Source organism: Azohydromonas aeria (assembly GCF_009760915.1).
GTDB classification, from domain to species: domain Bacteria; phylum Pseudomonadota; class Gammaproteobacteria; order Burkholderiales; family Burkholderiaceae_C; genus Azohydromonas; species Azohydromonas aeria.
Genome location: NZ_VIDQ01000054.1, coordinates 1 through 52,849, shown reverse-complemented (window position 1 = coordinate 52,849; position 52,849 = coordinate 1). Strand labels below are relative to the sequence as shown.

At 72.2% G+C, this 52,849-nt stretch carries 48 protein-coding genes; 21 read left to right on the top strand and 27 right to left on the bottom strand.

The window, feature by feature from the left end; translation table 11 throughout:
* Window positions 1-405, top strand: a 405-nt coding sequence (locus FJ694_RS25085) for a phosphate acyltransferase (protein ID WP_259373178.1), incomplete at its 5' end; no start/stop codon positions are given.
* 54 nt (window positions 406-459) lie between these two features.
* Here the strand turns inward: FJ694_RS25085 and FJ694_RS25080 are convergent.
* The 3 genes from FJ694_RS25080 to FJ694_RS25070 form a co-directional block, all read right to left on the bottom strand.
* Entirely contained in the window at window positions 460-906 is a 447-nt protein-coding gene (locus FJ694_RS25080; RefSeq protein WP_198320982.1) for a response regulator, read from the bottom strand.
* Window positions 907-1,063: 157 nt separating this feature from the next.
* Window positions 1,064-1,498, bottom strand: coding sequence for a response regulator (locus tag FJ694_RS25075; protein WP_157270052.1), 435 nt, complete (start codon window positions 1,496-1,498; stop codon window positions 1,064-1,066).
* 176 nt (window positions 1,499-1,674) lie between these two features.
* Window positions 1,675-2,658 (bottom strand): sulfite exporter TauE/SafE family protein, encoded by a 984-nt coding sequence (locus FJ694_RS25070; protein WP_157270051.1) that lies wholly within the window; start codon window positions 2,656-2,658, stop codon window positions 1,675-1,677.
* A 550-nt stretch (window positions 2,659-3,208) separates the two neighbouring features.
* Between FJ694_RS25070 and FJ694_RS25065 the strand changes: the two genes are divergently transcribed.
* From FJ694_RS25065 to FJ694_RS25030, 8 genes are all read left to right on the top strand, one after another.
* Window positions 3,209-5,734, top strand: a complete 2,526-nt coding sequence (locus FJ694_RS25065) for a PAS domain S-box protein (protein ID WP_198320981.1) — start codon at window positions 3,209-3,211, stop codon at window positions 5,732-5,734.
* A gap of 234 nt (window positions 5,735-5,968) precedes the next feature.
* Window positions 5,969-6,904, top strand: coding sequence for a transporter substrate-binding domain-containing protein (locus tag FJ694_RS25060; protein ID WP_157270049.1), 936 nt, complete (start codon window positions 5,969-5,971; stop codon window positions 6,902-6,904).
* Between the two features lie 131 nt (window positions 6,905-7,035).
* Window positions 7,036-8,118 carry an asparaginase gene (locus tag FJ694_RS25055; RefSeq protein ID WP_157270048.1) on the top strand — a complete coding sequence of 361 codons (1,083 nt, stop codon included), beginning with the start codon at window positions 7,036-7,038 and terminating at the stop codon, window positions 8,116-8,118.
* A 311-nt stretch (window positions 8,119-8,429) separates the two neighbouring features.
* A complete protein-coding gene (locus FJ694_RS25050; RefSeq protein ID WP_157270047.1) occupies window positions 8,430-9,173 on the top strand; it encodes an amino acid ABC transporter permease in 744 nt (247 codons plus the stop codon).
* Window positions 9,173-9,838 carry an amino acid ABC transporter permease gene (locus FJ694_RS25045; protein WP_157270046.1) on the top strand — a complete coding sequence of 222 codons (666 nt, stop codon included), beginning with the start codon at window positions 9,173-9,175 and terminating at the stop codon, window positions 9,836-9,838. Before FJ694_RS25050 ends, FJ694_RS25045 begins: the two co-directional genes overlap by 1 nt.
* Window positions 9,839-9,850: 12 nt before the next feature.
* Entirely contained in the window at window positions 9,851-10,585 is a 735-nt protein-coding gene (locus FJ694_RS25040; RefSeq protein WP_157270045.1) for an amino acid ABC transporter ATP-binding protein, read from the top strand.
* Between the two features lie 458 nt (window positions 10,586-11,043).
* Window positions 11,044-12,978, top strand: a complete 1,935-nt coding sequence (locus FJ694_RS25035; protein ID WP_157270044.1) for a sensor histidine kinase — start codon at window positions 11,044-11,046, stop codon at window positions 12,976-12,978.
* Complete coding sequence (locus FJ694_RS25030; RefSeq protein ID WP_157270043.1) at window positions 12,968-14,326, top strand: sigma-54-dependent transcriptional regulator; 1,359 nt, start codon at window positions 12,968-12,970, stop codon at window positions 14,324-14,326. The genes FJ694_RS25035 and FJ694_RS25030 overlap by 11 nt, the downstream gene beginning before the upstream one ends.
* 21 nt (window positions 14,327-14,347) lie before the next feature.
* Here the strand turns inward: FJ694_RS25030 and FJ694_RS25025 are convergent, their stop codons facing one another.
* Window positions 14,348-14,557, bottom strand: a complete 210-nt coding sequence (locus tag FJ694_RS25025; RefSeq protein ID WP_157270042.1) for a DUF3606 domain-containing protein — start codon at window positions 14,555-14,557, stop codon at window positions 14,348-14,350.
* 162 nt (window positions 14,558-14,719) lie between these two features.
* On the opposite strand from FJ694_RS25025, the gene FJ694_RS25020 reads away from it, so the two are divergent.
* Window positions 14,720-15,805 carry a DUF1176 domain-containing protein gene (locus FJ694_RS25020; protein WP_198320980.1) on the top strand — a complete coding sequence of 362 codons (1,086 nt, stop codon included), beginning with the start codon at window positions 14,720-14,722 and terminating at the stop codon, window positions 15,803-15,805.
* A gap of 186 nt (window positions 15,806-15,991) precedes the next feature.
* On the opposite strand, the gene FJ694_RS25015 is transcribed toward FJ694_RS25020, so the two are convergent.
* The 3 genes from FJ694_RS25015 to FJ694_RS25005 all read right to left on the bottom strand — a co-directional run bounded on the left by FJ694_RS25015 (window position 15,992) and on the right by FJ694_RS25005 (window position 19,410).
* Entirely contained in the window at window positions 15,992-16,300 is a 309-nt protein-coding gene (locus FJ694_RS25015; RefSeq protein ID WP_232540216.1) for a hypothetical protein, read from the bottom strand.
* A gap of 30 nt (window positions 16,301-16,330) precedes the next feature.
* Window positions 16,331-17,824 carry a sulfatase family protein gene (locus tag FJ694_RS25010; protein ID WP_157270041.1) on the bottom strand — a complete coding sequence of 498 codons (1,494 nt, stop codon included), beginning with the start codon at window positions 17,822-17,824 and terminating at the stop codon, window positions 16,331-16,333.
* A gap of 80 nt (window positions 17,825-17,904) precedes the next feature.
* A complete protein-coding gene (locus FJ694_RS25005; protein ID WP_157270040.1) occupies window positions 17,905-19,410 on the bottom strand; it encodes a sulfatase family protein in 1,506 nt (501 codons plus the stop codon).
* Between the two features lie 226 nt (window positions 19,411-19,636).
* On the opposite strand from FJ694_RS25005, the gene FJ694_RS25000 reads away from it, so the two are divergent.
* From FJ694_RS25000 to glgX, 3 genes are all read left to right on the top strand, one after another.
* On the top strand, window positions 19,637-20,908 hold the full coding sequence (locus tag FJ694_RS25000) for a hypothetical protein (RefSeq protein ID WP_157270039.1): 1,272 nt from the start codon (window positions 19,637-19,639) through the stop codon (window positions 20,906-20,908).
* 166 nt (window positions 20,909-21,074) lie between these two features.
* On the top strand, window positions 21,075-22,106 hold the full coding sequence (locus FJ694_RS24995; RefSeq protein ID WP_157270038.1) for a GGDEF domain-containing protein: 1,032 nt from the start codon (window positions 21,075-21,077) through the stop codon (window positions 22,104-22,106).
* 159 nt (window positions 22,107-22,265) lie between these two features.
* Window positions 22,266-24,422 (top strand): glycogen debranching protein GlgX, encoded by a 2,157-nt coding sequence (glgX, locus tag FJ694_RS24990; protein WP_157270037.1) that lies wholly within the window; start codon window positions 22,266-22,268, stop codon window positions 24,420-24,422.
* 336 nt (window positions 24,423-24,758) lie between these two features.
* Here glgX and FJ694_RS24985 read toward each other — a convergent pair whose 3' ends face one another.
* Entirely contained in the window at window positions 24,759-25,052 is a 294-nt protein-coding gene (locus FJ694_RS24985) for a hypothetical protein (RefSeq protein ID WP_157270036.1), read from the bottom strand.
* 223 nt (window positions 25,053-25,275) lie between these two features.
* Between FJ694_RS24985 and FJ694_RS24980 the strand changes: the two genes are divergently transcribed.
* Both FJ694_RS24980 and FJ694_RS24975 read left to right on the top strand, forming a co-directional pair.
* Window positions 25,276-25,548 carry a BrnT family toxin gene (locus tag FJ694_RS24980; RefSeq protein ID WP_157270035.1) on the top strand — a complete coding sequence of 91 codons (273 nt, stop codon included), beginning with the start codon at window positions 25,276-25,278 and terminating at the stop codon, window positions 25,546-25,548.
* Window positions 25,508-25,831: a BrnA antitoxin family protein gene (locus FJ694_RS24975; protein ID WP_157270034.1), complete on the top strand. Its 324-nt coding sequence runs from the start codon at window positions 25,508-25,510 to the stop codon at window positions 25,829-25,831. The genes FJ694_RS24980 and FJ694_RS24975 overlap by 41 nt, the downstream gene beginning before the upstream one ends.
* Before the next feature lie 22 nt (window positions 25,832-25,853).
* On the opposite strand, the gene FJ694_RS24970 is transcribed toward FJ694_RS24975, so the two are convergent.
* The 6 genes from FJ694_RS24970 to FJ694_RS24945 all read right to left on the bottom strand — a co-directional run bounded on the left by FJ694_RS24970 (window position 25,854) and on the right by FJ694_RS24945 (window position 32,971).
* Window positions 25,854-26,708, bottom strand: a complete 855-nt coding sequence (locus FJ694_RS24970; protein WP_157270033.1) for an aldo/keto reductase — start codon at window positions 26,706-26,708, stop codon at window positions 25,854-25,856.
* 61 nt (window positions 26,709-26,769) lie between these two features.
* Complete coding sequence (locus FJ694_RS24965; protein WP_157270056.1) at window positions 26,770-28,065, bottom strand: dicarboxylate/amino acid:cation symporter; 1,296 nt, start codon at window positions 28,063-28,065, stop codon at window positions 26,770-26,772.
* Window positions 28,066-28,306: 241 nt separating this feature from the next.
* Window positions 28,307-29,758, bottom strand: coding sequence for an aspartate ammonia-lyase (aspA, locus tag FJ694_RS24960; protein WP_157270032.1), 1,452 nt, complete (start codon window positions 29,756-29,758; stop codon window positions 28,307-28,309).
* A gap of 220 nt (window positions 29,759-29,978) precedes the next feature.
* Window positions 29,979-30,683 carry a hypothetical protein gene (locus FJ694_RS24955; protein WP_157270031.1) on the bottom strand — a complete coding sequence of 235 codons (705 nt, stop codon included), beginning with the start codon at window positions 30,681-30,683 and terminating at the stop codon, window positions 29,979-29,981.
* 181 nt (window positions 30,684-30,864) lie between these two features.
* Window positions 30,865-31,782: a LysR family transcriptional regulator gene (locus tag FJ694_RS24950; protein WP_157270030.1), complete on the bottom strand. Its 918-nt coding sequence runs from the start codon at window positions 31,780-31,782 to the stop codon at window positions 30,865-30,867.
* A 166-nt stretch (window positions 31,783-31,948) separates the two neighbouring features.
* The gene (locus FJ694_RS24945) at window positions 31,949-32,971 is read right to left on the bottom strand and encodes a catalase family peroxidase (protein ID WP_232540215.1); all 1,023 of its coding nucleotides are present in this window, start codon (window positions 32,969-32,971) and stop codon (window positions 31,949-31,951) included.
* A gap of 376 nt (window positions 32,972-33,347) precedes the next feature.
* Between FJ694_RS24945 and FJ694_RS24940 the strand changes: the two genes are divergently transcribed.
* Entirely contained in the window at window positions 33,348-34,163 is an 816-nt protein-coding gene (locus FJ694_RS24940) for a Crp/Fnr family transcriptional regulator (protein ID WP_157270029.1), read from the top strand.
* Between the two features lie 27 nt (window positions 34,164-34,190).
* Here FJ694_RS24940 and FJ694_RS24935 read toward each other — a convergent pair whose 3' ends face one another.
* The 4 genes from FJ694_RS24935 to FJ694_RS24920 all read right to left on the bottom strand — a co-directional run bounded on the left by FJ694_RS24935 (window position 34,191) and on the right by FJ694_RS24920 (window position 38,039).
* Complete coding sequence (locus FJ694_RS24935) at window positions 34,191-34,898, bottom strand: HAD family hydrolase (RefSeq protein WP_157270028.1); 708 nt, start codon at window positions 34,896-34,898, stop codon at window positions 34,191-34,193.
* A 16-nt stretch (window positions 34,899-34,914) separates the two neighbouring features.
* Complete coding sequence (locus FJ694_RS24930; protein ID WP_157270027.1) at window positions 34,915-35,664, bottom strand: Crp/Fnr family transcriptional regulator; 750 nt, start codon at window positions 35,662-35,664, stop codon at window positions 34,915-34,917.
* A 325-nt stretch (window positions 35,665-35,989) separates the two neighbouring features.
* On the bottom strand, window positions 35,990-36,655 hold the full coding sequence (locus tag FJ694_RS24925; RefSeq protein ID WP_157270026.1) for a Crp/Fnr family transcriptional regulator: 666 nt from the start codon (window positions 36,653-36,655) through the stop codon (window positions 35,990-35,992).
* A gap of 172 nt (window positions 36,656-36,827) precedes the next feature.
* A complete protein-coding gene (locus tag FJ694_RS24920) occupies window positions 36,828-38,039 on the bottom strand; it encodes a glycoside hydrolase (RefSeq protein WP_157270025.1) in 1,212 nt (403 codons plus the stop codon).
* 419 nt (window positions 38,040-38,458) lie between these two features.
* On the opposite strand from FJ694_RS24920, the gene FJ694_RS24915 reads away from it, so the two are divergent.
* Window positions 38,459-38,668 carry a hypothetical protein gene (locus FJ694_RS24915; RefSeq protein ID WP_157270024.1) on the top strand — a complete coding sequence of 70 codons (210 nt, stop codon included), beginning with the start codon at window positions 38,459-38,461 and terminating at the stop codon, window positions 38,666-38,668.
* Between the two features lie 25 nt (window positions 38,669-38,693).
* Here FJ694_RS24915 and FJ694_RS24910 read toward each other — a convergent pair whose 3' ends face one another.
* From FJ694_RS24910 to FJ694_RS24895, 4 genes are all read right to left on the bottom strand, one after another.
* Window positions 38,694-39,140 (bottom strand): pyridoxamine 5'-phosphate oxidase family protein, encoded by a 447-nt coding sequence (locus FJ694_RS24910; protein ID WP_157270023.1) that lies wholly within the window; start codon window positions 39,138-39,140, stop codon window positions 38,694-38,696.
* Between the two features lie 73 nt (window positions 39,141-39,213).
* The gene (locus FJ694_RS24905; RefSeq protein WP_157270022.1) at window positions 39,214-39,678 is read right to left on the bottom strand and encodes a carboxymuconolactone decarboxylase family protein; all 465 of its coding nucleotides are present in this window, start codon (window positions 39,676-39,678) and stop codon (window positions 39,214-39,216) included.
* A gap of 36 nt (window positions 39,679-39,714) precedes the next feature.
* Window positions 39,715-40,632, bottom strand: a complete 918-nt coding sequence (locus tag FJ694_RS24900; protein ID WP_157270021.1) for an RNA polymerase sigma-70 factor — start codon at window positions 40,630-40,632, stop codon at window positions 39,715-39,717.
* Between the two features lie 58 nt (window positions 40,633-40,690).
* Window positions 40,691-41,647, bottom strand: coding sequence for a LysR family transcriptional regulator (locus FJ694_RS24895; RefSeq protein WP_157270020.1), 957 nt, complete (start codon window positions 41,645-41,647; stop codon window positions 40,691-40,693).
* A gap of 188 nt (window positions 41,648-41,835) precedes the next feature.
* On the opposite strand from FJ694_RS24895, the gene nfsB reads away from it, so the two are divergent.
* Both nfsB and FJ694_RS24885 read left to right on the top strand, forming a co-directional pair.
* Entirely contained in the window at window positions 41,836-42,489 is a 654-nt protein-coding gene (gene nfsB / locus FJ694_RS24890; RefSeq protein ID WP_157270019.1) for an oxygen-insensitive NAD(P)H nitroreductase, read from the top strand.
* 37 nt (window positions 42,490-42,526) lie between these two features.
* Entirely contained in the window at window positions 42,527-43,141 is a 615-nt protein-coding gene (locus FJ694_RS24885) for an antibiotic biosynthesis monooxygenase (RefSeq protein ID WP_157270018.1), read from the top strand.
* Between the two features lie 20 nt (window positions 43,142-43,161).
* Here the strand turns inward: FJ694_RS24885 and FJ694_RS24880 are convergent, their stop codons facing one another.
* Window positions 43,162-44,178, bottom strand: coding sequence for a GlxA family transcriptional regulator (locus FJ694_RS24880; protein ID WP_157270017.1), 1,017 nt, complete (start codon window positions 44,176-44,178; stop codon window positions 43,162-43,164).
* Between the two features lie 160 nt (window positions 44,179-44,338).
* Here FJ694_RS24880 and FJ694_RS24875 point away from each other — a divergent pair, with 160 nt between their 5' ends.
* Both FJ694_RS24875 and FJ694_RS24870 read left to right on the top strand, forming a co-directional pair.
* Complete coding sequence (locus tag FJ694_RS24875) at window positions 44,339-45,136, top strand: SDR family NAD(P)-dependent oxidoreductase (RefSeq protein ID WP_157270054.1); 798 nt, start codon at window positions 44,339-44,341, stop codon at window positions 45,134-45,136.
* A 110-nt stretch (window positions 45,137-45,246) separates the two neighbouring features.
* Window positions 45,247-46,254 (top strand): zinc-binding alcohol dehydrogenase family protein, encoded by a 1,008-nt coding sequence (locus tag FJ694_RS24870; RefSeq protein WP_157270016.1) that lies wholly within the window; start codon window positions 45,247-45,249, stop codon window positions 46,252-46,254.
* Window positions 46,255-46,291: 37 nt separating this feature from the next.
* Here the strand turns inward: FJ694_RS24870 and FJ694_RS24865 are convergent, their stop codons facing one another.
* The 4 genes from FJ694_RS24865 to FJ694_RS24850 all read right to left on the bottom strand — a co-directional run.
* Complete coding sequence (locus tag FJ694_RS24865; RefSeq protein ID WP_157270015.1) at window positions 46,292-47,152, bottom strand: OmpA family protein; 861 nt, start codon at window positions 47,150-47,152, stop codon at window positions 46,292-46,294.
* A 4-nt stretch (window positions 47,153-47,156) separates the two neighbouring features.
* Window positions 47,157-48,134, bottom strand: a complete 978-nt coding sequence (gene tagF / locus FJ694_RS24860) for a type VI secretion system-associated protein TagF (protein ID WP_198320979.1) — start codon at window positions 48,132-48,134, stop codon at window positions 47,157-47,159.
* Complete coding sequence (gene tssM, locus FJ694_RS24855) at window positions 48,131-52,066, bottom strand: type VI secretion system membrane subunit TssM (RefSeq protein ID WP_157270013.1); 3,936 nt, start codon at window positions 52,064-52,066, stop codon at window positions 48,131-48,133. Before tssM ends, tagF begins: the two co-directional genes overlap by 4 nt.
* Window positions 52,067-52,141: 75 nt before the next feature.
* On the bottom strand, window positions 52,142-52,849 hold a 708-nt coding region (locus tag FJ694_RS24850; RefSeq protein ID WP_157270012.1), incomplete at its 5' end, for a M15 family metallopeptidase.

Below are 52,849 nucleotides of genomic sequence, written 5' to 3'. Positions count from 1 at the left end.
TTCCTGTCGCACTCGATGTTCGGCAGCTCGAACCGGCCGTCCGCGAAGCGCATGCGCGCGGCGGCCGAGCGCTTCAAGCAGCTCGCCCCGGACGTGGAGTGCGACGGCGAGATGCACGGGGATGCGGCGCTGTCGCAGGAGCTGCGCGAGCGGCTGCTGCCCGAGCAGGGCACGCTCACGGGCGAGGCCAACCTGCTGGTGCTCCCGAACATCGACGCCGCGAACATCCTCTTCAACGTGCTGAAGATGACCGGCGGCCACGGCGTAACGGTGGGCCCGGTGCTGCTGGGTGCGGCCAAGCCCGCGCACATCCTCACGCCCTCGGCCACGGTGCGGCGCATCATCAACATGACGGCGCTGGCCGTGGCGGACGTGGCCGAGGCCGCTGCCGCGCAGGGCGCCTGAAGTCCGGGCCGCCTGCCGGGAAATCGCCATTTCCCGGCGTGGCGGCCCGGCGGGTCACCGCCGCGCCGCCACGTCGGTCACCACGCCCCGGAGCGCGGCGAAGTTCACCGGCTTGCCCAGGTGCCCGTTGGCTCCCGCTTCGCGGGCCTGGGAGACGTCGCTGTCCAGGCAATGCGCCGACACGGCCCAGACCGGCGTGCGGCCCGCGGCGCCGGGCAGCGCGCGGATGCCCCGCGTGGCCTGCAGCCCGCTGATGCCCGGCATCTCGGTGTCCATCAGCACCAGGTCGATGCCGCCGGCCGCCACGCGCCGCACGGCGTCCTGGCCGCCGGGCACGGTCTCGGCCTCATGGCCCCAGTGGCCCAGCAGCATGCGCAGCAGCTCGCGGTTGGCAGGCACGTCGTCCACGACCAGCACCCGCAATGCGGACGCGGCACGGTCCGCCGCGCCCCTGCACGGCTGGTCGTCGGAGAGTTCGGAATGGACGAACGGCAAACACATGCCGCCAGCATGCCCAAGCCCGAAACCGACTGAAACGCAGGAATGCCGCAACGGCGCGGCTTCGTGTCACGCGCGCGGCCAAAACGTGCGTTCTGCCCTGTAGCAGGCACAGCGCCGCGCGGCCCGTTCGCGCCGGGGCCGCGTCTTCGGATACCTTTCAGCGGCCCGTGACGATGCCGTCCACCACGTCGCGCAGCGCCTCGAACATCACCGGCTTGCTCAGGTGGCCGTTGGCGCCGCAGGCCCGGGCCTGGGCCACGTCGTGGTCCAGCGAATGGGCCGACACGGCCCACACCGGGGTCTGGCCGGCGCCGCCGGGCAGCGCGCGAATGTCCTGCGTGGCCCGCAGCCCGCTGATGCCCGGCAACTCCAGGTCCATCAGCACCAGGTCGATGCCGCCGGCGGCCACGCGCTGCACGGCTTCGCGACCGCAAGCGGTCGATTCGGTCTCATGGCCCCAGTTTTCCAGCAGCATGCACAGCAGCTCACAGTTGGCGTGCACGTCGTCCACCACCAGCACGCGCAGCGTGCGCGACATCGCGGCCGGATCGTCCGGCATCAGGGTGGAGGAGAGGGGCGTCAGGTGCAGCATGGCGCCAGCATGCCTGCCGGACACCGTGGCAAATGTCCTGCAGCGGTCACAGTCTCCCAGTGGTGTCATGCGAGCACCACTTTTGTGCATTTTTCAACGGGTGGGAGCGGGCTTTCGGCAGGCTGACGACGGCGCCGGGGGCGGCTGTCCGGAATGCGGACCGGATGGTGGCGGGTTCAGGCCAGCGCCTTCCAGATGTTGAACAGGCTGATGCCGGTGACCAGGCAGCCCACGATGGTCATGAGCGTGCGCGCCTGGAGCGTGCGGCACAGCAGGGCCGCGAAAGGCGCGGCGAAAAGGCCGCCGAACACCAGGCCGGCCACCGTCAGCCAGGTGCCTGGCTCGCCGGCGAGCACGATGAAGGCAGTGGCGCCCGAGAGCGTGAGGAAGAACTCGGCGAAGTTGACCGAGCCGATGGTGGTGCGCGGGTCGCCGCCGGCGCCGATTAGGTTGCTCGTCACCACCGGCCCCCAGCCGCCGCCGCCCGCGGCATCCACGAAGCCGCCGAACAGCGCCAGCTTGGCCACGTGCTTGGGCTGCGACCGGCGCTGCTGGCGGTGGCGCCAGGCCTTGCGCAGGATGTAGAGGCCCATGATCACCAGGTAGGCGGAGATGAAGGGCTTCATCGCGTTGCCGTCCACCTGCGTCACCAGCACCGCGCCCAGGACCGCGCCCAGGATGCCGGGTATGAGCAGGCGCAGGAACAGCGACTTGTTGACGTTGCCCAGCTTCAGGTGCGCGATGCCCGACATGCCGGTGGTGAACACCTCGGCGATGTGGACGCTGGCGCTGGCCATGGCGGGCGAGGCGCCGGTGGAGAGCAGGAAGGTGGTGGCCGTGACGCCGTAGGCCATGCCCAGCGCGCCGTCCACCACCTGCGCCAGCAGGCCCACGCCCACGGCGGTCCAGAAGGTGCTGCTGTGCAGCGTGTCCTGCACGATGCGCAGTCCGCCCGCCAGGCCGTGGTCGCCGAAGAAGAGCCGCCACGCCAGGTAGGACACCAGGCCGCACAGGATCGACACCGCCGCCCACAGCGCGATGCGCAGCTCGGGATGGTCGTCCGGGTGGTGCGACAGGGACGAGTCGTCGGCCGCTGCCGCCAGGGGCGGCTGCGGGGTGCCCAGCGGCGGGGCGGTGATCTCCAGGGGGCGGGCGTCCATGAGCTCTTTCGGAGAGCCCGGCAGGCTGGATATGCCGGGCGCGATGATGCGGAAACGCCAAGGTAATAAGCCGCCCGGTGCTTCGCCTACGAAGCATTCAGTGCTTTCTTATGCGGTTTCCATGCTTGTAAGGCACCGCTACCAGGGCAGCACGGCATTAGCAAATGCTTGCGACAGGGTCGGCAGGGATCGGGCAGTCCGGGGCGAAGGAAAGGGGCAGCGCGGGGACCGGAGGGCCGCGCCCCCGGCTTCGGGGGCCATGCCGATGCGTGCACAACCGGTGTGCCGGGCGGCAAACGGCCTGCGGACGGCGGCTTGTGTCTCCCGGTTCACGCCGTGTCACGCGCGGCGCCTTGCCGAAGCGGCATGCGGATTGCACTCTTTGGGGGCGGACCGGCCGCTGTCGGCCGGGCCGGTGGCGGGTAGGCTTGCGAAGTCCGATCCGGGCCTGTTCCCGGGGGCGGCTGCACGGCCTGCACGGCGTCCGCAACGCGGTTATGGGTGGCGGTCGCGCCGGGCCGGCGCCGCTCCGGCCCATTCCAGTGACCGCATGAACGATAAACACCGCTCCGAGCGGCCCTTTTCGGTCGCCGACCTCGGCCCCGCCGCCGGCGCGGGGCCGGAGGCCATCGTGCCCGGGCTGCCGGCCGACTTCCGCGCGCTGTTCGAAGCCACGCCCACGCCGCTGCTGGTGCTGGGCGCGCCGGGGCTGCGCATCGTGGCGGTCAACGACGCCTACCTGGAGGCCACGCGCACCCGGCGCGAGGCACTGGTGGGGCAGCTGCTGTTCGAGGCCTTCCCGGACGACCCGTCCGATGCCGAGGCCACCGGCATGCGCAACCTGCGTGCCTCGCTGCAGCGCGTGCTGGCCACGCGGCGCACCGACGTGATGTCGTTGCAGCACTACCCGATCCGCCGTCCCGCGCACGATGGCGGCGGTTTCGAGGAGCGCTGGTGGAGCCCGATCAACACCCCGGTGCTGGACCGCCACGGCGAGGTGGCGCTGATCATCCACCGCGTCGAGGACATGACCGAGGTGGTGCGCCAGCACGACGAGGAGGCGGCGCAGTCGCTGCTGCCGCTGGAGCCGCAGATGCTGATCGCGCGGCTGCGTGCCGAGAGCCTGGCCGCCGGGCGGGCGCAGGCGGCGCTGCGCGCCAGCGAGGCGCGGCTGGCGCTGATCTTCGAGCGCGCGCAGGTGGGGCTGTCGGAGATCGCGGCGGACGGGCGCTTCCTGCGCGTCAACCCGGAGCTGGCGCGCATCGTCGCCCGGCCGGTGCACGAGGTGCTGCGTCTTAACGTCGCCGACGTGACCCACCCGGACGACCTCGCGGCCACGGCGCGGGTGGTGTCGCGCGTGCTGGCCGAGGGCGGATCGGTCACGCTGGACAAGCGCTACCTGCGGCCCGACGGCAGCTTCGTGCATGCCCAGAGCAGCGTGAGCCGGCTCGACGCCGAGGACGGCAGCGGCGCGCCGCGGCTGCTGGCCGTGACCATGGACCTGAGCGCGCGCCGCCAGGCCGAGGCCGCGCAGCGCGAGAGCGAGCAGCGGCTGCGCGCCGTGGTGGACCTGGTGCCCGACCTGCTGTGGAGCAACGACACCGAGGGGCACGTGGACTGGTTCAACCGGCGCTGGAGCGAGTACACCGGGCTGGACGAGAGCGCGTCGCGGGGCACCGGCTGGATGGCCGCGATCCACCCCGACGACCTGGCCGACACGCGCGCGCGCTGGCGCCAGGGGCTGCAGGAACAGCGCTCCCTGGAGCACGAGCACCGCATCCGCCGCCACGACGGGCAGTACCGCTGGCACCTGGTCCGCACCGAGCCCATGCGCGGCGCCGACGCCCGCGTGGAGCGCTGGTTCGGCTCGGCCACCGACGTGCACGAGCAGCGCGGCGCGCTGGAGCTGCTGGAGCGGCGCGTGCAGCAGCGCACGGTGGAGCTGCGCACGGTGCTCAACAGCGCCGCCAGCGCCATCGTCGCCACCGACCTCGCCGGGCGCATCACCACGCTCAACCCGGCTGCCGAGGACCTGCTGCGGCTGCCGGCGGCGCAGGCCTCGGGACGCTCGGTGCGCGACTTCATCGACCGGCGCACGCTGCGCCGGCGCATCCGCGGGCTGCCGCCGGAGGTGCGCCGCGCGCTGTGGCCGCCGGTGCAGCCCAAGGACCGGCGCCGCTGGCCGGCGGTGCCCGGCGGCGAGTGGCTGCTGGCGCGCGCCGACGGCAGCCGCTTCCCGGCGCTGCTCAACATCAGCGTGCTGCGCGACGACGCGGGGCAGCCCACGGGCTTCCTGGGCGTGATCACGGACCTGAGCGAGCGCAAGCGCCTGGAGCAGGCGTTGCGCCAGCGCACCGCGCAGGCCGAGGCCGCCAACCATGCCAAGAGCGCCTTCCTGGCGCACATGAGCCACGAGTTCCGCACCCCGCTCAATGCCGTGATCGGGCTGAGCCACCTGCTCGCGCGCATGGAGATGCCCGAGCGCGCGCTGAACTTCGTGCGCCACATCGAGCAGGGCGGCGAGCAACTGCTCGCGCTCATCAACGACGTGCTCGACCTCTCGCGCATCGAGGCCGGCGAGATGCGGCTGGAGCAGGTGCCCTTCGACCTGGCCGAGCTGCTGGAGGCGGCTTGCGCGCTGGTGCGGCCGCAGGCCGATGCCAAGGGCTTGTCGCTGCACCTGGACGCGTTGCCCGGGCTGCCGGCGCGGCTGCGCGGCGATCCGCTGCGATTGAAACAGGTGCTCATCAACCTGCTGGGCAACGCCGTGAAGTTCACCGAGGCCGGCAGCGTGACGCTGCGCGTGCGCGAGCTCTCTCGCACCGACGGCCACGCGCGGCTGGACCTGGAGGTGATCGACACCGGCATCGGCATCGCGCCGGAGGCGCAGGCGCACATCTTCGAGCCCTTCACCCAGGCCGACAGCTCCACCACGCGGCGCTTCGGCGGCACGGGGCTGGGCCTGTCCATCGTGCGCCGGCTGGTGGCGATGATGGACGGCGAGCTGCACCTGGTCAGCAAGCCGGGCCAGGGCAGCACCTTCGGCGTGACGGTGGAGCTGGAGATCGTCGAGTAGCCGCGCCGCGGCGGCGGGACGGACGGAAATCCGTCCGTCCGGCGCGCCCAGGCGTCGGATAAGCGTCGGACAGGCGCCGCCATTCCGTGCGCGCGCCGGCGCCGCCGACGCCGCCGACACCGCATTTCCCATGTGAATCAGGCACTTGGCGTGGTGCGGCGGCATGGCCGTCGCACTGGCACGCTCCCTGCGATGGAGGCGGCATCCCGAACCCCGTCCCCGGAGTCCCGCCCGATGCCTTCCCGTCCCCGCTCCCGGCGCCTGCTGCCGTGGCTGCTGCTCCTCACGTGGGTGCTGCCGCCTCTGCTGGCCCTGCTCGGCGCGGCGCCGGCGCGGGCGCAGGAGCTGGGCGGCACGCTGGAGCGCATCGCGCAGACCGGCACCATCAACCTCGGTCACCGCGAGTACGCCGTGCCGTTCTCGTACTACGACGACCGCAAGCAGGTCACGGGCTACTCGCACGAGCTGATGCTGCGGCTGCTCGACGGCATCAAGGCCGAGCTGAAGCTGCCGGCGCTCACGCTGCGGCTGGTGCCGGTGACGGCGCAGAACCGCATCCCGCTGGTGCAGAACGGCACCGTGGACCTGGAATGCGCCGCCACCTCGCACACGGCCGAGCGCGAGCGCCAGGTGGCCTTCTCGCACTCCATCTTCGTGGTCGGCATCCGGCTGCTGGTGCACAAGGACTCGGGCGTCAACGACTTCGCCGACCTGGAAGGCCGGCGCGTGGCGGTGATTGCCGGCACCACTTCCGAGCGGCTGCTGCACACCTGGAACGAGAGCCACGGCCGGCGCGCCAAGGTGCTGCTGGCGCGCGACCAGGGCGACGCCTTCCGGCTGCTGGAGGAGGGGGAGGCGCAGGCCGTGATCCATGACGACGCGCTGCTGCACGCCCAGCGCGCCAAGGCCCGCAAGCCCGAGGACTGGCGCGTGGTCGGCACGCCGCTGGCGTCAGAGGTGTACGCCTGCATGCTGCGCAAGGGCGATGCCGCCTTCAAGGCCGTGGTGGACCGCGGCCTGGAACGGCTCATGCGCTCGGGCGAGGCGCTGCGCCTCTACCAGCGCTGGTTCCAGAAGCCCATCCCGCCCAGGGGCCTGAACCTGAACTGGCCGCCCTCGGAGCCGCTGCTGCAGCTCTACCGCAACCCCAACGACCGGCTGCCCGGGTAGCAGCCCACCGTCACCGCGCACCGCGCCCGCGGCCAGCCGCCGCAGGTGCCGCCAAAGGCTGGCCCCCGCCGCACCAGGGTGAGGGGCGGCCACCTTCCGATACCAAAGCAACCACCCCGGAGACCCGTCCCATGAAGCTCGTGAATCTCTCCCGCCCGCTGGCCGCCGCGCTGCTGGGCCTGGCGCTGGCCGCGTCGGCGCACGCACAGCAGGCCCAGGCCCCGTCGCAGGTCGTGATCCTGGCCACCGGCGGCACCATCGCCGGCGCGGGTGCCAGCGCCGCCAACAGCGCCACCTACCAGGCGGCCAAGGTGCCGGTGGACAAGCTCATCGCCAGCGTGCCCGAGATCGGCCAGCTCGCCAGCCTGCGCGGCGAGCAGGTGTTCCAGATCGCCTCGGAAAGCTTCACCGACGAGCACCTGCTGACGCTGGCGCGCCGCGTGGCGGCGCTGGCGAAACAGAACGACGTGGACGGCATCGTCATCACGCACGGCACCGACACGCTGGAGGAGACCGCCTTCTTCCTGAACCTGGTCGTGCCCACCGACAAGCCGGTGGTGCTGGTCGGCTCGATGCGGCCGAGCACGGCGCTGTCGGCCGATGGCGCGCTGAACCTGTACAACGCCGTGGCCACCGCGGCCGACCGCGCCTCGCGCGGCAAGGGCGTGCTGGTGGTGATGAACGACGAGATCCACTCGGGCCGCGACGTGAGCAAGGCCGTCAACATCCGTACCGAGGCCTTCAAGAGCCCGTGGGGCGCGCTGGGCATGGTGGTGGAGGGCAAGACCTACTGGTTCCGCGCCCCGGTCAAGCGCCACACCGTCAACAGCGAGTTCAACATCGACGCGATCCGGGCGCCGCTGCCGACGGTGGGCATCGCCTACGGCAGCGGCAACGCCAGCGACGTGGCCTACAAGGCGCTGGCCGCCGGCGGCGCCAAGGCGCTGATCCATGCCGGCACGGGCAACGGCTCGATGTCGGCGCAGGTGGTGCCGGCGCTGCGCGAGCTGCGCGCCAAGGGCGTGCAGATCGTGCGCTCCACGCGCGTGGGCGGCGGCGGCTTCGTGCTGCGCAACGCCGAGCAGCCCGACGACCAGTACGACTGGGTCGTGGCGCATGACCTGAACCCGCAGAAGGCCCGCATCCTGGCCGCGCTGGCGCTCACCCGCACGACGGACGCGCGCGAGGTGCAGCGGTTTTTCATGGAGTACTGACAGCGGTTGGCGCCGGCCGGAGTTGCAACGCAGGTGATGCGGCGCATCCCGCCAGCCGACGCGCTACGCACCCCGCCCCGTCATTCCGGCGAAAGCCGGAATCCACGCGCACCGACACGGTGGAATAGCTGACGCGGGCATGTGCGGGCATCGGCCAGCGTGGCACCGCGGCGATCGTGGATTCCGGCTTTCGCCGGAATGACGACGTTTTTTCTCCGGCCTGCGTTTCGTCGCTCGTGCCGCTACTGGATCTGGCCTGCGCATCACGTCGCGCGTGCCAACCGTGAACGATTGAATAGAGGAGTACACACGTGTCCTGGGACTGGCAAGTCTTCTGCAAGAGCACGCTGGGTGACGAGGCGAGCGCGAGCTGCTTCGGCCAGGGCGGCGACATCACCTACCTGGACTGGCTGCTGTCGGCCTGGGGCTGGACGCTCTCGGTTTCGGCGCTGGCGCTGGTCGTCGCGCTCGCAACCGGCATCCTCATCGGCATCCTGCGCACGCTGCCCTCTGCGCCGTGGCGCTGGTTCGGCAATGCCTGGACGGAGCTGTTCCGCAACATCCCGCTGCTGGTGCAGATCTTCATGTGGTACCACGTGCTGCCGCAGCTCATCCCCAGCCTGCAGCAGCTGCCCAGCCTGGTGCTGGTGGTGTTCGCGCTGGGCTTCTTCACCTCGGCGCGGGTGTCGGAGCAGGTCAAGGCCGGCATCCTGGCGCTGCCGCGCGGGCAGCGCATGGCGGGCCTGGCCATGGGCCTGAGCCTGGCCCAGACCTACCGCCACGTGCTGCTGCCCATGGCGCTGCGCATCGTGGTGCCGCCGCTGACCAGCGAGAGCATGAACATCATCAAGAACTCGGCCGTGGCCTTCGCCGTGTCGGTGGCCGAGCTGACCATGTTCGCGATGCAGGCGCAGGAGGAAACCTCGCGCGGCGTCGAGATCTACCTGGCCGTGACGGGCCTGTACTTCGTGTCGGCGCTGGTGGTGAATCGCGTCGCCAGCCTGATCGAGCGCGCGGTGCGCGTGCCCGGCCTCGTGACTGCGGGAGCCAAGTGATGCAACTGGACTTCTCCTTCCTCACCGGCGACGTGCTGGTGGACTACGTCGCGCGCGGCTTCGCCTTTTCGCTGCAGCTCACGCTGGTGGCCATGCTCGGCGGCATCGCGCTGGGCACGGTGCTGGCGCTGATGCGCCTCTCGGGCAAGCCCTGGCTGGCGCTGCCCGCGGCGGCCTACGTCAACACCATGCGCAGCGTGCCGCTGGTCATGGTGATCCTGTGGTTCTTCCTGCTGGTGCCGCTGCTGCTGGGCCGCACGCTGGGCGCGGAGGTGTCGGCCATCGTCACCTTCACGCTGTTCGAGGCAGCCTACTACTCGGAGATCATGCGCGCGGGCATCCAGAGCGTGCCGCGCGGGCAGGTGTACGCCAGCCAGGCCATGGGCATGACCTACCGCCAGAGCATGACGCTGGTGGTGCTGCCGCAGGCCTTCCGCAACATGCTGCCGGTGCTGCTGACGCAGACCATCGTGCTGTTCCAGGACACGAGCCTGGTCTATGCCATCGGCGCCTACGACCTGCTCAAGGGCTTCGAGGTCGCCGGCAAGAACTTCAACCGGCCGATGGAGACGTACTTTGTCGCCGCCGCCGTCTACTTCACCATCTCCTTCAGCCTGTCCATGCTCGTCAAGCGGCTGCAGGCCCGCATCGCCATCATCCGTTGAGGAGGCACCGTCATGATCAAGATCAGCAACGTCAGCAAGTGGTACGGCAGCTTCCAGGTGCTCACCGACTGCACCACCCACATCGAGAAGGGTGAGGTGGTGGTGGTGTGCGGCCCCTCGGGCTCGGGCAAGTCCACCCTCATCAAGACCGTCAACGCGCTGGAGCCGATCCAGAAGGGCGACATCATCGTCAACGGCGTGAGCATCGCCGACCCGAAGACGAACCTGCCCAAGCTGCGCAGCCACGTCGGCATGGTGTTCCAGCACTTCGAGCTCTTTCCGCACCTGTCGGTGACGGACAACCTGACGCTGGCGCAGATCAAGGTGCTGGGCCGCAACAAGGACGACGCCTACAAGCGCGGCCTGAAGATGCTGGAGCGCGTGGGCCTGCTCGCGCACAAGGACAAGTTCCCGGGGCAGCTCTCGGGCGGCCAGCAGCAGCGCGTGGCCATCGCCCGGGCGCTGTCGATGGACCCGATCGTGATGCTCTTCGACGAGCCGACCTCGGCGCTCGACCCGGAGATGGTCGGCGAGGTGCTGGACGTGATGGTGCAGCTGGCCAACGAGGGCATGACCATGATGTGCGTGACGCACGAGATGGGCTTCGCGCGCAAGGTCAGCCACCGCGTGATCTTCATGGACCAGGGCCGCATCATCGAGGACTGCACCAAGCAGGATTTCTTCGGCAACCCGGAAGCGCGCTCGCCGCGGGCCAAGGAGTTCCTGTCGAAGATCCTGCAGCACTGAGCAGCGGGAAACCTACTTCCCGCTTTCGCGCACTGCGGTCCGGAGATCGTGGACAGGACGCCGGCCGAAGGCTGACACGTCACGCCTACTACTTCGTCATCCCCGCGCAGGCGGGGATCCAGGCGGTCCCCAGGCAGCCGGTAGCTGGTCGGCCGGCTCATCAAGGCTCAAGGCACGGCAGGCGCTGCGCATCAACTGGCGGCTGGCTTGGGGACCGCCTGGATTCCCGCCTTCGCGGGAATGACGAAGCGGGGTGCGGGCCACGTGTGCCAACAGGCTGCCGGCCTTCGCCAGTTTCCCTGGACAGCAGTGCGCTTGCGCCGGAATGACGACGCAGTGGCTGGAGACCTCCGCATCGTCACGCCGGCGTGCCACATCAACAAGTTCAACCCCGGTGCCCTCCCGGCATGACCGACACTCCCGCCTGCCCGCCACCAGCAGTCACGGCGCAACCCGGCATGCCTTTCCCCTCCGACGCGTCCCCGCCCGCGCCGCGCCTCTCCGGCCGGCGCCGGCTGCTGCTGGGCGTGGCGGCGCTGGCGGTGGTGCTGGGCAGCGGCTGGCTCGGCTTTCACATCGCGCGCCAGGTGGCGACGGCGTCGCTGCGCGCCGAGGCCAGCCACCGGCTGGACCTGTTCGCCATGGCGGTGCAGGGCATCGTCAAGCGGCTGGAGCACGTGCCGGCCACGGTGCAGCTGAATCCGGAGATCCTCGCGCTGCTGCGCGAGCCCGAGGCCGGCGCGCGCGCGGCCGTGGCCAACGCCTACCTGCGCCGGCTCAACGCGCACGTGGACAGCATCTCGGTGTTCGTGCTCGACGAGCGCGGCACGGTGCTGGCTTCCAGCAACGCCGCCGACGGCGACGACAGCCTGGTGGGCCAGGACCTGTCGTTCCGGCCGTATTTCCTGGAGGCGCTCTCCGGCCGCGTCGGGCGGCACTTCGCCATCGGCATCCAGCACGGCGAGCCGGGCTACTACGTGTCGCACCCGATCCGCGACGGCGCGCGCGTGGTGGGCGTGGCGGTCATCAAGATCGGGCTGCGCGCAGTGGACGAGGCCTGGCCCACGCTGGGCGCGCCGGCGCTGCTGGCCGACGCCAACCAGGTCGTGATCCTGTCCTCCGAGCCGGCGTGGCGCTATACGGCGCTGGTCGAGCCGACGCTGGAGCAGCGCGTGGATGCGCAGATCAGCCGCCTCTACGGCGAGCAGCCGCTGGCGCCCTTTCCGCTGCCGGTGCGGCTGCGCTTCGACGAGGACGGGCAGGTCATCGACGGCACGGTGGACGGCGGCGCCTCGCCGCGCGAGCAGCTGCTGCGCACGCCCATGCTGCTGTTCGGCCGCAGCATCGACGGCATGAACTGGCGGCTGCTGACCTTCCTGGACCTGCGCGCGGCGCGCAGCCAGGCGCTGGAGGCGGCCTTCCTGTCGGCGCTGGCCGCCGGCTTCCTGGTGCTGCTGGCGCTGTTCCTGGGCGCGCGCCGCTCCATCGTGCGCCAGCGCCTGGAGTCGCAGCGGCTGCTGCAGCAGGCCAACGCCAACCTGGAGCAGAAGGTGGCGCGGCGTACGCGCGTGCTCACCGACACCAACGCCCGGCTGCGCCGCGAGGTGGCCGAGCGCGAGCAGGCCGAGCAGACGCTGCGCTCCGCGCAAGATGAACTGGTCCAGGCCGCCAAGCTGGCCGTGGTGGGGCAGCTCGCCGCCGGCATCACCCACGAGCTGACGCAGCCGCTGGGCGCCATCCGCACCCTCTCGGGCAACGCCGCGGAATTCCTGCGCCGCGGCAACCTGCAGGCGGTGGCGGGCAACCTGGACATGGTGGCGCGGCTGTCGGACCAGATGGGCGAGATCATCCAGCCGCTCAAGGCCTTCGCCCGGAAATCGCCGGCCGTGCCGGTGCGCTGCGACGTGGCGCTGGCGCTGCGCAACGCCCTGTTCCTGTTCCAGCAGCGCATCGCCAAGGAGGGCGTGGCGCTGCACGACGACAGCGAGGTGGGGCAGGTGTTCGCCTGGTGCGACCAGAACCGGCTGGAGCAGGTGCTGATCAACCTGATCGCCAACGCGCTCGACGCGATGAAGGACGCGCCGCACCGGGCGCTGACGCTGGCGGCGGCGCTGGACGCGTCGGCCGAGCCGGCGGAAGTGCGCATCGACGTGCTCGACACCGGCAGCGGCTTCGCCGCGCCGACGCTGGAGCGGCTGTTCGAGCCCTTCTTCACCACCAAGCCCGCGGGCGCCGGGCTGGGCCTCGGCCTGGTGATCTCGCGCGACATCGCGCGCGACTTCAAGGGCGAGCTGGAAGCCGCCAACCGCCCCGAGGGCGGCGCGCGGCTGACGCTGCGGCTGCCGGCCGCTCCTGACCCCGCCCCCGACAATCCCGTGGACCATGAACGCTGAACTGACCGTCCTGCTCGTCGAAGACGACCTCCACATGCAGATCGCCTGCGTGCAGGCGCTGCAGCTCGCCGGGCTGGCGGTGCAGGCCGTGGGCTCGGCCGAGGAGGCGTTGCCGCGGCTGGAGGCCGGCTTTCCCGGCGTGGTGGTGACCGACATGCGGCTGCCGCGCGCCGACGGCTTGAGCCTGGTGCGGCGCTGCCGCGAGCTCGACGCCGGGCTGCCGGCGATCATGATCACCGGCCATGGCGACGTGAGCCTGGCGGTGGAGGCGATGCGCAGCGGCGCCTACGACTTCATCACGAAACCGTTCTCGCCCGAGCAGCTGGTGGAGGTGGTGAAGCGCGCGCTGGAGAAGCGGGCGCTGACGCTGGAGGTGGCCTCGCTGCGGCGCGCGCTGCAGGGCCGCAGCGAAGTGGAGGCGCGCATCGTCGGGCGCTCGCCGCAGATCGAGCGCGTGCGCCGGCTGGTGAGCGACGTGGCCGACTCGCCGGTGGACGTGCTCATCCGCGGCGAGACCGGTACTGGCAAGGAGGTGGTGGCGCAGGCGCTGCACGCGCTGTCGCAACGGCGCGGCGCTCCCTTCGTGGCGCTGAACTGCGGCGGCCTGCCCGACAACCTGCTCGACAGCGAGCTGTTCGGCCACGAGGCCGGCGCCTTCACCGGGGCGCAAAGGCGGCGCATCGGCAAGATCGAGCATGCCTCGGGTGGCACGCTGTTCCTCGACGAGCTGGAGAGCATGCCGCTGGGCGTGCAGGTGAAGCTGCTGCGGGTGCTGCAGGAGCGGGTGGTGGAGCGTCTCGGCTCGAACGCGCCGCAACCGGTGGACGTGCGCGTGGTGGCCGCGACCAAGGACGATTTACTCCTGCGGGCCAGGCAGGGCTCGTTTCGCGCCGACCTGGTGTACCGGCTCAACGTGGTGACCATCGAGCTGCCACCGCTGCGCGAGCGGCGCGAGGACATCCCGCTGCTGCTGGAGCATTTCATGCTGCTGGCCGCCAGCCGCTACGGGCGGCCGCAGCCGGAAGTAACGACGCAGCAGCTGCACCGCCTGATGGCGCACGACTGGCCGGGCAACGTGCGCGAGCTGCGCAACGTGGCGGACTGCCTGGTGCTGGGCGTGCGCGCCAGCGTGCCTGGGCTGGATGCCGCCGCGCCGGCCGCCGTGGCCGAGGGCGAGAACGGCGGCGTGTCGCTGGTGGAGAGCGTCGAGGGCTACGAGCGCAGCCTGATCCGCGCCGAGCTGCAGCGCCAGGGCGGCAACATCGCGCGCAGCGCCAAGGCGCTGCGGATTCCGAAGACGACGCTCAACGACAAGATCCGCAAGTACGGGCTGCAGGGCAGCGAGTAGGGCGCTGCCGCGGCGCCGGCGTCAGCCGCCTTCCTGGTCGCTGGCCATGCCGCCGGCGCCCAGGTATTCCTTGATCTTGTCGATGTTCGGCCCCACCGCCTGCACGGCGCCCTGCAGCGCCTCGTCGGTGGTGCCCAGTGCCTTGCTCCAGCGCTGGAGGGCAGCGGGGTCATGAACATCGACGTGCTGTTGCGAGTCGGAGTCTTGGGCGGCTTGGGTTTCCTGGGTCATGGTGGCCTCCGTTCGTGAGTGAGTGGTGTGAAGGTTGGGCAAATCGGGTTCCCACGCCGGCCTGCCCATCAAATCAAGGTGGGGGCTTTCGGTGGTATGGTGATCATCAGGTTTCATTGAATTGAACCGGCCGCAGTCAGAATGATTTGTGTCGGAGAACTCATGCTTGAAGTCAATATGGGGAATGTGAAGGCATTTGCTGTAAATATTCTGGCCGTCAGTGGGTCATTGTGTTTTTCGGGCCTTTCCCAGGCCGCCGACCCCTCCAGCCTCACCTTCTCCCACCACGACTGGGAACTCGCCTGCGACAACACCCGCACCTGCCGCGCCGCGGGTTACCAGAGTGACGACCAGCAATGGCCGGTCTCGGTATTGTTCACCCGCAAGGCCGGCCCGAACCAGCCTGTCACGGCGCAATTGCAGGTGGCCGGCGCGCCGGACAACGCGGAATTCGAGAAACAGGGTTTTCCGCTGCAGCTGTCCATGAAAATCAACGGGCAGCCGCAGGGCCAGGTTTCCATGCCAGCCGACAAGCCGGCCGACCTGTCCCCGGCGCAGACCGCCGCGCTGCTGGCGGCGCTCAGCAAGACAAGCACCATCGAGTGGAGTGCCGGCAAGTACCGCTGGCAGCTTTCCGACAAGGGCGCCTCGGCAGTGCTGCTGAAAATGGACGATTTCCAGAAACGCGTGGGCACCACCGGTGCGCTGGTGAAGAAGGGGGCTGCGGGAGAGGATTCGGTATTGCCGCCGCTGCCCGTACCGGTCATAAAAGCCGCGCCGCTGGCGACGGCGCGCCCGGACGATGCGCAGTGGCTGGCAAGGCATTCCAGGGTTTTATTGCCCGCCCTGCGTGCCACCGTGAAAAGCCAGGGCGACGAGTGCCAGGACTTGATCGAGCCGCGCGACGGCGCGCCGGAATTGCAGGCCGAGCGCCTGTCCGATTCGAAAATGCTGGTCAGCACCCGCTGCTGGTTGGCCGCCTACAACGCGGGCAGCGGTTTCTGGGTCGTCAACGACAAGCCGCCGTTCCAGCCCGAATTGGTCACGACTTCCGGATCGGATCACGGGAAGGGCGTGATTGCCGCCGGACAAAAGGGCCGCGGCATCGGCGACTGCTGGTCGAACCAGGAATGGACCTGGGACGGCCGGCGGTTCGTCCACACCCGTGAATCGACCAGCGGCCAGTGCAGGCTGTTTCCTGGCGGCGCATGGGATTTGCCGACCTTGGTTATCGACGTGCGGCGTTGAGGAGGCCCTGGGGGCTTACACGATTCTCGGGCGAGGAATAGGAAAGTCCTGCAACGCCAACTGCCCCCAAAGCTTCATTTCGGCAAAAGCCCAAAGCCTGGCGTCTAACGATCAGGTGCGCCCGCTGCTCCAATGTTTTCCAAGGGCCCGAGCGGACGTGCTGCTCGATGTCGTCCTGGGTTGGGGTCATGAGAAATTCCTGACCACTTCTTCCCATTGCGCCACCGCTGGCGCGCCGGCAGCCAGCGTTTCTTCATAAAGCCGTTGCGCGGACTGCAGTGAGGCCCCGGCTTCACGCACGCATGCCAGCAGGGTCTGGGGACTGGACTCGACGAACAGCGACGCCAGGAGCGGACCAGCCTGCTCGCCCGCGGCGGCGAGCGAGCCCGTGCGCAGCGCCAGGGCAAGGTCCGCTGGCTTCACCAGGGGCCCGACCGGGGCGTTCAAATGCCCCGCGGCGAGCTCCAGGTGCATGTTCGTCGGCCAGCGCTTCATGAAATGGATTCTGGCCGAAGCCAAGGAGCCTTACGTCTCCCAAGCCGCCACCTCCTCCGCCGCCCGCATCCCCGCGATGCGCCGCGTCTGCAGCAGCCGCAGCTGCTGCGTCAGTTGCGACTTGAGCGTCGCCGGCATGGTCTTGAAGGTGTTGACCATCTGGTACGGGTCCACGCGCAGGTCGTAGTACTCGCCGAAGCCGTAGTTCCACAGCACCAGCACCTTGTCGTCGGCGGTGCGCAGGCCGCGGTAGCTCTGCCAGCGGCCGTTGACCTCCGGCGGCTGGCTCTCTAGCAGCAGCGAGCGGCGCCAGCGCGCCGGCGCCTGGCCCCGCAGGTAGGGCACCAGCGAGCGCCCGTCCACGAAGCCCGCCGGCCGCGCGCCGCCCAGTTCGGCCAGCGTCGAGGCGACGTCCACGTTGGCCGTGAGCGCCCGCACCTGCCGCCCGGCCGGGATGCCCGGGCCGCGCGCCACCAGCGGGATGCGGATGCTCTCCTCGTAGGGCCGCGTCTTGTTGCTCGGGATGCGGTGCTCGCCGTTGAAGTAGCCGTTGTCCGAGGTGAAGAACACGTAGGTGTTGGACAGCGTGCCCGTCTCGGCCAGGGTGTTGACCAGCGCCGCCATCAGGTCGTCCAGCGCCTGCGCGCACTGGCGCCGGTGCCGGTACTGCGCGTCGATGCGCTTCATCGCCGTCTCGTTCAGCAGCGGCAGGCTGCGCAGCCAGCCCGGCTTGTCGCTCACGTCGGCCTCGTTGTAGTTGGGCGGACGCGGCGCTTTCACGCCTGGAAACAGCGGCTTGTAGCGCGGCGGCGGGATGGTCGGCCCGTGCGGCAGGAAGGGCGTGACCACCAGCAGGAAGGGCTTGCCGTCCGGCGCGGCCGCGGCCTCGCGCAGGAAGCGCACGGCGCGCGCCTGCATCACGTCGTGGAAATGGTCCGCCGCGGCGCTGCCGAAGCTCAGCGCCACGCCGTTGTCGTTGACGCTGTAGTTGTATTGCCCGTACTCGTTGCCGCCGTTGGGCACGAACCAGGTGTCCCAGCCGGGCGGGACGTACAGCGGCCCGGATTCCGGGGACGGGTAGGTGTTGAGGTACTTGCCCATCAGCGCGGTGCGGTAGCCCGCGGCCTTGAGCCAGGTGGCGTAGGTCGAGCTCTCCAGCCCGTCCAGGAAGAACTTTTCGAAGCCGCCGTAGGGGCCCTGGTTGTCCACGATGCCGGTGCTCTTGCCGAACTGGCCGCGCAGCATGGTCGCGCGCGAGGGGCCGCACAGCGACAGGCTCACGAAGTGGTTCATGAACTGCACGCCCTGGTCCGTGACCAGCGCGCGCAGCTGCGCCATGTGCGTGTGCAGCTCGTAGTCCAGGTCGTCGGCGACGACGAAGACGATGTTGGGCTTGCCGGGCGCCGCCGCTGCGGGCAGCGCCTGCGCCAGGCCGGCCGCGGGCAGCGCCAGCGCCAGGCGGCGGCGGGACAGGTCCACGGGGGCGCCTTCGGGCCGCGGTGATGTCTCGTCCAGGGAATCCATGTCGGTCGGTCCTTTGCGGGCTCCGGGTGGGTACGGGGGAGCGGTGGTGGGCCATCGCGCGGCGGCCGCGGCGGCGCCGTTCAGGCCGTCACGGCCTCTTCCTCGAGGCGCCGCAGCGCGGCGCCCCGGGCGGTCTTGAGCGCTTCCACCCGGGCGCGCAGCGCCGCCTTGAGCGCCGCGGGCATCGAGTAGTAGGCGTTGGTCATCTGCTCGGGGTCGGTGCGCATGTCGTAGTACTCGCCGAAGCCGTAGTTCCACAGCACGAAGGTCTGGCGCGTGGCGGTGCGCAGCCCGGCGTAGGACTGGTAGATGCTGTTGACCTCCGGCGGCTGGCTCTCCAGCAGCAGCGAGCGGCGCCAGCGCGCCGGCGGCGCGCCGCTGAAGAGCGGGCGCAGCGAGCGCCCGTCCACGAAGGCCGGCGGCGCCACGCCGGCCAGCGCGGCGAAGGTGGGCGCGAAGTCGGCGTTGCAGCTGAGCTCGCGCACCACGCGCCCGGCCGGGATGCCCGGCCCGCGCACCACCAGCGGCGCGCGGATGGCCGGCTCGTAGGGGCGGCGCTTGTCGCCGGGGATGCGGTGCTCGCCCATGAAGAAGCCGTTGTCCGAGGTGAAGAAGACGTAGGTGTTGTCGAGCTGGCCGCTGTTGCGCAGCGCCGTGACCAGGCTGGCCACCATGTCGTCGATGGCCTGCGCCGCCTGGCGGCGCTTGCGGTAGTGGAAGTCGAGCCGGCCCAGCGCGGCGCCGTCCATCAGCGGCGTGCGCTGCAGCCACACCGGCTTGTCGCTCACGTCGGCCTCGTTGAAGGACGGCGAGCGCGGCGCGCGCACGCCCTCGAACAGGCCGCGGTAGCGCGGCGGCGCGATGCAGGGCCCGTGCGGCAGGAACGGCGCCACGACCAGGAAGAACGGCCGCGACGGCGCGTCGCGCCCGGCCTGGCGCACGAAGCGCAGCGCGCGGTCCGTCATCACGTCGTGGAAATGGTCCTCCGCGGCGCGGCCGAAGGCGCGCTCGACGCCGTCGTCGTTGACCGTGTAATCGGTCTGCGTGTAGTAGGTGCCGCCGTTGGGCACGAACCAGGTGTCCCAGCCGGGCGGGATGTGCAGCGCGCCCGACTCCGGCGACGGGTAGTTGTTGAGGTACTTGCCCATCATCGCCGTGCGGTAGCCCGCGGCCCGCAGCCAGGAGGCGTAGGTGGAGGCCTCCAGCCCGTCGAGGAAGAATTTCTCGAAGCCGCCGTAGGGGCCGATGTTGTTGGTGATGCCGCTGTTGTGCGCGAACTGCCCGCGCAGCATGGTCGCGCGCGAGGGGCAGCACAGCGTCAGGCTGATGAAGTGCGCGCCGAACTCCATGCCGGGCTCGGTCACCAGGCGGCGCAGCTTGCCCATGTGCGTGAACAGCCGGTAGTCCATGTCGTCCACGACGATGAACAGGATGTTGGGCCGCCCCCCGCCCGGCGGCGCCGCCGCCAGCGGCCCGGCCAGCCCGGCCGCCGGCAGCGCCATCGCCAGACGCCGGCGCGTCAGGTTCACAGCCTGCGCGCCGCGCGTCGCGCCACGGCCGTCGCGGATTCTCCTCAGCGGTTTCACGGCGTTGCTTCCTTTCCCGGGACCGGTGCCCCCGGGACACCGGCGGCTCGACGGCCACATTTCCGGGCCGCCCGGTGACGGTCAATGAAGCAATCGAAACGTCTGTCTTCGATTGCAGCGCCGCCTTGACAGCACGGAAAAGGGCAAGGAAAAGCGGCACGAAAACTGCCCCAGGCGCCAGATTGATCAATTCAAGGCAATTACCCCGGGGAAAATGAAATATTCGTTGGGAAAATCGGCAGCCGGCGCGCTGCTGGGGGCGGTCGCGCTGCTGGCGGCCGGCGGCTGCACCACGGCGCCGCTGGTGCAGAGCGCGGTGTCGGCCAACCTGGTGCAGGAGGAGGCGCACAACCGGCTGCTGGCGCTCAACATCGCGCGGGCCGCGCTGCGCATGCCCATGCACTTCACGCAGGTCAGCGCGGTGCGCTCCGCCCCGTACGGCTTCGGGCTGGGCGTGCCGGGCCTCGGCGCGGAATTCGGCCTGGGCGGCGACGCGGCCAGCACGCTGCTGCTGCGGCCCTCGCTGTCAGGCACGCAGAACGTGGACGTCACGGTGCTCAACGAGCAGGACTTCTTTCGCGGCATCACCACGCCGCTGAGGCCGGCGCTGCTGCTGTATTACCTCGACCAGGGCTGGCCGCGCTCGGTGGTGCTGCCGATGTTCGTGCAGTCCATCGAGTTCTTCGACGAGGGCAACCGGCTGCAGGAGCGGGTGCGCAACTCGCCCACGGGGGGGCCGGAGTTCGAGCGCTTCACGGCGCTGCTGGCCTCGCTGTTCCACTGCCAGATCGAAGGCGCCTCCACCGGCGAGTTCGTCTACTACACCGCCCCGCTGCCGGGCGAGCGGCTGCGCGACGTGGCCGCGGCCGCCGCCGCGCGCACGGCCGGGCTGGTGCCCGTGGCCGGCGGCAAGGTGGTCAACAGCGCCGAGGAGGCCGCGGGCGGCTTCAGCCTGGCGGCGGACAACGGCGAGCTGAGCCTGTCCATGGTCAACCAGCCCGGCAGCGGCGACTGCGAGCGCCTGAAGTTCAAGACCGGCGCCGCGCGCGACCAGGCGCGCGAGGTGTCGGCCACGGTGGCCACCAGCCGCGCCGGCGTGGAGCGGCCGGAAGGGCAGGCCCGCGCGCCGGCGGCCGGGGCCGGGGCCGGGGCCGCGTCGCCGCAGCGCGTCAACGCCCGGCTGGTGCTGCGCTCGCCCGAGGCCATGGTCTATTACCTGGGCGAGATCGCGCGGGTGCAGAACGAGACCGGCCGCCCGGTGCGCTTCCCCAACTCGGCCAGCCGCGACGCCGACTTCGTGCTCTTCGACATGCCCACCGCCGCCGCGCCGGTGCGCGAGGCCTTCCGCTTCGACTACCAGGGCAGCACCTGGCACGTGCCGGCCTACGCGCCGGACAACCGCAGCGTGCACGCGCTGTCGCTGCTGACGCAGATCCTGGGCCTGCAGAACCGCGGCACCACCTCGCCGGCCACGGCCAACGTGCGCATCGTGCAGTGAAGGCACGCCCGGGCCCGCGAAGGAAGTGAACTGCTGCCGCGAACATTGCACGCTTTGCGCGGCGCTTCGGCCTGATGTGCCTCGGACCGGGCCGACGCGCAGGCATGCTTCGTCTCCCGAGCCATTCGCGGGCGCCTTCCGGGCCGCTCCTGCATTCCTGCCTTCCATGACCTCCGTGATCGACCACCTGGCGGAGCTGACCGGCCACCGCGACCGCGAGCACGCCGACGCGCTGCTGCTCGATGCGCTGTGGGAGCTGCTTCAGCCGCTGTCGGTGGCGCTGCACCGCGGCCTGGGCGAAGGCGGCGGCGCGCCCTGGACCACGGTGCTGCGCCGTGGCGCCGCCGGCGCGCCGCAGCGCGGCCGGCCGGCCGCCCCGGCGCCGGACTGGCCCCTGGCCGGGGCCTGCGCCGAGTGCCTGCGCGAGCAGCGCATCGTCGAGGCGGAATCCGGCGGCCACGGCGCGCCGGCGGTGACGCTGCTGCCGCTGCAGGTGGGCGCGCAGGTGCTGGGCGTGGCCGAACTGCACACGCACGCGCCGCTGGGCGCGGCGCTGCAGCGCACGGCGCAGGCCATCGCGCGGCTGTACGGCAACTTCCTGGCGCTGCTGGACTACGGCCAGCGCGACGCCCTCACCGGGCTGTTCAACCGCAAGACCTTCGACGACAGCTTCATGCGCGTGGTGCTGCGCGGCGTCGGCGTGCCGGCCGAGGGCGAAGGCGAGGGCGAGGGCGAGCTGGCGGCGCCGCAGCGCTGCTTCCTGGCCGCCCTGGACCTGGACCATTTCAAGCGCGTCAACGACAACTTCGGCCACCTCATCGGCGACGAGGTGCTGATGCTCACCGCGCGCGTCATGCGCTCGGTGCTGCAGCTCGACGACGGGCTGTTCCGCTTCGGCGGCGAGGAGTTCGTGGTGCTGCTCGACGCCCCGGACGAGGCGGCGGCGCACGCGCAGCTGGAGCGGCTGCGCCAGGCGGTGGCGCGCCACGACTACCCGCAGGTGGGCCGCGTCACGCTGAGCATCGGCTTCACCGAGGTGCGGGCCGAGGACCTGCCGACCACCGCCATGGAGCGCGCCGACCGCGCGCTCTACCGCGCCAAAGACAGCGGGCGCGACTGCGTCGTCGGCCCCGCGGCGCTGGCCGCGGCCGGGCTGATGGAAGTGATCGCGCACGAAAGCCACGTCGATTTCTTCTGAGGCCGCCGCCGGCCTTCCCCGCGGCTGCCTTCCCGGGATGTGCCGGCCTTTTCCCGCGAGTTGGCACGCCGGCCCGGCCCGGCCCCCATCCCGGGGCGCTGCCGGCGCGCCGGGGTACGGCGCTTGCCAGGGCCCTCGATCAACACATCGGGGGAGCCCATGTCCGAAGCCCATCCCAGCCCCGGCGTTCAGGTCGCCGAGGAAGGCCAGCCCTTCCCGCGCGGCGCAACCTTCACCGGCGAGGGCGTCAACTTCGCGCTCTTTTCGGCCCACGCCACGCGTGTGGAGCTGTGCATCTACGACGACAGCGGCGAGCACGAGACGGCCCGCTGGCTGCTGCCGGAGTACACCGACGAGGTCTGGCACGGCTTCGTGCCCGGGCTGCAGCCCGGCGCGCGCTACGGCTACCGCGTGCACGGCCCCTACGCGCCGCTGGAGGGGCACCGCTTCAACCCCAACAAGCTGCTGCTCGACCCCTACGCCAAGGCTGTGATGGGCGAGCTGCGCTGGGCGCCGGAGCTCTTCGGCTACACGCTGGGCCACCCCGACGGCGACCTGAGCTTCGACGAGCGCGACAGCGCCCCCTTCATGCCCAAGAGCGTGGTGGTGGACTCGCGCTTCCAGTGGCGCCAGCCGCTGCGCGGCAAGCGCGTGCCCTGGGACCGCACCGTGCTGTACGAGCTGCACGCGCGCGGCTTCACCATGCGCCACCCCGGCGTGCCCGAAGAGCTGCGCGGCACCTTCGCCGGGCTGGCGCAGGACGTGGTGCTGGACCGCATCCGCGACCTGGGCGTCACCAGCATCGAGCTGCTGCCCATCCACATGCACGTGAGCCAGCAGACGCTCCTGGACAAAGGCCTGGCCAACTTCTGGGGCTACGACACGCTGGGTTTCTTCGCGCTGCACCCGGCCTACATGGCCGGGCCGTGGATCGACGAGTTCAAGGAGCTGGTGGACCGCGTGCACGCGCGCGGCCTGGAGCTGATCCTGGACGTGGTCTACAACCACACGCCCGAAGGCAACGAGCTGGGCCCGACGCTGTGCTTCAAGGGCATCGACAACGCCAGCTACTACCGGCTCATGCCCGACGAGCCGCGGTACTACATCAACGACACCGGCACCGGCAACACGCTCAACCTGAGCCACCCGCGCGTGCTGCAGATGGTCACGGACAGCCTGCGCTACTGGGCCTCCGAGATGCACGTGGACGGCTTCCGCTTCGACCTGGCCACCATCCTGGGGCGCGAGCCGCACGGCTTCGACGAGGGCGGCGGCTTCCTCGACAGCTGCCTGCAGGACCCGGTGCTCTCCAGCGTCAAGCTCATCGCCGAGCCCTGGGACTGCGGCCCCGGCGGCTACCAGGTCGGCGGCTTCCCGCCGGGCTGGGCCGAGTGGAACGACCGCTTCCGCGACACGGTGCGCGCCTTCTGGAAGGGCGACGAGGGGCAGGCCGCGGCGCTGTCGTGCTGCCTGGCCGCCAGCGCCGACCGCTTCAAGCGCCGCGGGCGCCGGCCCTGGGCCAGCGTCAACTTCATCACCGCGCACGACGGCTTCACGCTGGCCGACCTGGTTTCCTACAACGACAAGCACAACGACGCCAACGGCGAGGACAACCGCGACGGGCACTCCGACAACCGCTCCTGGAACTGCGGCGCGGAAGGGCCCACCGATGACGCCGAGGTGCTGGAGCTGCGCGCGCGCCAGCAGCGCAACCTGCTGGCGACGCTGCTGCTGTCGCAGGGCACGCCGATGCTGCTGGCCGGCGACGAGTTCGGGCGCACCCAGCAGGGCAACAACAACGCCTACTGCCAGGACAACGACATCTCCTGGGTGCAGTGGGACGCGCTTGGCGAGGCCGGCTGCGCGCTCGAAGGCTTTACAAGGCGGGTGCTGGCCTTGCGCTCGCGCTACCCGGTGCTGCGGCGCGGTCGCTTCCTCAGCGGCGACCCGGTAGCCGCGGAAGGCGTCGAGGGGGAAGTGAAGGCCGTGACCTGGCTGGCGCCCGACGGCGCGGAGATGGACGCCGGGCACTGGGACGACCCGAACACGCGCTGCTTCGGCATGCTCATCGACGGCCGCGCGCCGGCCAGCGCCGTGCCGCGCGCCGCGCACGACGCCAGCGTGCTGCTGCTGCTCAACGCCTGGCACGAGCCCATCGACTTCGCGCTGCCGCCGCATCCCCGGGAGGGCGAGGGCGGGCGCTGGCTGAAGGTGCTCGACACCATGGCGCCGGACGGCGAGGCGCAGGACGTGGCGGCCGACGAGCCGCTCACGCTGGGCGGGCGCTCGGTGGTGGTGCTGGCGAGCGGGGAGTGAGAGGGAAGCACCGCAAAGGCTGAAACTTCCTTTTCATCCCTGCAACGGCGTATGGCTCCGCGGGACCGTGGAAGGAATGCCGGTAGGCGATGGGCACGGGCAGTCCGCACCCTGCTTCGTCATTCCCGCGAAGGCGGGAATCCAGGCGGCCCCTGAGTCATCCGTAGGCCAATGCGCAACGCCGGCCGTGCCTTGGGCCTCGGTATTCCGACCGATCTGCTTTCGGCTGCCTGGGGGCCGCCTGGATCCCCGCCTGCGCGGGGATGACGAAACAGCAGGCGCGGCGTGTCAGCATTCGGCTGGCGCCTTTTCCGGTTTCCCCAACAGCCGCGCCCCTCAGGCCGCCGCGCAAGGCCGCCCGCAGCTTCCGCCCGCGCCCGGCAGCCCCTGCATCTCCTGTAGCAGGATCGCCGTGGAGATGTCCTCGAATTCCTCCACGTCGAGGCTGCGCGTGTAGTCGAAGCCCCACTTGCGGAACAGCGGGCGCCAGTAGGCCTCGCCGGCCGGGGTGAAGGTCAGCAGCCCGTCGTCGTCGATGGCGTACTGGATCTCGCCGGGCAACACGTGGTCGGCGAACTCCGAGACGGACAGGGCGGGACGGGAAGCGCTGGGGTGGAGGTTCATGCTCATGGTGCAGTGCCTACGTTGGAGCCCGCAGTGTGGGCGGGTGCCGCGGGCGGCGGTGCCGTCCGGCGCCGACACGCCGCGTAGGCGACTTCCCACAAGCGGCGTCAGGCAAGTTCCCGGGGGCATGCGGGATTCCCGCATGCACGCCGTGGCACGCCTCGACGGCCACCCTCCCCCTCGTCACCGCTGCGCTGCCAGGGCCGCGATTTTGTAGTTACGATAAGTCGTGCAGATCGAATACGACGCCGACAAGCGGGCGCGCACGCTGGCTGAGCGCGAACTGGATTTCGACGATTCGCCGGAGGTCTTCGCCGGTCCGACGCGCAGCGCGCCCGACACGCGTCTGGACTACGGAGAGCCGCGTGTCATCACCTTCGGGATGCTGCGCGGTCGCATGGTCTGCTTGGTCTGGACACCGCGCGGCGCGGCTCGCCGCATCATTTCCATGAGGTACGCCAATGAGCGCGAAATCGCCCGCCACCAAGCAGCCCTGGGTTGATCCGGACGATGCGCCGGAGCTGGACGAGGAGTTCTTCAGGAAGGCGGATCACAAGATCGGCGAGCGCCCGGTATCGCGCGAGGAGTACGCGGCGGCCGTCAAGGCCGCGACGAAGCTGGGACGACCGAAGCTGGAGCGGCCCAAGCAGTCGGTCACCGTGCGTTATGACGCCGACGTGATCGAGGCGTTCAAGGCCACCGGCCCGGGCTGGCAGACGCGCATGAACGAAGCACTGCGCGACTGGCTTCGGTCCCACCCCGGCGGGTCGTCCCAGGCACGCTGAACGCCCGCGCCGCGCCGACCCTTCACAACACCATCAGTTCCTGCTTCTCGGCCGGCGGCGGAAACAGCGCCTCCAGATCGGCCAGCGCCTGCGCGTCCAGCGCCAGCTCCGCGGCCGCCGCGTTGTCGCGCAGGTGCGGCTCGCGCACGGCCTTGGGGATGGCGACCGTGTCGCCGCGCTGCAGCAGCCAGGCCAGCGCCAGCTGCGCCGGCGTGGCGCCCAGGCGCTGCGCGATCGGCAGCAGCTCCGGCTCCGCGGCCAGCGCGCCCTGGTCGATGGGGCAGTAGGCCATCACCGGCATCCGGTGCGCGCGCATCCACGGCACCAGGTCGAACTCGATGCCGCGCTGCGACAGCGAGTAGTACACCTGGTTCACCGCGCAGGCCGGCCCGCCCGGCACCTGCCACAGCGCGCGCATCTCGCGCGTGTCGAAGTTGCTCACGCCCCAGTGCGTGATCCGCCCTGCCGACTGCAGCGCCTCGAAGGCGGCGACCGTGTCGCGCAGCGGGTGCGAGCCGGGCCAGTGCAGCAGGTACAGGTCGATGCGGTCGAGCTGCAGCCGGCGCAGGCTGCGCTCGCAGGCCTGCGGCAGCCCCTGGCGGCTGGCGTTGTGCGGATAGACCTTGCTGACGACGGTGAGCTCCTCGCGCCGCACGTCGCCGGCGCGCAGCGCCTCGGCCAGCGCCTGGCCCAGCACCTCCTCGGCACCGCCCTCGCCGTACATCTCCGCGGTGTCGAAGAGCCGCACGCCCAGCTCGATGGCGCGGCGCACCGCGCGGACCTCGTCGGCCCGGGTGGGCGCCGACTCGCCGTAATGCCAGGTGCCCAGGCCGAGGGCAGGCAGCGGGGTGCCGCTGGGGAGGGTGACGGTGCGCATGGGCGGTCTCCGGGTTGAAGGGCTGCGACAGCGCCGCATCGTAGTCGCCGCGCCCGGCCCCTCAGCCCGGTTGGGGTTGCGGCTGCGCCGCGGCGGCGGCCTCGTCCTGGGCCTCGCCCCTGCCTTCCGCCTCGACCGAGCGTCCCTCCCACTTCGCCACGATGGCCGTGGCGATGCCGTTGCCGATGACGTTGGTGGCGGTGCGGCCCATGTCGAGCAGCTGGTCGATGCCCATGATCAGCAGCAGCCCGGCCTCGGGCAGCCCGAACATCGGCAGCACCGCGGCCACCACCACCAGCGAGGCGCGCGGCACGCCGGCGATGCCCTTGCTCGACACCATCAGCACCAGCAGCATCGTGACCTGCGTGGTCAGCGACAGCTCGATGCCGAAGGCCTGGGCCACGAAGATGGCGGCAAAGGCCTGGTACATCATCGAGCCGTCGAGGTTGAAGGAGTAGCCCAGCGGCAGCACGAAGCTGGCGACGCGCCGGCTCACGCCGAAGCGCTGCAGCTGCTCCAGCATCTTCGGGTAGGCCGACTCGCTGCTGGCGGTGGAGAACGCCACCAGCAGCGGCTCGCGCATCAGGCCCAGCAGCCGCCTCGTGGCCGAGGGACCCAGCGCCAGCACGGCGGCCACGATCATCAGCAGCCACAGCGCCGCCAGCCCCAGGTAGAAGCCGCCGATGAACTTGCCGTAGGTCACCAGCACCCCCAGGCCCTGCGTCGCCACGACGGAGGCGATGGCGGCAAACACGCCCAGCGGCGCGAAGCGCATCACGAAGTCGGTGAGCTTGAGCATGATCGTCACCAGCTCGTCCACGAAGCGCACCGTCGTGGCCGTGGCCTCGCGCGGCAGCGCGGCGATGGCGAAGCCGAAGAACAGCGAGAACACCAGGATCTGCAGGATGGCGTTGCCCGCCATGGCCTGCGCGATGCTGGTGGGGAAGACCTGCGTGATGAAGTCGGCGAGGTTGAGTGCCGAGGTCTTGAGGCCCGAGGTTGCATGCGCATCTGGCAGGGGCAGGCCGAGTGCGGCGCCGGGCTGGAACAGGTTGACGAACACCAGGCCCAGGCCCAGCGAGACGAGCGAGGCCGACACGAACCAGGTCAGCGCCTTGGTACCGACGCGGCCGACCATCTTCGCGTCGCCCATGCTGGCCACGCCGGCCACCAGCGTGGCGAACACCAGCGGCGCCACGACCATCTTGATCATGCGCAGGAAGATGTCGGTGACGATGTTGAAGTACTTCGCCAGCTCCTTGGCCGCGGCCGCGTCCGGTGCGGCGCTGTGGCAGGCCCAGCCGACGGCCACGCCCAGGACCATGGCGATCATGATCCGGCGCACCAGGGGGTTCATCTTTTTCACGGGGTTGTCTCCGGGAGAGGCCCGGTCGGAAGCCGGGCTCTTGGTTGCGGGCGCGACGGTGGTACGCGCCGTTGGAGGGAATCGAGGAATCCGGGGAGAGCAGGCGCGTGTCGGTAGCCCGACGGCACGGGAGGCCCGCACCCTGCTTCGTCATCCCCGCGCAGGCGGGGATGACGAAGCAGTGGGTGTGGCGGCTCGGCTTACGGCTGGCGGAGGCCGGGCTGTTCGCCCTTCACCGCCCCGCCACGTCGAACGCCACCGGCCGCGTCAGCGCCTCCGGCCGCAGCGCGTGGTCCAGCTGCGCCTGCGTCAGCAGCCCCTTCTCCAGCACGATGCGGTAGACGCTGCCGCCGCTGGCGTGCGCCTCGCGCGCCACCGCCGTGGCCTGCTTGTAGCCGATGTAGGGGTTGAGCGCCGTGACCACGCCGATGGAGTCGCGCACCAGCGCGGCGAGGTGCTCGCGGTTGGCGGTGATGCCCTCGACGCAGCGCTCGGCCAGCGTCAGGCAGCCGTTGCGCAGGTGGTTCACGCTCTTGAAGATGCTGTGGGCGATGATCGGCTCGAAGGCGTTGAGCTGCAGCTGCCCGGCCTCGGCGGCGAAGCTCACCGTGATGTCGTTGCCGATGACCTCGAAGGCGATCTGGTTCACCACCTCCGGGATCACCGGGTTGACCTTGCCCGGCATGATCGAGGAGCCGGCCTGCATGGCCGGCAGGTTGATCTCGCCCAGGCCGGCGCGCGGGCCGCTGGACAGCAGCCGCAGGTCGTTGCAGGTCTTGGACAGCTTCACCGCCACGCGCTTGAGCACGCCCGACAGCTGCACGAAGGCGCCGCAGTCCTGCGTGGCCTCGATCAGGTTGGGCGCGGTGACGAGCGCGATGTCCGTGACCTCGGCCAGGCGCTCGCGCACGCGCGCGGCGTAGTCCGGGTGCGCGGTGATGCCGGTGCCGATGGCGGTGCCGCCGAGGTTGATCTCGTGCACCAGCTCCACCGCCTCGCGCAGCCGCTGCTCGTCCTCACCCAGCATCGTGGCGTAGGTCGAGAACTCCTGGCCCAGCGTCATGGGCACGGCGTCCTGCAGCTGGGTGCGGCCCATCTTGAGCACGTCGGCGAACTCCACGGCCTTGCGCTCGAAGGCGCCGCGCAGCACCGCCATGGCCTGCACCAGGCGCTCGATGCCGAAGTGGGCGGCCAGCTTCAGCGCCGTCGGGTACACGTCGTTGGTGCTCTGGCCGAGGTTGACGTGGTCGTTGGGGTTGAGGTGCTGGTACTCGCCCCGGGCATGGCCCAGGATCTCCAGCGCGCGGTTGGCGATGACCTCGTTGGCGTTCATGTTGGTCGAGGTGCCGGCACCGCCCTGGATCACGTCCACCACGAACTGCTCGTGCAGCCGGCCCTCGCGCAGCTCGCGGCAGGCGGCCACGATGGCGTCGGCGCGCACGGCGTCGAGCAGGCCCAGGTCGTGGTTGGCGCGCGCGGCGGCTTCCTTGATGCAGGCCAGCGCCCGGATCAGCTCCGGATAGATGGCGATGGGCGTGCCGGTGATGGGGAAGTTCTCCACCGCGCGCAGCGTGTGCACGCCCCAGTAGGCGTGGGCCGGGACGTCGCGCGCACCCAGCAGGTCGTGCTCGGTGCGGGTGGCGGGGGAGTCGATGGTTGCGGCGGCAATCGCGGTGGAGGTCATGGAAGCGCTTGAGGGGTTGGAGTGCCGCGAAGGTTAGGCAGCGGCCCCCGGGGCGTCCAATGACGATGCGGCGCGCACCGATGCGCGGCGCATGCAGGCTTGCGCGGCGCGCATGGAGCGTTGCGCGGCGCGCATGACATGCGCGCGGCGTCGCCCGTGCCGGTTCCTGGCGCGGCTTGCGCTGCCGGCCCGGGACTTGGTGTTTACCCTGGGCCCGGCGTCAATGCGCCTGGCGCGTGCGCACCACGGTCAGCACGTAGCTCACGTTCAGGTTGAAGCCTGCGCCGGGGTTGGCGGCGGTGAACTGCAGCACGTGCTGCCCCGGCGCCAGTGGCGGCAACTTCACGTAGTAGCCGTCGTCCACCGAGGGCGCGTAGACGCCCGCCGGCGAATCGCCGCTGCATGGCGCCAGGAAGACGTTGTCCGCCGGCAGCACGCTGGCAAAGGGCACCGAGCGCACCCGGCGCAGCTGCCGCACAGGCCGGCTGTCCAGCGTCACCGACAGCGCCGTGATGCCGTCGATGAAGGCGGCGTTGTTGGCGCGCATCTGCGCCACCGTCAGGCGGCCGGTCTGCCCGCACACGCCGGGCGTGTCGATCTGGACGGAGTTGGCCACCGGGAAGAAAAGCGCCACGCCCTCGGGGATGCTGCAGTGGCGCGTGGCGGTGCCGCTGAAGGTGCCGGCCAGGAACCACAGCGGCCCGCGCTGCCCGACCATGCAATGCGCGCCGGTGGCATCAGCCAGCGGGTTGACGCCGTTGGGGATGGACAGCGCCCACTGCCACCACTGCGCGCTGGCCTGCTCGTAGTCGAAACGGTCGCGGTCGCGGTCGCGGTCGTTGCCGTCGTGCGCCTTGCCGCTGAACGGCAAGGCCACGGCGGAAGCGATGGCCAGGGCGAGGATGCGTTGGCTGGGGCTGTTCATGGCGTCTCTCCTCGGGATGGATGAAGCGCCCGCCGCGGTCCGGGCCCGCCCATGGTGGCCACACCCTCCACGGCGGGATTGCGCCATCTCAAGTCCGCGGGCGCCGCCCCGGACTGCATCCCGCGGCCGAGGGGGTTGCGTTGACAACCGCCCCGCAGCGCCTATGCGCGCGAGCGTGCCGTCAAACCGGCGCCTGCAGCCCGTCCTTGAGCGCGCCCCAGGCCTGCAGCGCCACGGGCTTGGTGTTCTCGGCGCGCCGGTACAGCCGCGTCTGCAGCTCCAGCGTCCAGCTCGCGTCGCCCGCCGCCACCAGCGCGCCGCTGTCGAGCTCGCGCCGGATCAGGCTCTCGGGCATCCAGGCCACGCCGTGGCCGGCCTTGACCAGCGGCTTCAGGCCCTCGGCGATCGGGTTCTCGCAGCAGCAGCGCAGGTACACGCCCTGGTGCTGGCGTTGCTTGAGCGCGAAGTCGGCGGCCTGGCCCAGCATCGTGTCGGGACCGTAGGCCAGGTAGGGCAGCGGCTCGCGCCGCGTGCCGGGCAGGGCGAACAGCGGCTGCCCGTGGGCGTCGGCCTTGCTCACGGGCAGGAAGCGCTCGCTGGCCAGCAGCACGGAGGGGAAGCGCTCCGGGTCGAGCATGGCCGAGACGGCCGGGTGCGCCCAGGCCAGCATCAGGTCGCAGCTGCCCTCGACCAGCGCGCGCACGCAGCCGTGCATGTTGTCGGGCACCAGCCGCACGTCGAAGGGCCCGATGCGCTGCTGGCAGGCCTGCAGCCACTGCGGGAAGCATGCCACCGACAGCGTCTGCAGCGAGGTGATGGTCACGGCCTCGCTGCCGGGCTGCAGCCGGTCGCGCAGGTCGTCGCGCACTTCCAGCAGCTGGCGCACCACCTCCTCGGCGGTGTCGCGGAACACCACGCCCGCGGGCGTGAGCGAGGTGGGATAGGCGCTGCGGTCCACCAGCGGCACGCCCACCCACAGCTCCAGCGCCTTGATGCGCCGGCTCAGCGCCGACTGGGTGCAGAAGCGTTCGGCGGCGGTGCGGGAGAAGCTGCGCGTGCGGGACAGGCTCAGCAGGTCTTCGAGCCACTTGAGTTCCATGGGGATGCGTCTTTGAGGGCTGGGAAGGTGTCGCCCGCCACCGGCGCTCCAGGGCCGTGGCGGGCCGGCAGTCTAGGCCAGCGCCGGGCCAGGGTCCGGGCCCGGCCGTCAGGAAAGGCCTGGCACCCCCGTCAGGCCCCACGGCGGCCTGGGCCCGAGCGCCGCCTCACTTCCCCGCCAGCCGCCGCGAGGCCGACACCGCGTAGGCGGCCGAGCGCATGCGCAGCACCGGGTCGTCCGAGGCCTCGATGCCCTTGGGCAGCACCATCGGGTCGAAGACGACCGGTTCGCATCGGCCGCCCGAGCCGGCCTCGACCTTGTCGATGGCGAGCCGGCCCGCGGTGACGGTGCGGCGGCCTTCGGGCCAGGCCTGCGTGGGATTGACCAGCGTGTCGCCCGGCTCGGCCAGCTGCAGCCGCATGTCGAATTCCACCGGCTTGCCGGCGACGCGCTTCCTCAGATCGTCCGCCAGGAATTCGTCCGGCAGCGCCTTCAATCTCTCGTCGTCCAGCAGCTCCTGCCCGCCCACGGGCTCGAACACCCAGCGGGCATACCGGGACTGGCCCTTCGAATCGACGAACCTGAAGGCGTGCACCCCCCAGTAATTGACGGCCGCGAAACTCGCCGGCACGCCGTGGCTGGCGAGCCAGTCGGCCTGCGCGCGGGCCTCCGGGTGCGCGTCGGCATGGGCCTTCACCCGGGCCGGGTCGGGCTTGCCGGTCTGCGGGTCGGGCCGGCGCGCCTGGAACCCGGCCAGCATGTCTTCGGGCGTGGCGGCCGAGTGCACCGGCGCGGAGATGTTGCCCAGGCGCCAGGACTCGCCGCCGGGCAGCGCCATCTGCAGCGCCAGGTTGCGCGGCGTCTTCGCCTTGTCCGGCGCCTTCGGGTTGCCGCCGCTGAGCGAGAAGCGCGCCAGCACCGGGATGCGCTCGCCGGAAAAGGCGCTGGCCACCGACAGCGCCCGGCCCTCGGCCGTGCCGGTGAACCAGCCCTCGGCACACAAACCCTTGGCGCCGCCGCGGCGCTGGCCCGGGTGCACGCCGAACACGCCCTCGAAGCCGTCCACCAGGGCCTGCGGCAGCGGGGGCGTGTCCGCCGGCGAGTCGGTCTGCGCCGCCGAAGCGGCCGGGTGCAGCAGCGCCATGCAGGCCACGGCGCAGGGAACGCATAGGGCGGGGCGGTGCTTCATGTCGGCTCCACGAGACCAGGGCAACTGCAAGCGTCGGCCACGGGGAGCCCGGTTTCAAGCCGGCGCGCGCGTAATAAGCCGGTGAGAAATCAAATGTCGGGGCGCGGGTGTCGCAAAGGAAACAAATCCTCGCCGCGATGGGTCAAGCCGGTCCTCGGCGACAGCGCAGCAATTCCTCCAGCCTCGTCCCACTCGCGCTGCCGCCGCCGCCATGCACACTGAGGACGGCCCCGGGACAACACCGGGTCTTTGCGGGCCATGCCTCATTGAATCGGATTTGACACGTAAAGCTTTGGCGGTGTGGCCCTCTTTGCGCGCACTTTGAGACGGTTGTTCAGCCCTTGAATATGCTTTGAACAAAGCAAAGGACGACGCCATGAACACGCTGCTCAGTCTCTCTTCGCCGCTGTCGCCGCGTCCGGTCGCCGTGCCGCGGCGCGACGCCGGCGCGGCCCGCCCCGCCGTTCCGCCGCTGCTGTTCGGCAACCAGCTGCTGGCGGCGCTGCACCGGCTCGCGCCGCGGGGCGCGCTGGAGGCGCTTGAAGCCGTGGAGCTGCCCGTGGGGCGCATGCTGCTGCAGCAGGGGCGGCCGGTGGCGTGGCTGTATTTCCCGGTGGATGCGCTGGCCTCGGTGCTGGGCGTGCTGCGCAACGGCACCTTCACCGAGGTGGCGATGGTCGGCTCCGACGGCGTGCTCGGCGCCGAGGCGGCGCTGGCCGGGCTGCCCGCGGCGCACGACGTGGTGGTGCAGGTGCCGGGCCGCGCGTGCCGGCTGCCGGTCGAGGTGGCGCAGGCGCTGTGCCGGCACGAGCCCGGGCTGCAGGCGGTGCTGCTGCAGTCGAGCTTCGCGCTGCAGAGGCAGATCGCGCAGCTGGCCGCCTGCAACCGGCATCACTGCATCGAGCAGCAGCTGTGCCGCTGGCTGCTGTCGGCGGCCGCGCGGCTGCGCCGCGACGAGGTGCCGATGACGCAGGAGCGCCTGGCCGTGGCGCTGGGCGTGCGCCGCGAAGGCGTCACCGAGAGCGCGCGCCGGCTCAAGCAGGCCGGGCTGGTGGGCTACAGCCGCGGCCGCATCCTGCTGCAGGACCGCCCCGGGCTGGAGGCCCGCGCCTGCGAGTGCCACCACGCGCTGCAGGCCGTCTCGGCGCGGCTGGAATCCACGCTGACGGCGATGGAGGCGGAGCCGGCCTGACGGTAGGGACAGGAGGGGAGGGGCCCTTCAGCCGCCGGGGATGCGCCGGCGCTGGATCGGCGAGCCCTCCCAGCCTTGCAGCAGCGCGGCCGGGCTGTCGTAGATCGCCACGGCGCCGGCCAGGGCCGCGTCGTCCCACCAGCCGCCGCAGCGCAGCGCGATGGCGTCCACGCCGGCGGCGCGCGCGGCCTCGACGTCGTGCGGCGTGTCGCCGATCAGCATGGCCTCCACCGGCTGCACGCCCGCGCGTTGCAGCGCCGCCAGCACGATGTCGGGGTCGGGCTTGGAGCGCTCGGCGTCGTCCTCGGTGGTGGCCTCCTCGATGAGGTCGTGCACGCCGGCCTGGCGCAGCAGCGCCTCGAGTTCCGGCGCGCCCGCGGCGGTGGCCACCACGACGCGGATCTCCTCGTCGCGCAGCTTGCGCACCAGCTCGCGCGCGCCGGGCGTGGGCCGCAGCGCGCCCAGGTAGCGCTGCAGGAAGATGTCGCGGCGCTCGTCCTTGAGGCGCTGGCTCAGCGGGTCGGCGTCGCCGATGCGCAGGAGTTCCTGCAGCAGCTTGTCCGAGCCCTTGCCGATGAGCGGGCGCACCTGCCCGTAGGCGAAGGTGCGGCCGTGCGCGCCGAAGGCATCGAGCCAGGAGCGCACGTGCGCGTCGTTGCTGTCGAGCAGCGTGCCGTCGATGTCGAGCAGCACGGCCTCGGTGGGGGCGAGTTCCTTGATGGCGTGGTCGGTCATGGCGGCGGCCCTCGGCTCACAGCAGCGGCGCCACCAGCCGCTCGTAAGCCGTGCGCGTGGTGTCATAGCACTCGCAGGCCAGGGCATGCAGCGCGGGCGGGTCCAGCAGCAGGACGCGGCCGCGGCGCTGCGCGATGGCGCCGGCCTGCGCCACCTCGACCAGCACCTCGCCCACCGACTGGCGCCGCACGCCCAGCATCGCCGCCAGCATCGACTGGGACATCTCCAGCTCGCTGCTGCCGGCGTGGTCCGCCGCCGTGAGCAGCCAGCGGCACAGGCGCTGGCGCACGTCGTGGTGGGCATTGCAGGCGCAGGTCTGGCTGCCCGCGCGCAGGCTGTAGGCGGTGTAGCCGGCAAGCAGCCGCTGCGCGTGCCCGCTGTGGCGCACGGCCGCCACGAAGCGGGCGGCGTCGATGCGCACCGCCTCGCCGCTGGCCTGCTGCAGCACCGTGTCGGGGCTGGTGTCCAGGCCCAGCCAGGCGGGCAGGCCGGCCATGCCTTCGTTGCCGATGATCCGCACGTCGGCCATGGCGCCGTCGCGCAGCCGCACCACGAGGGAGGCCACGCCGCGCTCGGGGAACCAGACGCTGTCGAGGGGCGCGCCCTCCTGGCACAGCTCCGCGCCGGTGGGCTCGGTGCGCCGCTCCAGCGCCGGCGCCAGCGACGGGCAGTCGCGCAGCAGCCGCGCCAGCAGGCGGTTGCGCACCATCGGCGCCTCGGCGGTGGCCGGCAGCGGCTGCGGGAAGTTGCGGGAATGCAGGTCCATGCCGGATGGGGCGGCAAGGCGGGTGCCCTGCCGGCACCGGCGGGCCCGGGACGGGGCACCGGGTGCCCCGGGCCGAACCCGGTGCCGGGCCGCCGGCAACCCACCCAAAGAAAGCTGCCCGCACGGAGGCGGGCAGTGAAAGAGAGGCGGGTTGGAGGAAGGGGTCAATCTGACGTCCGCCCCAGGCACCCGGCGGCGCCGGCCATCGGCCGGCACACCAAACACCCAGCGCGATTGTCGGCTTTTGCGGGCAGGCGGTCTGCCTGCGGGCGCACTCAGGCCCTTCGGGAGAAACCCGGGGCCGTCCGCGGCGCGGGGGCGGGCGCTAGAGCAGCGGCTCGACCAGCCGGGCGTAGGCGCCGCGGGTGGCGTGGTAGCACTCGCAGGCCTGCTGCTCCAGCGCGGCGCGGTCCAGCAGCCGGATGAGGTTACGGCGCTGGCCGATGGCACCGGCCTGGCTCAGCGCCACCAGCACCTCGCCCACGGTCTGGCGCCGCACGCCCAGCATCTCGCCCAGCATCGCCTGCGAGAACGACAGCGTCTCCGCGCCGGCCTGGTCCGCCGCGGTCAGCAGCCAGCGGCACAGCCGCTGCTGCACCGAGTGGTGGGTGTTGCACACGCAGGTCTGGTTGCTGAAGCGGGCGCTGTAGGTGGCGTAGCCGCCCAGCAGGCGCTGCGCGCGGGCGCTGTGGCGCACTTCCTCGCGGAACACGTCGGCAGCCACGCGCAGCACCTCGCCGCCGGCCTGCTGCACCACGGTGTCGGGACTGGTGGCGATGCCCATCCACGCGGGCAGGCCCACCATCCCGTCGCTGCCCACGGTCTGCACGTTGGCCATCGCGCCGTCGCGCAGCCTCACCACCACGGCCAGCATTCCGCTGACGGGAAAACAGATGTCGCTGATCGGGCCACCTTCGCGGTAGAGCTCCGAGCCGCCGGGCTGGGCACTGCGCACCAGCGCGCCACTCAGCGCGGGACATTCCTGCAACAAGCGATCAAGGACTCGATTGGGGTACGTCGACAAGGGTTCTGGAGGCACTGGCGGCCCCTTCCTGCGGTTGCCATTCAACTGCCGTGGATTCTGGCAACTCACCCCGGTTTGTTATGCCCGCTGACGGGCATAGGTCACCCGCGTCATATCGAAAAGCCCCAGATCGTGGTGGTCAGAGCAAGTTTGCGCATCCCGCCGTAAAGCTGGTGGGGCAGGCGGTGCCCAGGCCGCCGGCCTTGTCCTGCGGGAACGAGGGCGAGCGGAACATGTTCAGCACGTTGTTGTAGGGCACCAGCGGAGCGGTGAGCGTCTTGCTCCAGAACATGTAGTTGGCCTTGAGCCGGCCGCGGCCGAAGGCGTAGAGGTCCGTCACGGCCGGAGGCGCGTAGGGGCCGCCCTGGTAGGTGGTGACGTAGTTCTCGCCCTGCACCGACGGGCCCATCGGCACCTTGCCCGCGTGGCTCTCGTAGAACGGGTAAGCGGAGATCTCCAGCGGGCCGTCGTTGAGGAAGGTGTCGGGCCCGCCCAGGGCGACGCCCTTGGACACCAGGCTGCTCACCAGCGAGGGCATGTAGGGCCGCGGGAAGTTGAAGAACTGCATCACCACCGTGTTCGGGAAGGCCTGCCGCGTGGCGGCGCCGACCTGGGCCAGGTTGGTGAAGAAGGTGGTCTTCTGCGTGTCGGTCAGCGGCACCACGGCGTTGCCCAGCGCGGTCTCGTTGAAGGCCACGCCCTCGAAGTTGTTGTCGGCGTTGTAGCGCCGGCCCAGGGCGCGGGTCAGCGCGATGAGGCGGTCGCGCACGCCGGGCACCCACAGCGCGATGTTCTCGCCGGTAGTGGCTTCCGTGCCCACGGTGTCCTTGCCGTCGATGGCGATGCGGAAGACGCCGCCCTGGTAGGTGGCGGTGTGCAGGTAGTCGGGCAGCGCGCGGTCGCCGGCGGTGAAGGTCTTGGTGCTCAGGGTGATGAAGAGCTGCCGGTTGGCCGCCTTGGCGCGGGCCAGGTCGGCGTCGATGCGCGAGAAGTCGTAGACGCCCGGTGCCGTCTCCAGCATGCGCCAGGTGTAGCGCGTCATCACGCCGCGCACGTTGGGCAGCGCGGCGGCTTCCTTGAAGGTCTGCGTCTTGAGGTAGTCGCCCGCGCCGGCGCCCACGGCGATGTAGTGGCCCGGATGCCATTTCACGCGCAGGTCGCCCGCGGCCAGCGCCAGGGCCTGCTCGCCCGGCACGGACTGCGCGGCCTGCGCCGCCGTGTCCGGGGCGGCGCTGCCGGCGTCTTCGCTGCTGCCGCCACCGCAGGCGCTCAGCGCCACGGCCAGCGCCAGGGCCAGCGACAGGGTGGAGAGGGTGCCCAGCGCCAGCGTGGGGTCGAAGCGGAGTTTCATGGCGTCAATTCCTTCGGATTCTGGTTTTCCGATATTCCAAAACCCGGCCTCGCAGGCGAGCGAAAATCAGCCTTTCACGCGGAAAAAGCCCGTTTGGAATATCAAGATGATTTGGGGTCCAGGCGCCGGCGCGAATTTGAATGCCGTTCAAACCGCCGCGTGGGCGCCATGCCCCGGACTTCGGTTGCCGTGTATCGGACGTGAGCGCGAAATCGTGAGTATTTGATTCAGGGCCGACCGCACCTGGTGGCCATGCGCAATAAGTCACGCCCGCGCCGGGCTGGCCGAGCGCGGGCGTGGGATATGCCGGCCCCGTAAGGCTCGTGCAGGACTCGGTGTAAACACTGCCGCGTAAACCCTAGACGGGCGGCGCCGAGGCCACACCCCCGGCACACCAGCGGCGGCACAGGAGTCGGCGGATGAGCACTCTGGAACTGGAAGCCCCAGGCTACGAACTGCATTTCGAGCCCCTGGACGACCCGTCCAAGGGCTGTGCCTTCCCGTGCGACGCGCACGGCCGGGTGGACATGGACCACCTCGACGACACGGTGCTGCACCACTACCTGTTCGCGCGTGCCGTGATCGGCAAGCTCTTCAGGCTGCCGGCGGTGCGGCCGCGCAGCCACTGAGCGCCGGCCGGGCGCCGCTCGCCGTTCAGGCCCCGGGCGGCGCGCCTTCGCGCCCGCTCAGGCGCGTCGGCCGGATGCGCAGCCACACCAGCGCGCCGCCGCGCTGCCGCTCCTCGTACTGTTTCGCCGCCCAGCCGGGCATGTCGGAAAACCGCCTGAACCAGGCCGGGCTCACGCTGGATATTCGCGCGGCGTCGGTGACGAATTCCACCTCGCCCTCGCCGGTCACGCTGGTCCAGTCGAATGCGTCGCGGGTGGCGGAATCGTCGATCTGAAACGCGACCCGCGGATTCATTTCCAGCAGGGCGGTCTTGCGGCCGGCGATCGTGACGCACCAGAGCGCGCCGTCGAGCCAGACGTAGCCCAGCGGGACCAGGTAGCGCTCGCCGCCGGCATCCATGGCCAGGCGCAGGATGCGCTGGGATGCGAGGAAGGCGTCGATCTGCGCGGGAGTCAGGGCTTGCAGGTCCATGGCGGCGGCTCGTGGTGAGGCCCGGAAGGCCGGGGAAGCCCCGAGCATCGCCGAAGCCGCACCGTGGCGCCCGTCACCCGAGCGCCTTTTCCTCCACCGGCTGGCGCATGCCCACTGCCATGCGGTTCCAGGCGTTGATCTGCGCGATGGTCCAGGTCAGCTCGACGATCTCCTGCTCGCTGAAGTGCGGGCGCAGCGCCTCGAAAGCAGCGTCGCGCGCGTCGTGCTGCGGCGCGTCGGCAAGCCGGGTCATGAGCTCGGCCCAGTGCAGCGCGGCGCGCTCGCGCTCGCTGTAGAAGCCGACCTCGCGCCAGGTCGAGAGGTTGTTGAGCCGCTGCCAGCCTTCGCCGTGCTCGCGCAGCGCGCGGGCATGCATGTCCAGGCAGAAGGCGCAGCCGTTGAGCTGCGAGACGCGGGTCTGGACCAGCTCGATGAGCACCGGCCCCAGGCTGGAATGGGCGGTGGTGGCGCTGACGGCGGCCATCGCCTGGTAGGCCTTGGGGGCGATGCGGGTCCAGTTCAGTCGGGCGGCTTGCATGGTGCGGGTCCTCGTCGAGGGGTTGGGAACACACCCTCAAGACGAGACGGCCCCGGCGTTCGTGACGCCCCTTTCGCGCTCCCGCGCCGCGGCGATGGCCGCGAGCTTGTCGGGGTTGCGCTGGGCGTGGATGCGCACGATGCGCCGCCCGTCGCTCTCGATGGCCTGCACCGACTCCAGCCGGCCGTCGATGAAGCGCAGCAGCCCCCACTCGCCGTTGATGGCGGCGATCTCCCAGCGCACGCCCGCGCCGTGGCGCAGCGCGGTGGCGAGGTAGAGCTGCGCGATGCGGCGCCCGCCGGCGAGCACCTTGCCGAAGCTGGGCACCTTGCCGCCGCCGTCGCCGACGAGCTCGGCATCCTCGGCCAGCAGCGACTGCAGCGCCGTGAAGTCGCCCCGCGCCGCGGCCTCGACGAAGCCCTGCAGCAGCCGCCGCTGCGTCTCGTGCGGCACGGCGTGGCGGCGGCGCGCGTCGCGCAGCTGCGCCTTGGCGCGGTGCACGATCTGGCGGCAGGCGTCCTCGCTCTTGCCCAGCGCGCGCGCCACCTCGGCGTAGTCGGCGTCGAAGACCTCGCGCAGCAGGTAGGCGGCGCGCGCCTCCGGCCCAAGCCGTTCCAGCAGCGTGAGGAAGGCCACCGACAGGTCGTCGGCGCGCTCCAGCAGCCTTTCGGGCGTGGCCGGCGAGTCCTCCACCAGCGGCTCGGGCAGCCAGAAGCCCACGTACTGCTCGCGCCGGGCCTGCGCGGCGCGCAGCCGGTCGATGGCCAGCCGCGTGGTGACGGTCACGAGCCAGGCCTCGCCGCTGGCCAGCGCGGCGGTGTCGGCCCCGTGCCAGCGCAGCCAGGCGTCCTGCACGACCTCCTCGGCCTCGGCGCGCGAGCCCAGCATGCGGTAGGCGATGCCCTGCAGCCGCGGCCGCAGGCGGGTGAAGGTTTCGGTGGGGAGATGCTCCATGGCGGTGAAGACGGGGCGCGGGCACCCGTTGTGACAGGCCGGGGCCGCGGGGGCTGTGTCAGGGGGTATCCGCCGCCTCCGCCATGCCCGCTGCCCCCGGCAGGGGCGGCAGGCCCTCCATCAGCCCCGCGCAATGCGCCTGCAGCGCCTCGTGCAGCCGCCGCACCGCGCCCGAGAACTGGCGCCGGTGCGGGCACACCAGGTGCAGCGGCGTGGCCTCGCCGGCCCAGCGCGGCAGCAGCACTTCCAGCCGCCCGGCGGCCACGTCGGCGCGCACGTCGAGCCAGCTCTTGAAGGCGATGCCCTCGCCGGCCACGGCCCAGCGCCGCACCACGTCGGCGTCGTCGCTCAGCAGCGGCCCGGACACCCGCACCTCGCGCCGCCGTCCGCCCGCGTCCGTGAAGCCCCACTCGTCGTAGATGCGCCCGCCGCGCAGGTACAGCAGGCAGTCGTGCTGCGCCAGCTCCGCCGGCGCGGCGGGCCGCCCGCGCCGCGCCAGGTACCCGGCCGACGCCACCAGCACGCGCCGGTTCAGCGGCGCCAGCGGCAGCGCCACGAAGCTGCCGGCCTCGATGCGGCCGTAGCGCAGCGCCACGTCCACCGGGTCGCGGAACACGTCCGTGACCTGGTCCGACAGGAACAGGCGCAGCACCAGCGCCGGGTGCGCGCGCCGGAAGGCCGTCAGCGGCGGCAGCAACACGTTGCGCCCCAGGTCCGAGGACACCGACACCTGCAGCACCCCGCGCACCTCGCCGGGGTCGTGGCTGATCGCCTCGCGGCCCTCGCGCAGCGCGTCCAGCGCCGACTGCGCGAAGGGCAGGTACTGCTCGCCCTCGGCCGTCAGGCGCAGGCTGCGCGTCGAGCGCGCGAAGAGCCGCAGTCCCAGCGCCGCCTCCAGGCGCTGGATCGCCGCACTGACCTGGCCCGGCAGCAGGTCGGCCTCGCGCGCCGCGGCGGAAAAGCTGCCCAGCGCCGCGGAGCGCACGAACAGCAGCAGATCTTCGAAACGCGGCATCCATCTGCTCCCGTGGAGTGAAGGTTTATCAAGGGCTCCTGACATATTTTCACTCCTGCAGTGAAAGTGCTGCCTGCGGCGGCGGCTGTTTCGCGCGGGCCGTAGAGCCGACCATGGCGCCCATGCCGCTGCCGCCTGCCGAGCCTGGAGGCGGCGGCCCGAAATACCGAATCCGCACCGGAGCCGCCATGAACGTCCTCGCCACCGCCCAGCGCCGCTACACCACCAAGGCCTTCGATGCCGCGCGCCGCATTCCCGACGCCACGATCGCCGAGCTCAAGGAGCTGCTGCGCCACGCGCCGTCGTCGGTGAACTCGCAGCCCTGGCATTTCCTGATCGCCGGCGACGCGGCCGCGCGCGAGCGCATTGCCAAGGCCACGCAGGGCGGCTACGGCTACAACGCCTCGAAGATCCTCGACGCCTCGCACGTGATCGTGCTGGCGGCGCGCCGCGACCTGGACGAGGCGTTCCTGGAGCACCTGCTCGACCAGGAGGAGCGCGACGGCCGCTTCCAGGCCGAGGGCGCGCGCGAGGGCCAGCGCAAGAGCCGCGCCGGCTACGTCGCGCTGCATCGCGATGAGTTGAAGGACCTGCCGCACTGGACCCAGAAGCAGGTGTACCTGGCCCTGGGCACGCTGCTGCTGGGCGCCGGTGCGCTGGGCGTGGACGCCACGCCGATGGAAGGTTTCGATCAGCAGCTGCTCGATGCCGAGCTTGGGCTGCGCGAGAAGGGTTTCACCAGCGTGGTGCTGGTGGCGCTGGGCTACCGCGGCCAGGGCGACTTCAACGCCGGGCTGCCCAAGTCGCGGCTGCCGGCCGACGAGGTGTTCACCACGCTTTGATTCAACCTCTGCGCAGGGCTCCACCATGATCGCCGCCATGAGCACCGAGCAACGGCAACCCGAGCTGCGCCGCGCCGCGCTGTCCGAGCTGGAGGCGCGCATGGTCGAGCGCCCCGACATGGTGACCTCCGTGATCCGCCACGAGGTCCGCCCCGAGGCGCAGGCGCGCTACGAGCAGTGGCTGCAGCGCATCACGCCGCTGGCGGGGCGCTTTCCCGGGCACCGGGGCGTGAACGTCATCCGCCCCGGCGCCGGCAGCCACGCCTACACCATCACCATCCGCTTCGACAGCCTGGGCCATGCCGAGGACTGGTTCCTGTCCGAGGCGCGGCGCGAGCTCATCGAGGAGGTGCAGCCGCTGCTGCGGGTGTCGGAGTCGGTGGAGACCGTCACCGGGCTGGAGTTCTGGTTCACGCCGGCCCCGGGGCGGCCGCCGGCGCGGCCCTGGAAACAGTTCCTGGTGACGCTGTCGGCCATCTACCCGCTGACGCTGCTCGTGCCCTGGGCGCTGCAGCCGCTGTTCGACGCCGTGCCGGCGCTGCAGCCGCAGCCCGCCAGCCGCCTGGTCGTGGCCGTCGTGGTCGTGGCGCTGATGACCTGGGTCGTCATGCCGCGGCTCACGCGCCGGGTGGCGAAATGGCTGTTCAGCTGAGCGGCTGACGGCGGCCACGCTCAGGCCGCCGACAACGTCTCTCCCTCGCGCTCCCGCGCCTCGCGAATGAGCGCCTGCGGCGGCCGCCCGAAGGTGCGGATGAAGGCCCGGCGCATGCGCTCCTCGTCGGCAAAGCCCGTCTCCCGGGCGATGCGCGCGATGGAGCCGTGGCCGGCTTCGATCAGCTCGCGCGCGGCCTCCAGCCGCAGCCGCTCCACCGCCTTGGCCGGCGAGTGACCCGTCTCCAGCCGGAAGGCGCGGCTGAAGTGACGCGGGCTCCAGTGCACCTGCGCCGCGAGCTGCTCCACGCTCAGCGGCTCGCGCAGGTGCTCGCGCGCCCAGGCCAGCACCTCGCGGATGCGGTCCGAGGCCGGCGCCAGCTCCGACAGCACCGAGAACTGCGACTGCCCGCCCGCGCGGCGGTGATAGACCACCATCTTGCGCGACACCGCGCGCGACACCGCCGCGCCCAGGTCGGCCTCGACCAGTGCCAGCGTCAGGTCGATGCAGGCCGTCATGCCGGCGGAGCTCCACACCGGCCCGTCGGCAATGAAGATCGGGTCGTCCTCGACCCGCGAGCGCGGGCAGCGCCGCTGCAGCTCGCGCGCGTGCGCCCAGTGCGTGGCCGCGCGCCGCCCGTCGAGCAGCCCGGCGTCGGCCAGCACGAAGGCGCCGGTGCAGATGCTCGCCACGCGCCGCGCCGCCGCCGCGGCCGGGCGCAGCGCCCGCAGCAGCGCCGGCGAGGCGGCCGGCGGCTGCAGTGCGCCGGCCACCAGCAGCGTGTCGCAGGGCTCACCGTCCAGGCGCCGCGCCTGCACCACCACGCCGCTGGAGCCGGCCACCGGCCCGCCGCGCTCGGACACCAGCTCGACCCGGTAGCGCGGCGCGGCGCACTCCAGGTTGGCCATCTCGAACACCGTCAGCGCCGCCAGGTCCAGCACCTGGAAGCCCGCATACACCAGCAGCGCCACGCGTGCGGGGGCATGTTCCGGGGCAGGGACGGTTGCGGCAGCGGCGGCGGGAGCGTCCGGGTCCATGGCGGCGTGTCCTTCGAGCGTGGTCGGGGTGGACTCGCAGTATGTCCGTTTTCGAGGGAAGCATGTCATTTGCGACGCGGTGTCTCCCGCCCAGAATGGCTTCACCGACACACCGGTCGGCCACTTTCAAAGGAGCAGGCACATGGGCACGGACACGAACATGCAGGGCAGCCAGGAGCAGGGCATCGCCGTCATCACGGGCGCTTCCAGCGGCATCGGCGCGCTGTACGCCGACCGTCTGGCGCGCCGCGGTTTCGACCTGGTGCTGGTGGCGCGCAACGAGGGCAGGCTTGCCGAGGTGGCGCGCGGCATCCGCGAGCGCACCGGGCGCGCGGTGCAGGTGCTGGGTGCCGACCTGACCGACGCGGCCGACCTGCGGCGCGTGGAGGCACTGCTGCGCGAGGACGCGCGCATCACGATGCTGGTCAACAACGCCGGTTTCGGCGCGGTGGCGCCGCTGCTCGACAGCGACGTGGACCAGATGGAGCGGATGATCGACCTGAACGTCACGGCGCTGACGCGGCTGGTCTATGCCGCGGCACCGGCCTTCGCGGCGCGCGGGCGCGGCACCATCGTCAACATCGCCTCGATCGTGGCCGTGGGCGTGGAGGTGCTCAACGGCGTCTATGGCGCGAGCAAGGCCTACGTGCTGGCGCTGACCCAGTCGCTGCAGCACGAGCTCGGGGCCAGGGGCGTGCGCGTGCAGGCCGTGCTGCCCGGCGCCACCGCCACCGAGTTCTGGGACCTGGCCGGGCTGCCGCACAGCCACCTGCCCGCCGACTGGGTCATGCCCGCGGACCGCATGGTGGACGCGGCGCTGGCCGGGCTGGACCTGGGCGAGGTCGTGACCATCCCGCCGCTGCAGGACGGCGACGCCTGGAGCGCCTACGACTTCGCGCGCCGGGGCTTGTCCGAGCAGTTCCGCCACGCCGTGCCGGCGCCGCGCTACGGGGTTTGAGCGGGCATTTGTCCTGCCGGCGTGAAAGTGCTGCCCGGCGCCGCGGCTTGTGGCCGGCCGCGGCGCCGGCCACGATCGCCAGCATCGACAGATCACAGGAACCCCGAGCCATGAAAGCCATCGCCTACACCCGCCACGGACTGCCCATCGACGACCCGCAGGCGCTGGTGGACCTGGAGCTGCCCGCGCCGCAGCCGGGCCCGCGCGACCTGCTGGTCGAGGTGCGCGCCGTGTCGGTGAACCCGGTGGACACCAAGGTGCGCCGCGGCGCGCCGGTGGAGTCGCCGCGCGTGCTGGGCTGGGACGCCGCCGGCGTGGTGCGCGCCGTGGGCGCGCAGGTCAGCCTGTTCAGGCCGGGCGACGAGGTGTTTTATGCCGGCTCGATCACGCGGCCGGGCAGCAACAGCGAGCTGCACCTGGTGGACGAGCGCATCGCCGGGCGCAAGCCGGCGAGCCTGGGCTTCGCGGAAGCCGCGGCCATGCCGCTGACCGCGATCACGGCCTGGGAGCTGCTGTTCGACCGGCTGGGCGTGCCCGAAGGCGGCGGTGAAGGGCAGAACCTGCTCATCGTCGGCGCGGGCGGCGGCGTGGGCTCGATGCTGGTGCAACTGGCGCGGCGTCTCACGCGGCTCACCGTCATCGGCACGGCGTCGCGCGAGGAGACGCGGCAGTGGGTGCGCGAGCTGGGCGCGCACCACGTCATCGACCACTCGCAGCCGCTGGCCGAGGCGCTGCAGGCGGCCGGGCTGGGCCCCGTCACGCACGTGGCCAGCCTCACGCACACCGAGGCGCACTACGCCCAGATCATCGAGGCGCTGCAGCCGCAGGGGCGGCTGGCGCTGATCGACGACCCGGAGCGCCTCGACGCCGTGCCGCTCAAGCGCAAGAGCCTGTCGCTGCACTGGGAGCTGATGTTCACGCGCCCGATGTTCGAGACGCCCGACATGGTGCGCCAGCACGAGCTGCTGCAGCGCGTGGGCGCGCTGGTGGACGAGGGCACGCTGCGCACCACGCTGGCCGCGCATTTCGGCACGATCAACGCCGCCAACCTGCGCCGCGCGCATGCGCTCATCGAGTCGGGGCGCGCGCGCGGCAAGGTGGTACTGGAGGGGTTCTGACACGCGGCGACGGGCGCGCCGCGCTTCCTGCATTTCTTCACCCCGCCACCCTGAGCTCGATGCGCCGGTTGCGCGCGCGCCCTTCGGCCGTGGCGTTGTCGGCCACCGGCCGGTCCGGGCCGGCGCCCGAGGCGTGGATGGCGTCGGCGGGAATGCCGCGCGCGGCCAGCCAGCCCCGCACGGTCTCGGCACGCGCGGCCGAGAGCTGCAGGTTGGCCTCGCGCGTGCCGCGGTCGTCGGTGTGGCCCACCACCTCGAAGCGCCGCCCGGCGAGCTGGCGCAGCAGCGGCAGCAGCTCCTCCAGCACGCGCTGCCCCGTGGGCGTCAGCGTGGCATTGCCCGGCTGGAACTCGATCGTGCGCCGCGCCAGCGCCGCGTCGATCTGCTGCTGCGTGGCGGCCGAAGCCGCGGCCGGCGCGGGCGTGGCCACCTGCAGCCCGTCGCGCACGGTGTAGGTCGGGTTGGCCAGGCGCGCCGTCATGCCCTCGACGATGCGCTGGCGCTCGGCCTCGCTTTCGGCACGGCCGATGAGCTCGATGACGTTGCCGTGGATGCTCAGCCGGCCCTGCGTCACGCGCCGCAGCTCGGGCGTCAGCACGCGCTCGACGTGCTGCGCCCAGTCCGGCGGCGCGCTGCGCCGGTCCACGCCGAGCTGGTCCACCACGCGCTCGGGCCCGTAGAGCTCGCGCACGCGCGCGAGGATGGCCGCGCGCGTGGCCTCGTCGGGCACCGTCCCGGACACGACCACCTGGCCCGGCCCGGGCAGCGCCGGCACGGGCGCCTGCGGCGCCTGCGCGGCACCCGTGCCGCCGGCCAGGGCCAGCACCAGCGCGGCGGCCAGCCGGCCGCACGCGGCGCCGGCGCGGCGCGACGGGAAGGGCGCGTGTTGCAAGATCATCGTTTCAGCCCCTTGTGAAGCAGTCGTCGAAGAAGGCCGCGGCCTGCGGCAGCGACAGCGCGTCCTGGCGCAGCCAGGCATCGAAGCGGCGCAGTGCCGGCTCGCGCTCGAGCGCGGCGTCCACCCAGCGCGGCGCGTGCAGCTCGATGCAGGACTCGTCCGCCGCCCCGGCACTGAACAGCGGCTGCAGCGCCGCCGGCGAGGCGCCGTCGAAGCCCAGCACCAGCGAGGCGGCCGAGGGTTGCGGCGCGCGCGGCCACAGCAGCAGCAGCTCGAAATCGCCGCGCGCCAGGAAGGGCGCGACCAGCCGCATCCACCACGCCGCCACGGCGGCGGCCTGGGGGCCGTCGGCCGGCAGCGGCAGGCGCAGCGACCGGTCCAGCCGCGAGCGGCCGCTGCCGGGCACCGGCTGCAGCAGCAGGCCCAGCGCGAGCAGGGTGCGGCGCAGGTCGAAAGCCGGGTGCGTGCGCTGCAGCAGCGCCTGCAGCGCGCCCACGCTCGACGCGGCCCCGGCCCCGGCTGCCGTGCCTGGCGCCGGCGCCAGTTGCAGCTGCAGCCGCTGCGCCTGGGCCAGCACCGGCGCCGCGTCGCGGGCCGCGCAGGCGCGGCGGGCGACGTCCTCCAGCGGCGGCCACAGCCCCTGCAGCAGCAGCGGCGCCTGCGTCATGAAGGGCAGCGGCGCGCCGGGCTCGAAGGCGGCCAGCACGGCGAACGGGAAACGCCGCCCCGAGGCGTCGGTGCTGGGCAGCAGGTGGCCGGCCACCGCGACGCGCCGGCGCACGCCCAGCAGCGCGAAGTGCGCCGGCACCATGCGGTCGTAGCGCTGCTTCCAGCGCGGGTCCTCGGCCAGCCGCGCCAGGGCGCGGCTGAGCCACTGGTCCAGCAGCCGCGTGAGCGTGCCCTGGTGCGGGCTGCGCACGAAGTCGGCGCGCGAGGGCAACTTGCCGAACCAGCACGGCGTCACCGGGCCCGGGCGGCTCACCGCGCCGCTCCAGACGCGGCTGCCGCGGCCACGGTGGCGGCACCGGGGCCGGGCGCGTCCGTGCCGGCCACCAGCGCCGGCAAGGCCAGCCCGCGCAGGCCCGCCGCCGCGCCACGGCCACCGCCGGCCGTGGCCGGCCCCGGGCTGGTCACGGCGCGGTACTGCAGCGCGATGGCCTGCGCGCCCTCGCCCCAGCGCAGCTCGCGCACGCCGTCGGGCAGCTTCCTCACCGCCGCCGCCTCGACCAGCCGCTCGAAGCCGTAGGCGCCCGGCGCGCTGAACAGCTCCACGCTGCGGCCGTCGCCGGTCACGCCGGCCAGGCGCACGCCGGGCGTGGCGCCGGGGCCGGGCCAGGTGAAGCCGGCCCACTGCGCCGTGCCGCCGCCGCGGTGCTGCAGCATCTGGCCGTCGATCTCCAGCGTGTACTCGGTGAAGCCGGCTGCCGCCAGCGGCAGCAGCTGGAAACTCACCACGGCGGCGGCCGGCGCGCCGGCGTGGCCCCCGGGACTGCCCGTGCCGCCGGCGCCGCCGGCCGCGCCGTCGAGCGCGCCGACCCAGCCTGTGAAGCCCTGGGTGAAGGCCGGGCGCAGCCGCAGCCCCATCTGCGCCCACTGGCGCGGCGAGAGCTCGTCGCCGCGGCGCGTGACCAGCGGGCCGAGCCCCTCGGCGGCAAAGCGCGCCACGGCGCCGCCGGGGCCGAACACGCGCGCGATCTCCGCCGGCGTGGCCTCCACCCGCGACGCCGGCTCGAACGGGTACTTGCCCGCCAGCGACTGCTGGAAGGGCTGCAGCACCTGCGCCGCCCACTGGCGGTTGAGCTCGGTCTCGGCCGGCGCCACCAGCGCCGTGAAGCACTGCATCAGCGGGCGCACCAGCAGCGGCTTGAGCGCCTCGCGCACCGGCTCGGCCGCGCCGGCAAGCAGCTGCTCCTCCACGAAGCGCAGCGCGTCGGCCAGCTCCGAGCCGGGGCCCTCGAAGGTCGCCGCCATCAGCGCGCGCGCGCCGGGGCCGGCGTCGCCCTGGCGGCCGATGGCGGACAGGCGGCTGCGCACCCGGCCGAGCTGCTGCAGGTAGCCGTCGAGCAGCGCCGCGGCGCCGTCGCGCGGCGCCAGCAGCCGCCCCAGCGCGCCGAACTCGCGGCCCACCGCGCCCGGCACGGGCGGCGCGTCGGCGTCGGCATCGCCCGCGGGCAGCGGCGGCGCGCCCGGCGCCAGGCGCTGCACCGACTGGCGCGCCCATTCGGCGATGCCGCCGCCAGCCAGCGCCGCCGGCGCCGCGTGCGGCTGCGCCGCCGTGGGCGCGTCCCACGCGGTCTGCGCCCACAGCGCCAGCAGCAGCTTGCGGATCGGCGAGTCGGCCGGGTCGGCCAGGCGTTCCATGCGCGCCACGGCGGCGTCGAGGCCGGCGAACTCCGCCACCGCCACGCCCTGCATGAAGCGCCGCCACTCGCGCGCGTACTCGGCCTGGTAGCGCTCGGTGAGCGCGCGGCGCACCTGCTGCGGGCTGCCCTGCAGCGACAGGTCGTCGCGGCTGCTGGTCCTGAGCACCCAGTCGCTGCTGGTGAGCGCGTCGCGCGCGGCGTCGCGGATCGCGCCCTCGACGTAGCCCTGCCAGGCCTCGCGCGTGAAGGTGCCCGGCACCACGTGGCTGCCGCCGACCACGGCCTTGTCGCGCTCGCCCACCAGGGACGCCACCGTCACCGGCGCGAAGCGCGTGGAAGCGCGCGCCTTGATCTCGGCATACACCCGCTCCAGCGCGGGCGTGCCCTGCGCCACGCGGCGCAGCTGCTCACGCGTGGCGTCCACCACGCCGAAGTGGTTCGCCACCGTGGGGAAGAGCGGATCCTGCAGCCGCGCCATGGCGAAGGTGATGACGCGCTCGGCGCTTTGCAGCAGCGGCTCGCGCGACGCGGCGCCGCGCTGCGCCTCCAGCCAGCCGCGCCAGAAGCGCGTGACCTGGTCGGTGAGGTGTCCCGGCTCCATGCGGGCGCGGTCGGCAAGCATCAGGTAGGCCTTGAGCGCCTTGTAGGCGTCCTCCGCGTCGGCGGCCGACGGCGCGGCGTAGGGCGAGCCGGGCGCCGTTGCCGCCGCAACCTCAACCGCGGTAGCCGCCGCCGGCGCGGCGCCGGGGACGGTCCCGGAGGCGTCGCCGGCCGGGCCGGCGCGCCGGTTGACCTCGGACAGGTAGTCCTGCAGCGCCTGCGCCACCGGCTCCAGCATGACGTGGCGCAGGCCCTGGAAATACGCCTGGCGCAGCCGCCGCTCCAGCGCGTCGCCCTGGTACAGGCCCAGCCCCACGCTCCAGGGCCGCTGCGTGCGCCAGGCTTCGAGCGCCTCGATGCGGTCCTGCAGCAGCTCCAGCGCCTGCAGCCGCGCGCCCAGGGCGGCGCTGTCCTGCTGCAGCCGCAGCGCCCGGTCGAGCTCGGCCTGCACCCCGGCCACCAGCTGCCGGTTGCCGCTCCAGGACCAGGTCCACAGCGCCAGGGCACCGGCCAGCGCCAGCACGCCGCCGGCGTAGCTCCAGGCGCGCCGGCGCTCCCGCGCGGGGCTGGCGTGGCGGCGCACCAGGTCGCGGTCGGCAAAGATGACCTCGGAGAACAGGTCCTTGAGGAACCAGCCCTGCCCGGCCGGCGCGGCCGCGGGCGCGGGCGCGTCGGCGGCATCCGCAACCGCGTCGGCCTCGGCCTCGCCCTCGGCAGCCGCGACCCGGGCGCGCGCCGGCGGCGCCAGCGCGAACTGCTCGGCCACGCCGCTGCGCTGCGGCGCCGGGCTGTCCTGCGCCGGCTGCACCGCGCTGGTGAAGTAGAAGCCGCGGAACAGCGGCCGCGCCTGGAACACGTTCTCGTCGAACAGCGTCGCGACGAAGGCGCGCAGCACCGGCTGCAGCGCGGCGAATTCCAGCGGGAAGGACAGCACCGCCGCCGGCAGCGCCTGGCCGCGCTGCAGCGCCATGCGCGCCAGCGCCGCTTCCTTCAGGCCCTCGCACAGCGCGGCGAAGTGGCGCTCGAACTGCGTCGCGGCGTCGCCGGCCGCGCTGTCGGCGCGGCAGGGCAGCGTCGCGCCCCAGACCTGCTCGCGCTCGCGCGCGGCGCGGTCGGCGAAGAAGTCGGCAAAGCACGGCACCAGGTCGGCCTTGGTGAAGAGCAGGTACACCGGGGCGCAGACCTGCAGCACGTCGGCGAGCTCCTGCACGCGTGCGCGCAGCTCGCGCGCCAGCGCCAGCAGCGCGTCGGGCCCCATGTCGCGCAGCGCGGCCACGCTGGCGGTGACGACGATGCCGTTGATCGGCGCCAGCGGCCGGTGTTGCCTGAGCAGGCCCAGGAACGACAGCCACTCGCCGCGCTCCTCGGCCTCGACCGCGTAGCGGCCGGCGGTGTCGAGCAGGATGCCCTCGCTGGTGAAGAACCAGTCGCAGTGGCGCGTGCCGCCGATGCCGCGCAGCACATTGTCGCGCCCGTGCGGGAAGGGAAAGTTCAGCCCCGACTGCACCACCGCCGTGCTCTTGCCCGCGCCGGGGTGGCCGATGAGCAGCGTCCAGGGCAGCTCGTAGAGCGCGGCGTGGCTGCCGCGCCGGCCCAGGTGCGACGCCTTGAGGGTGCGGATCGCCTCCTGCAGCCGCTGCTGCAGCGCCGCGACCGCCTCGCGCTGGCCGGGGTCGGCGTCCTGGGCTGCGCGCACGGCGCGCGCCAGGTCGCCCTCGATCGCCTGCTCCAGGCCCTGCGACGCGCGCCGCGCGCGCCGGCGCCGCACCCAGCGCACCACTCCCGCGGCCACCGCGCCCAGCAGCGCCGCGGCCAGCACGCCCGTGGCGGCCACGCCCCAGGGCTGCCACGGCCACCACGCCACCACGGCCAGCAGCGACACCACCAGCGCCAGGACGGCCAGCGCCAGCAGGGCGCCGCGGACCGGGTGCTTGCGCAGGAAACCTTTCATGGTGCGGACTCCGTCTCGGGATGGGGAGGAACGGGAAAGGGGCTCGGGGCCATGGCGCGTGCGCTTGGGCTCCCGTCAGCGCCCGGGGCCCGGGCCGGGGCCGCGGCGCCACTCGACGTGGCCGTAGTCGCGCAGCGAGCGCCAGTCGCCGCCCCAGGTCAGCCCGAGCTCGCGCGCCACGGCGCCGTAGGCCTCGTAGCCGCGCATCGCCCAGGGGTCGCGCTCGGAGATCACGACGCGGCCGTCGCGCAGGAAGGCGCAGTCGGCGGCCAGGCCGCGCTGGTGCCAGCTCTCGAACGGCCCGGCGCGCGTCACCGACGGCCCCAGCGCCGCCAGCGCCGCCTGGCGCTGCGGGCTGCGGTAGCCCTCGACCAGCACCATCTCGTAGCCGTGGCGCTCGCGCACGAGCCGGAACACCAGCAGCAGCCGCTGCCTGAACTCGGCATCGAGCAGTTCCCACTGCCGGCTGGCCTGCGCGGCCAGCGGGCGCCACTGCTCGACCTCGGGCGTGGTGAACAGCGCCGGCGGCAGCGGCGGCGGGGGCACGAGCTGCTCGCCCTGCAGCAGCGCCGCGACGCGCGGGTCCACCGCGCGCACGGACGGCGCTGCGTGCCCGCCCTGGGGCAGCTGCCCGTGCAGCATCCACGCCGCCAGCGGCGGCAGCAGCAGCACGGCCAGCGTCGCCACTCCCACGCGGCAGCGCCGCCGCAGCACGGCGGTTGCGCCGGCAACGGCCCGGCCGAGCCGGCCGCGGCCTTGGCGCCCGGCGCGCACCGCGGCGCG

What these genes read in the sequence shown, in the direction of transcription:
- FJ694_RS25055 (WP_157270048.1), top strand. Translation starts at nt 7,036, where the DNA reads ATGAAGCTCGTGAATCTCTCCCGCCCGCTGGCCGCCGCGCTGCTGGGC.
- FJ694_RS24880 (WP_157270017.1), bottom strand. Translation starts at nt 44,178, where the DNA reads ATGGACCCGGACGCTCCCGCCGCCGCTGCCGCAACCGTCCCTGCCCCG.
- FJ694_RS24995 (WP_157270038.1), top strand. Translation starts at nt 21,075, where the DNA reads ATGACCTCCGTGATCGACCACCTGGCGGAGCTGACCGGCCACCGCGAC.
- FJ694_RS24965 (WP_157270056.1), bottom strand. Translation starts at nt 28,065, where the DNA reads ATGAACCCCCTGGTGCGCCGGATCATGATCGCCATGGTCCTGGGCGTG.
- FJ694_RS25010 (WP_157270041.1), bottom strand. Translation starts at nt 17,824, where the DNA reads ATGGATTCCCTGGACGAGACATCACCGCGGCCCGAAGGCGCCCCCGTG.
- FJ694_RS24900 (WP_157270021.1), bottom strand. Translation starts at nt 40,632, where the DNA reads ATGGAGCATCTCCCCACCGAAACCTTCACCCGCCTGCGGCCGCGGCTG.
- FJ694_RS24920 (WP_157270025.1), bottom strand. Translation starts at nt 38,039, where the DNA reads ATGAAACTCCGCTTCGACCCCACGCTGGCGCTGGGCACCCTCTCCACC.
- nfsB (WP_157270019.1), top strand. Translation starts at nt 41,836, where the DNA reads ATGAACGTCCTCGCCACCGCCCAGCGCCGCTACACCACCAAGGCCTTC.
- FJ694_RS24865 (WP_157270015.1), bottom strand. Translation starts at nt 47,152, where the DNA reads ATGATCTTGCAACACGCGCCCTTCCCGTCGCGCCGCGCCGGCGCCGCG.
- FJ694_RS24910 (WP_157270023.1), bottom strand. Translation starts at nt 39,140, where the DNA reads ATGGACCTGCAAGCCCTGACTCCCGCGCAGATCGACGCCTTCCTCGCA.
- FJ694_RS25045 (WP_157270046.1), top strand. Translation starts at nt 9,173, where the DNA reads ATGCAACTGGACTTCTCCTTCCTCACCGGCGACGTGCTGGTGGACTAC.
- FJ694_RS25035 (WP_157270044.1), top strand. Translation starts at nt 11,044, where the DNA reads ATGCCTTTCCCCTCCGACGCGTCCCCGCCCGCGCCGCGCCTCTCCGGC.
- FJ694_RS24915 (WP_157270024.1), top strand. Translation starts at nt 38,459, where the DNA reads ATGAGCACTCTGGAACTGGAAGCCCCAGGCTACGAACTGCATTTCGAG.
- FJ694_RS25080 (WP_198320982.1), bottom strand. Translation starts at nt 906, where the DNA reads ATGTGTTTGCCGTTCGTCCATTCCGAACTCTCCGACGACCAGCCGTGC.
- tssM (WP_157270013.1), bottom strand. Translation starts at nt 52,066, where the DNA reads ATGAAAGGTTTCCTGCGCAAGCACCCGGTCCGCGGCGCCCTGCTGGCG.
- FJ694_RS25025 (WP_157270042.1), bottom strand. Translation starts at nt 14,557, where the DNA reads ATGACCCAGGAAACCCAAGCCGCCCAAGACTCCGACTCGCAACAGCAC.
- FJ694_RS24950 (WP_157270030.1), bottom strand. Translation starts at nt 31,782, where the DNA reads ATGGAACTCAAGTGGCTCGAAGACCTGCTGAGCCTGTCCCGCACGCGC.
- FJ694_RS24945 (WP_232540215.1), bottom strand. Translation starts at nt 32,971, where the DNA reads ATGAAGCACCGCCCCGCCCTATGCGTTCCCTGCGCCGTGGCCTGCATG.
- FJ694_RS25020 (WP_198320980.1), top strand. Translation starts at nt 14,720, where the DNA reads ATGCTTGAAGTCAATATGGGGAATGTGAAGGCATTTGCTGTAAATATT.
- FJ694_RS25015 (WP_232540216.1), bottom strand. Translation starts at nt 16,300, where the DNA reads ATGAAGCGCTGGCCGACGAACATGCACCTGGAGCTCGCCGCGGGGCAT.
- FJ694_RS24870 (WP_157270016.1), top strand. Translation starts at nt 45,247, where the DNA reads ATGAAAGCCATCGCCTACACCCGCCACGGACTGCCCATCGACGACCCG.
- FJ694_RS25070 (WP_157270051.1), bottom strand. Translation starts at nt 2,658, where the DNA reads ATGGACGCCCGCCCCCTGGAGATCACCGCCCCGCCGCTGGGCACCCCG.
- FJ694_RS24930 (WP_157270027.1), bottom strand. Translation starts at nt 35,664, where the DNA reads ATGGACCTGCATTCCCGCAACTTCCCGCAGCCGCTGCCGGCCACCGCC.
- FJ694_RS25075 (WP_157270052.1), bottom strand. Translation starts at nt 1,498, where the DNA reads ATGCTGCACCTGACGCCCCTCTCCTCCACCCTGATGCCGGACGATCCG.
- FJ694_RS24935 (WP_157270028.1), bottom strand. Translation starts at nt 34,898, where the DNA reads ATGACCGACCACGCCATCAAGGAACTCGCCCCCACCGAGGCCGTGCTG.
- FJ694_RS24970 (WP_157270033.1), bottom strand. Translation starts at nt 26,708, where the DNA reads ATGCGCACCGTCACCCTCCCCAGCGGCACCCCGCTGCCTGCCCTCGGC.
- FJ694_RS24985 (WP_157270036.1), bottom strand. Translation starts at nt 25,052, where the DNA reads ATGAGCATGAACCTCCACCCCAGCGCTTCCCGTCCCGCCCTGTCCGTC.
- FJ694_RS25040 (WP_157270045.1), top strand. Translation starts at nt 9,851, where the DNA reads ATGATCAAGATCAGCAACGTCAGCAAGTGGTACGGCAGCTTCCAGGTG.
- FJ694_RS24940 (WP_157270029.1), top strand. Translation starts at nt 33,348, where the DNA reads ATGAACACGCTGCTCAGTCTCTCTTCGCCGCTGTCGCCGCGTCCGGTC.
- FJ694_RS24955 (WP_157270031.1), bottom strand. Translation starts at nt 30,683, where the DNA reads ATGAACAGCCCCAGCCAACGCATCCTCGCCCTGGCCATCGCTTCCGCC.
- FJ694_RS24895 (WP_157270020.1), bottom strand. Translation starts at nt 41,647, where the DNA reads ATGCCGCGTTTCGAAGATCTGCTGCTGTTCGTGCGCTCCGCGGCGCTG.
- FJ694_RS25060 (WP_157270049.1), top strand. Translation starts at nt 5,969, where the DNA reads ATGCCTTCCCGTCCCCGCTCCCGGCGCCTGCTGCCGTGGCTGCTGCTC.
- FJ694_RS24885 (WP_157270018.1), top strand. Translation starts at nt 42,527, where the DNA reads ATGAGCACCGAGCAACGGCAACCCGAGCTGCGCCGCGCCGCGCTGTCC.
- FJ694_RS24875 (WP_157270054.1), top strand. Translation starts at nt 44,339, where the DNA reads ATGCAGGGCAGCCAGGAGCAGGGCATCGCCGTCATCACGGGCGCTTCC.
- glgX (WP_157270037.1), top strand. Translation starts at nt 22,266, where the DNA reads ATGTCCGAAGCCCATCCCAGCCCCGGCGTTCAGGTCGCCGAGGAAGGC.
- FJ694_RS24905 (WP_157270022.1), bottom strand. Translation starts at nt 39,678, where the DNA reads ATGCAAGCCGCCCGACTGAACTGGACCCGCATCGCCCCCAAGGCCTAC.
- aspA (WP_157270032.1), bottom strand. Translation starts at nt 29,758, where the DNA reads ATGACCTCCACCGCGATTGCCGCCGCAACCATCGACTCCCCCGCCACC.
- FJ694_RS25065 (WP_198320981.1), top strand. Translation starts at nt 3,209, where the DNA reads ATGAACGATAAACACCGCTCCGAGCGGCCCTTTTCGGTCGCCGACCTC.
- FJ694_RS25030 (WP_157270043.1), top strand. Translation starts at nt 12,968, where the DNA reads ATGAACGCTGAACTGACCGTCCTGCTCGTCGAAGACGACCTCCACATG.
- FJ694_RS24975 (WP_157270034.1), top strand. Translation starts at nt 25,508, where the DNA reads ATGAGCGCGAAATCGCCCGCCACCAAGCAGCCCTGGGTTGATCCGGAC.